Source organism: Paraburkholderia ultramafica (assembly GCF_902859915.1).
Classification (GTDB): Bacteria; Pseudomonadota; Gammaproteobacteria; order Burkholderiales; family Burkholderiaceae; genus Paraburkholderia; species Paraburkholderia ultramafica.
Window position 1 is genome coordinate 285,488 of record NZ_CADIKK010000002.1, and the last position, 56,649, is coordinate 342,136.

At 63.1% G+C, this 56,649-nt stretch carries 50 protein-coding genes and 1 pseudogene (2 of these 51 only partly in view); 29 read left to right on the forward strand and 22 right to left on the reverse strand.

Features of this window, described 5'->3' with window-relative positions; genetic code table 11:
* The 3 genes in view from msrA to msrB are tightly spaced (at most 57 nt apart) and all read right to left on the reverse strand, a layout consistent with a single transcriptional unit that may run on beyond the window.
* Nucleotides 1–515 carry the 5' portion of a peptide-methionine (S)-S-oxide reductase MsrA gene (msrA, locus tag HV744_RS03390; RefSeq protein ID WP_175148126.1) on the reverse strand. Its footprint begins 253 nt before the window's first position, so only the first 515 of its 768 coding nucleotides appear in the window; its start codon is at nucleotides 513–515; the stop codon falls past the left edge of the window.
* 57 nt (nucleotides 516–572) lie between these two features.
* Nucleotides 573–2,444 carry a cytochrome c biogenesis protein DipZ gene (locus HV744_RS03395; RefSeq protein WP_175148127.1) on the reverse strand — a complete coding sequence of 624 codons (1,872 nt, stop codon included), beginning with the start codon at nucleotides 2,442–2,444 and terminating at the stop codon, nucleotides 573–575.
* 47 nt (nucleotides 2,445–2,491) lie between these two features.
* Nucleotides 2,492–3,004 (reverse strand): peptide-methionine (R)-S-oxide reductase MsrB, encoded by a 513-nt coding sequence (gene msrB, locus HV744_RS03400; RefSeq protein WP_175148128.1) that lies wholly within the window; start codon nucleotides 3,002–3,004, stop codon nucleotides 2,492–2,494.
* 210 nt (nucleotides 3,005–3,214) lie between these two features.
* On the opposite strand from msrB, the gene HV744_RS03405 reads away from it, so the two are divergent.
* Together HV744_RS03405 and HV744_RS03410 are read left to right on the forward strand one after the other, a co-directional pair.
* Entirely contained in the window at nucleotides 3,215–3,961 is a 747-nt protein-coding gene (locus HV744_RS03405; RefSeq protein WP_175148129.1) for a response regulator transcription factor, read from the forward strand.
* Nucleotides 3,958–5,451 (forward strand): HAMP domain-containing sensor histidine kinase, encoded by a 1,494-nt coding sequence (locus HV744_RS03410; protein WP_175148130.1) that lies wholly within the window; start codon nucleotides 3,958–3,960, stop codon nucleotides 5,449–5,451. Before HV744_RS03405 ends, HV744_RS03410 begins: the two co-directional genes overlap by 4 nt.
* 28 nt (nucleotides 5,452–5,479) lie before the next feature.
* On the opposite strand, the gene gabD is transcribed toward HV744_RS03410, so the two are convergent.
* Both gabD and HV744_RS03420 read right to left on the reverse strand, forming a co-directional pair.
* Nucleotides 5,480–6,940 (reverse strand): NADP-dependent succinate-semialdehyde dehydrogenase, encoded by a 1,461-nt coding sequence (gabD, locus tag HV744_RS03415; protein WP_175148131.1) that lies wholly within the window; start codon nucleotides 6,938–6,940, stop codon nucleotides 5,480–5,482.
* 115 nt (nucleotides 6,941–7,055) lie between these two features.
* A complete protein-coding gene (locus tag HV744_RS03420; RefSeq protein WP_175148132.1) occupies nucleotides 7,056–8,339 on the reverse strand; it encodes a 4-aminobutyrate--2-oxoglutarate transaminase in 1,284 nt (427 codons plus the stop codon).
* A gap of 123 nt (nucleotides 8,340–8,462) precedes the next feature.
* On the opposite strand from HV744_RS03420, the gene pdxR reads away from it, so the two are divergent.
* Nucleotides 8,463–10,010: a MocR-like pyridoxine biosynthesis transcription factor PdxR gene (gene pdxR, locus HV744_RS03425; protein WP_175148133.1), complete on the forward strand. Its 1,548-nt coding sequence runs from the start codon at nucleotides 8,463–8,465 to the stop codon at nucleotides 10,008–10,010.
* Nucleotides 10,011–10,157: 147 nt separating this feature from the next.
* Here pdxR and phnE read toward each other — a convergent pair whose 3' ends face one another.
* From phnE to phnC, 3 genes are read right to left on the reverse strand one after another with little or no spacing between them, the layout of a single operon-like run.
* Complete coding sequence (gene phnE / locus HV744_RS03430) at nucleotides 10,158–11,000, reverse strand: phosphonate ABC transporter, permease protein PhnE (RefSeq protein ID WP_175148134.1); 843 nt, start codon at nucleotides 10,998–11,000, stop codon at nucleotides 10,158–10,160.
* On the reverse strand, nucleotides 10,997–11,974 hold the full coding sequence (gene phnD, locus HV744_RS03435) for a phosphonate ABC transporter substrate-binding protein (RefSeq protein WP_175148135.1): 978 nt from the start codon (nucleotides 11,972–11,974) through the stop codon (nucleotides 10,997–10,999). Before phnD ends, phnE begins: the two co-directional genes overlap by 4 nt.
* A 41-nt stretch (nucleotides 11,975–12,015) precedes the next feature.
* Nucleotides 12,016–12,927, reverse strand: a complete 912-nt coding sequence (gene phnC / locus HV744_RS03440; protein WP_175148136.1) for a phosphonate ABC transporter ATP-binding protein — start codon at nucleotides 12,925–12,927, stop codon at nucleotides 12,016–12,018.
* Between the two features lie 291 nt (nucleotides 12,928–13,218).
* Here phnC and HV744_RS03445 point away from each other — a divergent pair, with 291 nt between their 5' ends.
* The 4 genes from HV744_RS03445 to HV744_RS03460 all read left to right on the forward strand — a co-directional run bounded on the left by HV744_RS03445 (nucleotide 13,219) and on the right by HV744_RS03460 (nucleotide 21,112).
* On the forward strand, nucleotides 13,219–14,256 hold the full coding sequence (locus HV744_RS03445; RefSeq protein ID WP_175148137.1) for a M14 family zinc carboxypeptidase: 1,038 nt from the start codon (nucleotides 13,219–13,221) through the stop codon (nucleotides 14,254–14,256).
* The gene (locus tag HV744_RS03450) at nucleotides 14,253–15,053 is read left to right on the forward strand and encodes an alpha/beta fold hydrolase (protein ID WP_175148138.1); all 801 of its coding nucleotides are present in this window, start codon (nucleotides 14,253–14,255) and stop codon (nucleotides 15,051–15,053) included. Before HV744_RS03445 ends, HV744_RS03450 begins: the two co-directional genes overlap by 4 nt.
* A 157-nt stretch (nucleotides 15,054–15,210) precedes the next feature.
* Entirely contained in the window at nucleotides 15,211–20,052 is a 4,842-nt protein-coding gene (locus HV744_RS03455) for an NAD-glutamate dehydrogenase (RefSeq protein ID WP_175148139.1), read from the forward strand.
* A 154-nt stretch (nucleotides 20,053–20,206) separates the two neighbouring features.
* Nucleotides 20,207–21,112: a cation diffusion facilitator family transporter gene (locus HV744_RS03460; protein ID WP_175148140.1), complete on the forward strand. Its 906-nt coding sequence runs from the start codon at nucleotides 20,207–20,209 to the stop codon at nucleotides 21,110–21,112.
* 87 nt (nucleotides 21,113–21,199) lie between these two features.
* On the opposite strand, the gene HV744_RS03465 is transcribed toward HV744_RS03460, so the two are convergent.
* Entirely contained in the window at nucleotides 21,200–22,180 is a 981-nt protein-coding gene (locus tag HV744_RS03465) for an aldo/keto reductase (RefSeq protein ID WP_175148141.1), read from the reverse strand.
* Between the two features lie 284 nt (nucleotides 22,181–22,464).
* Here HV744_RS03465 and HV744_RS03470 point away from each other — a divergent pair, with 284 nt between their 5' ends.
* Entirely contained in the window at nucleotides 22,465–23,538 is a 1,074-nt protein-coding gene (locus HV744_RS03470; protein WP_175148213.1) for a purine-nucleoside phosphorylase, read from the forward strand.
* A gap of 253 nt (nucleotides 23,539–23,791) precedes the next feature.
* Here HV744_RS03470 and HV744_RS03475 read toward each other — a convergent pair whose 3' ends face one another.
* Together HV744_RS03475 and HV744_RS03480 are read right to left on the reverse strand one after the other, a co-directional pair.
* Nucleotides 23,792–24,103, reverse strand: a complete 312-nt coding sequence (locus tag HV744_RS03475; RefSeq protein WP_175148142.1) for a DUF4148 domain-containing protein — start codon at nucleotides 24,101–24,103, stop codon at nucleotides 23,792–23,794.
* A gap of 214 nt (nucleotides 24,104–24,317) precedes the next feature.
* Nucleotides 24,318–25,322 (reverse strand): LysR family transcriptional regulator, encoded by a 1,005-nt coding sequence (locus HV744_RS03480; RefSeq protein WP_175148143.1) that lies wholly within the window; start codon nucleotides 25,320–25,322, stop codon nucleotides 24,318–24,320.
* Between the two features lie 174 nt (nucleotides 25,323–25,496).
* On the opposite strand from HV744_RS03480, the gene HV744_RS03485 reads away from it, so the two are divergent.
* From HV744_RS03485 to HV744_RS03500, 4 genes are read left to right on the forward strand one after another with little or no spacing between them, the layout of a single operon-like run.
* Entirely contained in the window at nucleotides 25,497–26,351 is an 855-nt protein-coding gene (locus tag HV744_RS03485; RefSeq protein ID WP_175148144.1) for an alpha/beta hydrolase, read from the forward strand.
* A gap of 34 nt (nucleotides 26,352–26,385) precedes the next feature.
* A complete protein-coding gene (locus tag HV744_RS03490) occupies nucleotides 26,386–27,594 on the forward strand; it encodes an efflux RND transporter periplasmic adaptor subunit (protein ID WP_175148145.1) in 1,209 nt (402 codons plus the stop codon).
* 58 nt (nucleotides 27,595–27,652) lie between these two features.
* Nucleotides 27,653–30,838 (forward strand): efflux RND transporter permease subunit, encoded by a 3,186-nt coding sequence (locus HV744_RS03495; protein WP_175148146.1) that lies wholly within the window; start codon nucleotides 27,653–27,655, stop codon nucleotides 30,836–30,838.
* 13 nt (nucleotides 30,839–30,851) lie between these two features.
* Nucleotides 30,852–32,465: an efflux transporter outer membrane subunit gene (locus HV744_RS03500; RefSeq protein WP_175148147.1), complete on the forward strand. Its 1,614-nt coding sequence runs from the start codon at nucleotides 30,852–30,854 to the stop codon at nucleotides 32,463–32,465.
* A 411-nt stretch (nucleotides 32,466–32,876) separates the two neighbouring features.
* Here HV744_RS03500 and flhC read toward each other — a convergent pair whose 3' ends face one another.
* From flhC to HV744_RS03525, 5 genes are all read right to left on the reverse strand, one after another.
* The gene (flhC, locus tag HV744_RS03505; RefSeq protein WP_175148148.1) at nucleotides 32,877–33,446 is read right to left on the reverse strand and encodes a flagellar transcriptional regulator FlhC; all 570 of its coding nucleotides are present in this window, start codon (nucleotides 33,444–33,446) and stop codon (nucleotides 32,877–32,879) included.
* A 14-nt stretch (nucleotides 33,447–33,460) separates the two neighbouring features.
* Nucleotides 33,461–33,781, reverse strand: coding sequence for a flagellar transcriptional regulator FlhD (gene flhD / locus HV744_RS03510; RefSeq protein ID WP_008921830.1), 321 nt, complete (start codon nucleotides 33,779–33,781; stop codon nucleotides 33,461–33,463).
* 535 nt (nucleotides 33,782–34,316) lie between these two features.
* Nucleotides 34,317–35,540 carry a YeeE/YedE family protein gene (locus HV744_RS03515; RefSeq protein WP_175148149.1) on the reverse strand — a complete coding sequence of 408 codons (1,224 nt, stop codon included), beginning with the start codon at nucleotides 35,538–35,540 and terminating at the stop codon, nucleotides 34,317–34,319.
* A 379-nt stretch (nucleotides 35,541–35,919) separates the two neighbouring features.
* Complete coding sequence (locus HV744_RS03520) at nucleotides 35,920–36,456, reverse strand: GNAT family N-acetyltransferase (protein WP_175148150.1); 537 nt, start codon at nucleotides 36,454–36,456, stop codon at nucleotides 35,920–35,922.
* A 106-nt stretch (nucleotides 36,457–36,562) separates the two neighbouring features.
* Nucleotides 36,563–37,423: a helix-turn-helix domain-containing protein gene (locus tag HV744_RS03525; RefSeq protein ID WP_246278929.1), complete on the reverse strand. Its 861-nt coding sequence runs from the start codon at nucleotides 37,421–37,423 to the stop codon at nucleotides 36,563–36,565.
* Between HV744_RS03525 and HV744_RS37955 the strand changes: the two genes are divergently transcribed.
* Nucleotides 37,422–37,547, forward strand: a complete 126-nt coding sequence (locus HV744_RS37955) for a hypothetical protein (RefSeq protein WP_281363624.1) — start codon at nucleotides 37,422–37,424, stop codon at nucleotides 37,545–37,547. The two genes, HV744_RS03525 and HV744_RS37955, sit on opposite strands and share 2 nt — an antisense overlap.
* A gap of 19 nt (nucleotides 37,548–37,566) precedes the next feature.
* On the opposite strand, the gene HV744_RS03530 is transcribed toward HV744_RS37955, so the two are convergent.
* The gene (locus tag HV744_RS03530; RefSeq protein WP_074769728.1) at nucleotides 37,567–37,869 is read right to left on the reverse strand and encodes an addiction module antidote protein; all 303 of its coding nucleotides are present in this window, start codon (nucleotides 37,867–37,869) and stop codon (nucleotides 37,567–37,569) included.
* Nucleotides 37,866–38,237 carry a type II toxin-antitoxin system RelE/ParE family toxin gene (locus HV744_RS03535; protein ID WP_175148152.1) on the reverse strand — a complete coding sequence of 124 codons (372 nt, stop codon included), beginning with the start codon at nucleotides 38,235–38,237 and terminating at the stop codon, nucleotides 37,866–37,868. Before HV744_RS03535 ends, HV744_RS03530 begins: the two co-directional genes overlap by 4 nt.
* A gap of 341 nt (nucleotides 38,238–38,578) precedes the next feature.
* Here HV744_RS03535 and HV744_RS03540 point away from each other — a divergent pair, with 341 nt between their 5' ends.
* The 6 genes and pseudogenes from HV744_RS03540 (at nucleotide 38,579) to HV744_RS03565 (ending at nucleotide 41,547) form a co-directional block, all read left to right on the forward strand.
* Nucleotides 38,579–38,947, forward strand: a complete 369-nt coding sequence (locus HV744_RS03540) for a nuclear transport factor 2 family protein (protein WP_175148153.1) — start codon at nucleotides 38,579–38,581, stop codon at nucleotides 38,945–38,947.
* Between the two features lie 27 nt (nucleotides 38,948–38,974).
* A pseudogene (locus HV744_RS37110) lies at nucleotides 38,975–39,205 on the forward strand (hypothetical protein); the annotation flags it as partial.
* Between the two features lie 315 nt (nucleotides 39,206–39,520).
* On the forward strand, nucleotides 39,521–39,997 hold the full coding sequence (locus tag HV744_RS03550; RefSeq protein WP_175148155.1) for an RbsD/FucU family protein: 477 nt from the start codon (nucleotides 39,521–39,523) through the stop codon (nucleotides 39,995–39,997).
* A 159-nt stretch (nucleotides 39,998–40,156) separates the two neighbouring features.
* Complete coding sequence (locus tag HV744_RS03555) at nucleotides 40,157–40,564, forward strand: VOC family protein (RefSeq protein ID WP_175148156.1); 408 nt, start codon at nucleotides 40,157–40,159, stop codon at nucleotides 40,562–40,564.
* 215 nt (nucleotides 40,565–40,779) lie between these two features.
* Entirely contained in the window at nucleotides 40,780–41,211 is a 432-nt protein-coding gene (locus HV744_RS03560) for a DoxX family protein (RefSeq protein ID WP_175148157.1), read from the forward strand.
* Between the two features lie 63 nt (nucleotides 41,212–41,274).
* Complete coding sequence (locus HV744_RS03565; RefSeq protein ID WP_175148158.1) at nucleotides 41,275–41,547, forward strand: hypothetical protein; 273 nt, start codon at nucleotides 41,275–41,277, stop codon at nucleotides 41,545–41,547.
* Nucleotides 41,548–41,937: 390 nt separating this feature from the next.
* Here HV744_RS03565 and HV744_RS03570 read toward each other — a convergent pair whose 3' ends face one another.
* On the reverse strand, nucleotides 41,938–43,239 hold the full coding sequence (locus HV744_RS03570) for an MFS transporter (protein ID WP_175148159.1): 1,302 nt from the start codon (nucleotides 43,237–43,239) through the stop codon (nucleotides 41,938–41,940).
* Between the two features lie 397 nt (nucleotides 43,240–43,636).
* Here HV744_RS03570 and HV744_RS03575 point away from each other — a divergent pair, with 397 nt between their 5' ends.
* Nucleotides 43,637–44,371: a response regulator transcription factor gene (locus tag HV744_RS03575; RefSeq protein WP_175148160.1), complete on the forward strand. Its 735-nt coding sequence runs from the start codon at nucleotides 43,637–43,639 to the stop codon at nucleotides 44,369–44,371.
* A 96-nt stretch (nucleotides 44,372–44,467) separates the two neighbouring features.
* Here the strand turns inward: HV744_RS03575 and HV744_RS03580 are convergent, their stop codons facing one another.
* Nucleotides 44,468–44,884 (reverse strand): tyrosine-type recombinase/integrase, encoded by a 417-nt coding sequence (locus tag HV744_RS03580; RefSeq protein WP_343056387.1) that lies wholly within the window; start codon nucleotides 44,882–44,884, stop codon nucleotides 44,468–44,470.
* Here HV744_RS03580 and HV744_RS03585 point away from each other — a divergent pair.
* The 4 genes from HV744_RS03585 (at nucleotide 44,772) to HV744_RS03600 (ending at nucleotide 47,974) form a co-directional block, all read left to right on the forward strand.
* Nucleotides 44,772–45,176, forward strand: coding sequence for a hypothetical protein (locus HV744_RS03585; protein WP_175148162.1), 405 nt, complete (start codon nucleotides 44,772–44,774; stop codon nucleotides 45,174–45,176). The genes HV744_RS03580 and HV744_RS03585 overlap by 113 nt on opposite strands.
* Nucleotides 45,177–45,409: 233 nt before the next feature.
* On the forward strand, nucleotides 45,410–45,907 hold the full coding sequence (locus tag HV744_RS03590) for a single-stranded DNA-binding protein (protein WP_175148163.1): 498 nt from the start codon (nucleotides 45,410–45,412) through the stop codon (nucleotides 45,905–45,907).
* A 282-nt stretch (nucleotides 45,908–46,189) separates the two neighbouring features.
* Nucleotides 46,190–46,450 (forward strand): hypothetical protein, encoded by a 261-nt coding sequence (locus HV744_RS03595; protein WP_175148164.1) that lies wholly within the window; start codon nucleotides 46,190–46,192, stop codon nucleotides 46,448–46,450.
* 153 nt (nucleotides 46,451–46,603) lie between these two features.
* Nucleotides 46,604–47,974: a carbon-nitrogen hydrolase family protein gene (locus HV744_RS03600; protein WP_246278930.1), complete on the forward strand. Its 1,371-nt coding sequence runs from the start codon at nucleotides 46,604–46,606 to the stop codon at nucleotides 47,972–47,974.
* A 518-nt stretch (nucleotides 47,975–48,492) separates the two neighbouring features.
* Here the strand turns inward: HV744_RS03600 and HV744_RS03605 are convergent.
* Both HV744_RS03605 and HV744_RS03610 read right to left on the reverse strand, forming a co-directional pair.
* Nucleotides 48,493–48,717: an SDR family oxidoreductase gene (locus HV744_RS03605; RefSeq protein WP_175148165.1), complete on the reverse strand. Its 225-nt coding sequence runs from the start codon at nucleotides 48,715–48,717 to the stop codon at nucleotides 48,493–48,495.
* Nucleotides 48,718–49,143: 426 nt separating this feature from the next.
* On the reverse strand, nucleotides 49,144–50,364 hold the full coding sequence (locus HV744_RS03610; protein ID WP_175148166.1) for an IS110 family RNA-guided transposase: 1,221 nt from the start codon (nucleotides 50,362–50,364) through the stop codon (nucleotides 49,144–49,146).
* 821 nt (nucleotides 50,365–51,185) lie between these two features.
* On the opposite strand from HV744_RS03610, the gene HV744_RS03615 reads away from it, so the two are divergent.
* The 5 genes in view from HV744_RS03615 to HV744_RS03635 are tightly spaced (at most 31 nt apart) and all read left to right on the forward strand, a layout consistent with a single transcriptional unit that may run on beyond the window.
* Nucleotides 51,186–51,788, forward strand: a complete 603-nt coding sequence (locus tag HV744_RS03615) for a Pvc16 family protein (RefSeq protein ID WP_217469083.1) — start codon at nucleotides 51,186–51,188, stop codon at nucleotides 51,786–51,788.
* Nucleotides 51,785–52,453, forward strand: coding sequence for a carboxypeptidase-like regulatory domain-containing protein (locus HV744_RS03620; RefSeq protein WP_175148167.1), 669 nt, complete (start codon nucleotides 51,785–51,787; stop codon nucleotides 52,451–52,453). Before HV744_RS03615 ends, HV744_RS03620 begins: the two co-directional genes overlap by 4 nt.
* Nucleotides 52,454–52,465: 12 nt before the next feature.
* Nucleotides 52,466–54,721 carry a phage tail sheath C-terminal domain-containing protein gene (locus tag HV744_RS03625; RefSeq protein ID WP_175148168.1) on the forward strand — a complete coding sequence of 752 codons (2,256 nt, stop codon included), beginning with the start codon at nucleotides 52,466–52,468 and terminating at the stop codon, nucleotides 54,719–54,721.
* A 31-nt stretch (nucleotides 54,722–54,752) separates the two neighbouring features.
* The gene (locus HV744_RS03630; protein WP_175148169.1) at nucleotides 54,753–55,217 is read left to right on the forward strand and encodes a phage tail protein; all 465 of its coding nucleotides are present in this window, start codon (nucleotides 54,753–54,755) and stop codon (nucleotides 55,215–55,217) included.
* Nucleotides 55,214–56,649 carry the 5' portion of a phage tail sheath subtilisin-like domain-containing protein gene (locus HV744_RS03635; RefSeq protein WP_175148170.1) on the forward strand. It continues 172 nt past the right edge of the window, so only the first 1,436 of its 1,608 coding nucleotides appear in the window; the start codon lies at nucleotides 55,214–55,216; its stop codon lies off the right edge, out of view. The genes HV744_RS03630 and HV744_RS03635 overlap by 4 nt, the downstream gene beginning before the upstream one ends.

A 56,649-nucleotide genomic window follows, 5' to 3' on the forward strand; every position in this document is an offset into this window, starting at 1 on the left:
ATGTATGACGTCGCGACGCTGCGCTGCTGCGCATTGGCAGGGAAAATCGCCGAGCGGTATTGCGTACCGTGGTCGGGGCCCTGATAGTTCAACTCGGTGGGGTCGTGCGCGACCGAGAAGAAAATCTGCAACAGACGTCCGTAGGTAATCTGCGTCGGGTCATAGGTGATCTGCACCGACTCCGCGTGTCCGGTATCGCCGTCGCTGACGGTTTCATATTGCGCGGTGCTCGCCGCGCCGCCCGCATAGCCCGCGGCGACCTGCTTCACGCCCCGCACATGTTCGAATACGCCTTGCACACCCCAGAAGCAGCCGCCCGCCAGCACCGCGGTTTCGCTATGCGTTGCGCCGACCTGCTCGTCCTGAACGGGCGGTGGAATCTTCGTCGCCGCTTCGGCTGAATTCGCGAAGCGCTGCGCGGCCAGCACGCTCGCCGCAATCGCGATACAACCGGCGACTCGGGCGATGGTCGAGCGCTTGCGCAACGAAGCTTTGATGACAGATGTCGTGTTCATGATGCGAGTCCCTCAAATGGTCATGAATGGTCGTCGATTGATGCGGTGCGGTTTGGATCAGCCGAACGTAAATGCGTAGGCCTGCACGCCCGGATCCAGAAACTCGATCGAGAACGTGTGGTCCGCGACGTCGCCCGGTTGCCGCACGAGCTGGTAAAGGCGTTGTTCAGTCACCGTGCCGCTGCCGTCGGCGGCGCTATCGGCGCCATGGGCCGCGCCGGGCGCCGCGCCATCCACGCTCACGCGAAAGCGCACCGGCTTGCCGTCCTGGCCCGGGCCGAGCACCAGGTGCAGATCGCGCGCATGAAAGCGATAGACGATGCGCCCGTTCGCCGCCGCGAGACTCGCCTGCTCGGCGCCGACCTTCCATGCGCCGGCCAGCCCCCAATCGTTGACGGCGGGCTGTGACGGCGCCGTATAGGTATGCACCTTGTCCTGCGCCGCGCCACCGGGCGACGCGAAGTTCTCCGCGCGTTGATAGCCGACGTAGGTTTCCTGCGACTGCAGATCGGCGTTGTCGGCGGCGGCCTGCACGCCTTGCGCGCTGGTGCCGGCGATGCCGAGCGCGACCTTCGTCGCATTCGCATGACCCGCCTCGGCGAGCAGTTGCTGGATCACCTTTTCCGACTCCGCGTAGTCGCCTTCACCGAAATGGTGGTAGCGGATCTGACCTTGTGCGTCGACGAAATAATGTGCCGGCCAGTACTGGTTGCCCAGCGCGCGCCAGATCGCGTAGTTGTTGTCGATCGCCACCGGATAGTCGACACCGAGGTCGTGGGTCGCCTTCTTCACGTTGTCGATATTGCGCTCGAACGCGAACTCCGGCGCGTGCACGCCGATCACGACGAGCCCCTGGTCCTTGTACTTCTGCGCCCATGCTTTGACATACGGCAGCGACCGCAGGCAGTTGATGCACGAGTAAGTCCAGAAATCGACCAGCACGACCTTGCCGCGCAAGTCCTGAGTAGTCAGCGGCGGCGAATTCAGCCACTGGACGGCGCCGTTCAGCGACGGCAGCACGCCTTCGACGGGCAACGGCGCAGCGTCGCCGGAAGTGGCGTGCGTCGCGCGCATCATCGAACCGGATGCGTCGGCGGTGGTGGCACTCGCGTTTGCATTGGCGTCGGCAGCGGGGATGGCCGGCGCGTTGCCGCTCATCATCGCGCCGTCGTTGTCCGCCGCAGCCTGCTTCGCTGGCTTCGCGTTGGGCGAGAGCCGGTCGACCAGTTTCTGTTCGAGACCGCCGGTGGCGACCGTCGACACCCGCGCCAGCACGCCGGTGTCGAGACCGAGCGAGATCGCCACGACGCCAAGCAGCATCGCCGCGCCGATCCCGCGGCGGATCCATTCGCCCGCGCCCAGCGAACGCTTCATCGCCGTGAACACGCGGCCGCCGATCAACAGTGCCACCGCGAGTGAGGTCGCAGCGCCGGCCGCATAGGCCGCCAGCAACAGCGTCGTGCCGACGCTCGCGCCGCGCAGCGCGGCGCCGGTCAGCACCAGCCCGAGAATCGGACCAGCGCACGGCGCCCACAGCAAGCCGGTCGCGATGCCGAGGAGAAACGACGAACCCGCGCGAACCTGCTGGCCGTCGGCCTGCGCGAAGTTCGACAGACGATTGCCGGCGCTGACGAACGGGCGCATCAGATGATCGGCGAAACGCGGCAGCAGCAGCGTCAGGCCGAACACGGCGAGCAACGCGATGGCGAGCCAGCGGCCATACTGATTGGCCTGCGTGACCCAGCCGCCGCCGACGGCGGCGAGCGTCGCGACGAGCGCGAACGTGAGCGCCATGCCGGCGAGCAAGGGCAGGCCGCTGCGGACGAACGGCTGATCGGCGCGCGCGAACACGAAGGGCAGCACCGGCAGAATGCACGGGCTGAGGATCGTGAGGGCGCCGCCGAGATAGGCGAGAACGATGAGTAGCATGGCGGTTCCAGGCGTGGATGTGGGTCGTTCAGCGGGAGCGCGCCGGCTCAGGCGGCAGCCGGCGTAAAGATCATTGCGACGCCGTTCATGCAGTAACGCAGGCCGGTCGGTTGCGGGCCGTCGTCGAACACGTGGCCGAGATGGCCGCCGCAGCGCCGGCAATGCACCTCCGTGCGCGACACGCCGAACGAGCGGTCTTCGCGGGTTGCCACGGCATGATCGAGCGGCGCCCAGAAACTCGGCCAGCCAGTGTGGCTGTCGAACTTCGTGCGCGACGCGAACAGGTCGAGCCGGCAGCCCGCGCAGCCGAACACGCCGGCGCGATGCTCGTCGTTCAGCGGACTGCTGTACGGCCGCTCCGTGCCTTCATGACGAAGTACGGCATACTGGGCCGGCGTCAGCGACTCGCGCCATTGCGCGTCCGTGCGGGTGACTTCGAAGTTGTCGTTAGGCTTGCCGGCCTCCACCGGCGCGGCGGCGAGCGGCCGCCAGCGGCTTGCGGCGGCCAGCGCGGCGAGCGCCGCCGCGCCTGAAAAAAGGAAGCGCCTTCTGCATTGCATGATGAGCTCCTTGCTGCGAGGTTGTGCGCGGTTGCTAAAAGTGGCCTCATCGTAGGGCGTGCCCGGTGTCGAAGTCCTCACGAAAAGTTAAATTAAATGTGATAACTCGCCGCCCGAAAATTTTGCACAATGACGCCACGGCCCGCGTCGGTTGAAGGGTTCTTGAGCCAACGCGCCGAACCACGTTCCGCCACGCACCCAAAGCCCTCCATGGACCATCCGAAGCGCATCCTGATCGTCGAAGACGACGTCGACATCGCCAACGTACTGAGCCTTCATCTGCGTGATGAACGTTATGAAGTCGTGCACAGCGCCGACGGCAACGAAGGGCTGCGTCTGCTGGAGCAGGGCGGCTGGGACGCGCTGATTCTCGACCTGATGCTGCCCGGCGTCGACGGTCTGGAAATCTGCCGGCGCGCGCGGGCGATGACGCGTTATACGCCGATCATCATCACCAGCGCGCGTTCGAGCGAAGTGCACCGGATTCTCGGCCTCGAACTGGGCGCCGACGACTACCTGGCCAAGCCGTTCTCCGTGCTCGAACTGGTGGCGCGCGTGAAGGCGCTGCTGCGGCGCGTCGAAGCGCTGGCGAAGGACTCGCGCATCGACGCGGGCAGCCTGCAGATCGCCGGGCTGACGATCGATCCGCTGACGCGCGAGGCCGCCGTCGACGGTGCGCCGATCGAACTGACGCCGCGTGAATTCGACCTGCTGTATTTCTTCGCGCAACACCCCGGCAAGGTGTTCTCGCGGATGGACCTGCTCAACGCCGTGTGGGGCTATCAGCACGAGGGCTACGAGCACACCGTCAACACCCATATCAACCGGCTGCGCGCAAAAATCGAGGCCGATCCGGCCCAGCCCGAGCGCATCCTCACCGTCTGGGGACGCGGCTACAAGCTGGCCGTGGCCGGCGACGCGCCGACGCCGGCCGGCACTCACAAGGACGCGCCGTGAATCTGACGCTGACCCAGCGGCTCTCGCTCGTCTTCTCCGTGCTGCTGCTCGCCTGTTGCGGCGCGTCGGCATGGCTGCAGATCCGTTCGAGCGATCTGCATGAGAAGGAAGTCGTGCAGAGCCTGTCGAAGAACCTCGCCGACCATATCGCGCACCGCACCACGCTGATGGATGCGAACGGCTTGCGGCCCGACGCGGTGCGCCAGCTGTTTGGCCAGTTGATGATGGTGAACCCGAGCGTCGAGGTCTATCTGCTCGACAATCAGGGGCGCATTAAGGGCGACGACGCTCCGGCGGGCCACGTCAAGCGCGAACAGGTGGATCTCGCGCCGATCCGGCGCTTTATCGCGGGCGACGCGCTGCCGATTCTCGGCGACGACCCGCGCAGCGTAGACGGCAGAAAGGTGTTCAGCGCCGCGCCGCTGCAACTGAACGGCCAGCCGCCGTCTGGTTATATCTACGTGGTCCTGCTCGGCGAAGAGCACGACGCGCTCGCCGCGCGCGTCGCCGCCAGCTCGGTGCTGCGCACCACGTTGTGGTCGATGGCGCTGGTCGCGCTGCTGGGATTGCTCGCCGGCCTGATGGCGTTCGGCCTGATCACGCGGCCGCTGCGCCGTCTCACCGACGCGATGCGCCGCTTCGACGCGGACGGCGAGCCGGATACGCAGCCGAGCGTGCCGCGCTCGGCGCCGGCCGGACAGCGCGACGAAATCGCCGTCCTCGAAGCGACGTTCGCGCAGATGGCGAACCGTATCGGCGATCAGTGGCGCGCGTTGACGCGACAGGACCAGCAGCGGCGCGAGCTGATCGCCAATATTTCGCACGATTTGCGCACGCCGTTGACGTCGCTGCACGGCTATCTGGAGACGCTGTCGGTGAAGGCCGACACCCTTGGCGAAACGGAGCGCTCCCGCTATCTGGCGATCGCGCTGGCGCAAAGCGTCAAAGTAGGGCGGCTCGCGCAGGCGCTCTTCGAACTGGCCCGGCTCGAACACGGCAACGTGCAGCCGGTGCTGGAGCAATTCTCGCTGGTCGATCTGGTGCAGGACGTGTTTCAGAAATTCGAGTTGCCGGCTGAGGCGCGGCACATTCGCTTGCGGGCGGGCATTCCGCGGCGTCTGCCGAACGTGTGCGCCGATCTTGGGATGATCGAGCGCGTGCTGACGAACCTGCTCGACAACGCGATTCGCCACACGCCCGCCGAAGGGGCGATCGACGTCGATCTTGCCTGCAAGGACGGCAAGGTCGAGGTGAAGGTGAGCGACACCGGCCCCGGCATTCCGGCCGCGCAACGCGAGGGTCTGTTCGAGCGTCCGTTCAGCGCGAGCGGCGCGCATCGCGGCGGCGGACTCGGCTTGCTGATCGTGCAGCGCATGCTGCAACTGCATCACAGCCAGATTCGTTTGCTCGATCGGGTGGGACCGGGTACGACATTCTGCTTCGAGCTGCCGACGGCGGATCAATCGAGCGCCGCCGGCATCCGGCTTTGACCGGCTTCGAAATAACTACGCGAGGCTGCTAGATCCCGCCGACGCACAGGTATTTGATCACCACGTAATCGTCGATGCCGTAATGCGAGCCTTCGCGGCCCAGGCCCGATTGCTTGACGCCGCCGAACGGCGCGACTTCGTTCGAGATCAGCCCGGTGTTGATGCCGACCATGCCGTATTCGAGCGCTTCGGCAACCCGCCACACGCGGCCGATATCGCGGCTGTAGAAATACGACGCGAGGCCGAACTCGGTGTCGTTGGCGAGGCGGATCACTTCTTCGTCCGACGAGAAGCGGAACAGCGGCGCGAGCGGCCCGAAGGTTTCGTCGCGCGCGACCTTCATGGCTGGCGTGACATCGGCGAGCACGGTCGGTTCGAAGAAGCCGTGACCGAGCGCATGACGCCGGCCGCCGGTGACGATGCGCGCGCCTTTCGCGAGCGCGTCTTCGATATGCGACTCGACCTTGAGCACCGCGGCTTCGTTGATCAGCGGACCTTGCGTGACGCCGTCCTCGGTGCCGCGCCCGACCTTCAGTTGCTCGACGGCGACGCGCAGTTTTTCGGCGAACGCGTCGTAGACCTTGTCGTGCACATAGAAACGGTTCGTGCAGACGCAGGTCTGGCCGCTGTTGCGATACTTCGATGCGATCGCGCCGGCCACCGCGGCGTCCAGGTCCGCGTCGTCGAATACGATGAACGGCGCGTTGCCGCCCAGTTCGAGCGACACCTTCTTGACTGTCGGCGCGCACTGCGCCATCAGCAGACGGCCGACCGGCGTCGAGCCGGTGAACGACAGTTTGCGCACCACCGGATTGCCGGTCAGTTCCGCGCCGATCGCTTTCGGCTCGCCGGTCACGACGTTGAATACGCCGCGCGGCACGCCGGCGCGCTCGGCCAGCACGGCGAGCGCAAGCGCGGAAAGCGGCGTGGCCTCGGCCGGTTTGACGATGATCGGACAGCCCGCCGCCAGCGCCGGTCCGACCTTGCGGGTGATCATCGCGGCGGGAAAGTTCCACGGCGTGATGGCCGCGCAGACGCCGACCGGTTCCTTGGTCACGACAATGCGTTTGTCGCTGGCCGGCGTCGGAATGGTGTCGCCGTTCACGCGCTTGCCTTCTTCGGCGAACCATTCGAGGAACGACGCGGCGTACTGGATCTCGCCCTTGGCTTCGGCGAGCGGCTTGCCTTGTTCGGTGGTCAGGATGCGCGCCAGATCGTCGGCGTTTTCCAGCATCAGGTCATGCCATTTGCGCAGGATCGTCGCGCGCTGTTTGGCGGTGGTCGCTCGCCATGCGGGCCACGCGGCGTTGGCGGTGTCGATCGCGCGGCGGGTTTCCGCCGTGCCCATCAGCGGCACCGTCGCGATGGTTTCGCCGGTAGCCGGGTTCCTGACTTCGAACGTCGCGCCGTTGTCGGCGCCTTGCCATTCGCCCGCGAGGTACGCGCGCGTTTGGAGAAGAGTCGGGTCTTTCAAGGTCAACGTGGTCATCGGTCTTTGGCTGTGAGGTCGTCGGGTCGAATCCGGTGATGCGTTTTTACGCGCGCCGCACATGTTCAAACGGTCGAACGTTCAAGCATGCAGTTGCGGCGCGTGAATAAAAGCTTTAAACCACTACCGCGACGCTTTCCTTCAACACGTCTTCGAGAATCGCCATCGCTTCGTCGAACACGGTGTCCTGAATTGTCAGCGGGAACAGGAAGCGCACCACGTTCGAGTAGACGCCGCACACCAGCAGCAGCAACCCGCGTTCGAGTGCGCGCGCCTGCACGCGCCTGGTGAACTCCGCGTCCGGCTCGGTGCCGCCCGGCTTGCAGAATTCGACGGCCACCATGCCGCCCGGGCCACGCACGTCCGCGATCTGCGGCACGTCGCCTTGCAGCGCGACCAGCTTTGCCTTGATGCGCTCGCCGAGCAGCGTCGCGCGCTCGCAGAGCCGTTCTTCGTCGATGATGTCGAGCACCGCGTGCGCGGCCGCCAGCGCCAGCGGGTTGCCGGCGTAGGTGCCGCCGAGGCCGCCAGGCGCCGCGGCGTCCATCACGTCGGCGCGGCCGACCACGCCCGACAGCGGCATGCCGCCCGCGAGGCTCTTGGCCATCGTCATCAGATCGGGCACCACGTCGTAGTGGTGCATGGCGAACAGCTTGCCGGTGCGGCCGAAGCCCGTTTGCACTTCGTCGGCGATCAGCAGGATGCCGTGTTCGTTGCACAGCTTGCGCAACGCGCGCACAAACTCGGCCGGCGCCGGATAGAACCCGCCTTCGCCCTGAACCGGTTCGAAGATAATCGCGGCCACGCGCTTCGGATCGATGTCGGCCTTGAACAGGAATTCAATGGCCTTCAGCGAGTCGGCGGTCGTCACGCCGTGCAGCGGATTCGGGAACGGCGCATGGAACACGTCGGACGGGAACGGGCCGAAGCCGGTCTTGTACGGCGCGACCTTGCCGGTCAGCGCCATGCCCATGAGGGTGCGGCCGTGGAACGCGCCGGTGAACGCGATCACGCCCGGACGGCCGGTCGCGGCGCGGGCGATCTTGATCGCGTTTTCGACGGCTTCGGCGCCGGTCGTGAAGAAGGCGGTCTTCTTCGGGTAGTCGCCGGGCGCGCGCTGGTTGATCTTCTCGGCCAGCTCGACGTACGACGCGTACGGCACGATCTGATACGCGGTGTGGGTGAAATGATCGAGCTGGTCGCGAATCGCGGCCACGATCTTCGGATGACGGTGCCCCGTGTTGCAGACCGCGATGCCCGCCGCGAAGTCGATGAAACGGCGGCCCTCGATGTCCCACAGCTCCGCGTTTTCCGCGCGCTCGGCGTAGAAATCGCACATCACCCCGACGCCGCGTGGCGTGGCGGCGTCTTTGCGGCTCTTCAGTTCGGCATTCGTCATGGTCATCTCCTTCGCTCCCGGTTTTTCGCGAACGCCACGCCCACAGCGCGGCACATGCACCGACTATAATGAGATTTGGCTCTTAGCTTCAGAGCCATTTCAATAAAAATGTAGGAGCCAATTATGCGTGCGAGCGTTTTGTCCGACTGGCTGGCGCAGCGTCTGGACCGGGGCAACGGCCAGCCGATCTATCGCCAACTGCATCGGCTGTTGCAGCAGGCGATCCTGTCGCGCGAATTGCCGGCGGGCAGCAAGGTGCCGTCGTCGCGCTTGCTGGCGCAGGAGTTGGGCATCGGGCGCAATACCGTCACGCAGGTGTATGAGCAGTTGGTGCTCGAAGGCTATGTGAGTTCGGCGACCGGGCGCGGCACGTTCGTCGCCGACAGTGCGCCAGATGAGATCGTCGGCGCGCCCGAGGCCGACACGGTGGATGCGCTGAACGCGCCGAACGCGGGTTCGGCGCAGACGCCGGCGTCATCGTCATCGCCGGTGCTGCCGCAGGCGAGGCGCGCGCTGTCCACGCGCGGCGCGCGGCTGATCGCGGGCGCGGGCGTGTCGAAGCGTCAGTGGGGCGCGTTCATGCCCGGCGTGCCCGACGTCACGAAGTTTCCGGCGCGCGTGTGGAGCCGTCTGCATAACAAGTATTGGCGGCGGCTGCGCCCTGATCTGCTCACGTATGCGCCGGGCGGCGGGCTGGCCGCGCTGCGCCACGCGCTGGCCGATTACCTGCGCACCTCGCGCTCGGTGCGCTGCACGCCCGAGCAGATCATCGTCACGACCGGGATTCATCAGTCGGTCGACCTCGCCGTGCGTCTGCTGTCCGATCCGGGCGATGTGATCTGGACCGAAGACCCCTGCTATTGGGGCGTGCGCAGCGTGCTGCATGTGTCCGGTCTGCAATCGCGGCCGATCGCCGTCGACGACGAAGGCATCGATCCCTCGCCCGACGATCTCGCGCAGCCGCCGAAGCTGATGCTCGTCACGCCGTCGCATCAGTATCCGCTCGGCATGGTGATGAGCCTCGCGCGGCGCCGCATGCTGCTCGAGTACGCGCGGCAGAACCAGTGCTGGATCATCGAGGACGACTACGACAGCGAATTCCGCTATGGGAGCCGGCCGCTGGCGTCGCTGCAAGGTCTGGATACGTCGGGCCAGGTGATTTATGTGGGCAGCTTCGGCAAGACGCTGTTTCCGGGTCTGCGCATCGGCTATCTGGTCGTGCCGGAAGCGCTGGCGGAGAGCTTTGCCACCGCGAGCGCCGAGTTGTATCGCGAGGGACAGTTGCTGCAACAGGCGATGCTTGCGGAGTTCATCGCCGAGGGGCACTTCACGTCGCATATCCGCAAGATGCGCACGCTGTATGGGCAGCGTCGGCAGACGTTGCTCGACGCCGCGTTGCAACGTTACGGCGACGCGCTGCCGGCGGTGGGCGGCGAAGCCGGTCTGCATTTGGTGATGCAGCTGCCCGAGGGTAGCGACGACCGTCTGGTGGCCGCCGCCGCGCTGGAGCGCAATATCGTCGTGCGGCCGTTGTCGGGGTATTACGCGCAGCCGGCGCTGGCGCCGTCGGGCTTGCTGATCGGCTACGCGTGCGTGCCGGACGAGCAGATCGCGCCGGCCTTCAATACGCTCGCCGACGCGATCGACGCGACGCTTCCGCAATTCGCGTGAGCGCGGATTGGGTGTTCGTGAGGGCATTGACGTGAGGTTGAACGCGCCCGCGACGTCGAACGCGCCCGCGACGTCGAGAGCCTGGCGAAGCAGCACCATGCTCCGCCAAGCCCCTTGCGCAAACCGGCAACGCCGACCACCTCAGTCTCAGGTCACGCGCTCGCGCAACCACGCTGACGCCAGGTCGATCACCGTCACGACGACGATCACCATGATCATGACCGCGGCCGTCTGGGCATAGTTGAACGAGCGGATCGCTTCGTACAACACCACGCCGATCCCGCCCGCGCCGACCATGCCGACCACCATCGCCGAGCGCACGTTCGATTCGAAGCGATACAACGCGTACGAGATCCACAATGGCAGCACTTGCGGCAGCACCGCATAGATGATTTCGTCGAGACGGGTTGCGCCGGTTGCGCGCACGCCTTCGGCCGGCCGCGGATCGATGGCCTCGACCGCTTCGGCGAACAGCTTGGCGAGCACGCCGGTGGTGTGCACCCACAGCGCCAGCACGCCGGCGAACGGCCCGAGCCCGACCGCGACGATGAACAGCATCGCGAAGACCATTTCATTGATCGCGCGGCATGCGTCCATCAGGCGGCGCATCGGCTGCACGATCCACATCGGCGCCATGTTGTGCGCCGACATCAGTCCGCACGGCACCGCGCACACCAGCGACAGCGCCGAGCCCCACACCGCCACTGACAGCGTCACGACCATCTCGTGCAGATAGATGCGCCATTCGGTGAAGTCCGGCGGGAAGAAGTCTTTGGCGAACTGGCCCATGTTGCCGGTGTCGCTCAGCAAATCCAGCGGACGCATGTCGGCGCCGCGCCATGCGCCGCCCAGCACCGCCAGCACCGCGATCCAGCCGAGTAGCGACCACCAGCTGCGCTTGCCCGCCGCCTGCGCCGAATGAGACGCCGCCTGCGCGGCGGGCGCTTCGCCCGCACGCGTCGGCGACGTGATCAGATCGGCCGTGTTCATTGCTTCGCTTGCGCGCTGCTGAGCGCGCTCAGCTTCGCGTCGAGCGCGGCCAACTGGGCCTTGCGGTCGTCAGCGGAAAGATGCGCGTCGTTCTCGATCTTCTGCTTCTGCTGGAACAGCGCGACCTGGCGAATCGGCAGCAGCTGCGCATCCGACGATGCGGCGAAGCCGCTGAAGCCCGTGATCGCCGCCATCACCGCCTTTTCGTGCGGATCGGTCTTCGCGTAGTTCAGGAAGAAATTGCGCAGCTTGTCCTTGGTCGCTTGCGGCAGATCCTTGCGCCACACCAGCGGGTCCGACGGAATCAGCGGCGAGGTCCACAGCACACGCACTTGCGCGAACTTGTCCGGATGCTGCTTTTTCAGCGTGTCGAGCATCTCGGTGTTGTTGGTCGCGATGTCGATCTTGTTGTTCACGACGGCCAGCAGATTCGCTTCGTGGTTCGACGGCAGCACGGCCTTGAACGACGTGTTGACCGGCGTGTTGTGCTTCGAGAACAGGTAGTAGCCGGGAATCAGCGTGCCCGACGTGGAGTTCGGATCGCCGTAGCCGAGCGTGACGTCCTTCGTGTTCTTGAACACGTCGTCGAGCGTCTTGAAGCGGCTGTTCACGTTGGTGATCAGCACCGAGTAGTAACCGGCGTCGCCGTTCGCATACTGGACCTTCGCGAACACTTCGCCCTGCGAACGATCCACCGCCTCGATCGCCGACGCATTGCCGAAATAGCCGACCTGCACCTTGTTAAAGCGCATCCCTTCGATAATGCCGGCGTAGTCGGTCGCGAAGAACGCCTTGACGTTCAGGCCGGTTTGCTTGTTCATGTCTTCGATCAGCGGTTCCCAGCGCTGTTTCAGCACGGACGAGGAATCGGTCGAAATGATGCCGAGATTGATGTCTTCGGCGTGTGCGGTGGCGACACAGGCAAACGCGGCCGCGCCGACGGTCAGCGTGATCAATGAACGCAGGATTTTCATCGTTTTAGGTCTGGTTGAGTGGATGGAGTTGGGCGGCGCGCTCAGTTCGAGTGCGTCGGCTTGAGGGCGAACGGGTAGCGCGTAGAGGCGAGTGTGATCTCGCCGTGAGCTGGTGCGCTTGCAGCGGTGTGACAGGCCATGGGAGTGCTTTCCGCGTGATGCGCTGTGTCGTCGAGCAACTCGCGCGCGTCGTCGCCGTAGAGCTTCTTCAGCAGCGCCGGCGTGAGCGCGGCGGACGGGCCGTCGTAGACCACCTTGCCGCGACGCAGCGCAATCGTGCGCGGGCAATACTGCATCGCGACGTCGACCTGATGCAGCGACACCAGCACCGTGAGCTGATGTTCGACGTTCAGCGCGCGCAGCATGTCCATCACGCGGCGCGACGATTCGGGGTCGAGCGACGCGATCGGCTCGTCGGCGAGTACGATACGCGCGCGCTGCACCAGCGCACGCGCCAATGCCGCGCGTTGCTGCTGACCGCCGGAGAGATTGGCGGCGCGCTCGCGCGCATGTTCGCCGATGCCGACTTCGTTGAGCGCGGCCATCGACAACGCCCGTTCGGCGCCCGGAAAACGGCCGGTGAGACGGCGCCACCAGGGCAGACGCGCAAGCGCGCCGATCAGCACGTTGCTCTCGACGGAGAGCCGGCTCACCAGATTGAATTGCTGGAACACGACGCCGATGTCGCGGCGAATGCTGCGCACTTCCCTGACGATGCGGCCGTTCTGCTGGATCGGCCGGCCGAGAATCGAGATCTGCGACGGCTGTGCGTCGGAAGCCGTGAAGCCCGCGATGTGCCGCAGCAACGTCGACTTGCCCGAGCCCGATGCGCCGATCAGCGCCACCATTTCGCCCGGCTCGATGCTCAGATCGATTTCGTCCAGCGCTTTGCGGCCGTTGCTGAACGTCTTGCTCAGCCGTTCGATACGAATTGCTTCCCGAATCGTTTCCATAAGTATCCCTTGATGCCTCCGGCCGCGGCCGGCATGTGTGGGGCACATTCTAGAAAGCGTCTGTGACGGTTGAGTGAAGGGATCGCAACGTCTAGACGACTATATCTTTTTGTGTCTTTTTTAAGTCGTCGGAAAGGCAGGTTGAAGTCACTCCCTTAGACCATAAAATGACACCCGTATGACACGCTTCGCGCTGGGGACTACCGCTCGCGCATGATCGTCCGCGGCCAGGCTATATTGCGTCATCCCTGTGCCGTCCCCAATAACCCGGCAGTCCCTCGCGACGTCTTCATGCAGCCTTTTTTGAGCTTCCTTCCCGACAGTTTTGCGGAGTACGAAGATCTCAAGTCGATCCTCGATGACGGCAGCGCCAGCTTCGAAATCCGCACGGTCGGCGAGACCACGGTGCGCGGCCGGCAGTTTGCCCTTCACACCGCGAGCATCGGGTCGACCGACCCGCTCGCGCCGGCAATCGGGTTTTTCGGCGGCATTCATGGACTCGAACGAATCGGCTCGCAACTCGTGCTCGACTACATGCGCGCGCTGCTCTCGCGGCTCGAATGGGATGAACTGCTGGTGCGGCAGTTGCAGTCGATTCGTCTGATCTTCATGCCGATCGTCAATCCGGGCGGCATGTGGGCGGCCACGCGCGCCAATCCGAACGGCGTCGATCTGATGCGCAATGCGCCGCAGAACGCCGACGAACGCGTGCCGCTGCTCGCCGGCGGTCAACGTCTGGGCGCATGGCTGCCGTGGTATCGCGGCCGTGAGGGTGAGCCGATGGAGCCGGAGGCCGCCGCGCTGCTGCAGGTGGTCGAAACGCAACTGGCCGCGCGGCCGTTGAGCATCGCGCTCGATTGCCACTCGGGCTATGGCTGGAACGACAGCATCTGGTTTCCCTACGCGCGAACCCGCAAGCTGATGCACCATTTGCCGGAGATGTACGTGCTGAAGACGATGTTCGAAAGCGCGCATCCGCATCATGGCTACACGTTCGAACCGCAGAGTCACCAGTATCTGGTGCATGGCGATCTGTGGGACTTCGCGTACGACCGCACACCGGCACCCAACATCTTCCTGCCGATGACCCTCGAACTCGGCTCGTGGCTATGGATCAAGAAAAACCCGCGCCAGCTGTTTTCGCGTCAGGGCATGTTCAACCCGGTCAAGGCGCATCGCACGGAGCGCGTGTTGCGGCGTCATGCGAACCTGCTCGACTTTCTGGCGCGCGCGGCGTTTTCGTCGCAACGCTGGCTGCCGCAAGGCAACCGTCGCCAGCAACTGCTGCAAAGCGCAATCGACCATTGGTATAAACCGGAAGCCCTATGAGCACGTGGATTCTGCTGCGCGGACTCACCCGCGAAACGCGCCACTGGGGTCGCTTGCCCGCTGCGCTGCGCGACGTGCTCGGGTGTTCCCGCCTGCTGCTGATCGATCTGCCGGGCAACGGCGAGTTCGCGCACCTGCGCGCGCCGGCCGCGGTCGCGGAGATGGTCGGCTTCATCCGGAATGCTGCTTTGCAATCCGGCGCGCCCGGTCCGTATCGGGTGCTGGCGATGTCGCTCGGCGGCATGGTGGCGACCGACTGGGCGCAACGGCATGCTGGCGAGATCGAACGGCTCGTGCTGCTCAATACCAGCATGCGGCCGTTCAGCCGCATGCATGAGCGGCTGCGTCCGTCGGCGTGGCCGGGCTTGCTGGAGGTCGCCGCGCGCTGGCGCGACGCGCCGCGCGCCGAGCGCGGCATTCATCGGCTGACCTGCAATCAGGTTGAAACCCAAGGCGCGGATCTCGACGCGTGGTGCGAAATCCGCCGCAGCGCGCCGGTGAGCCGCGGCAACGCGCTACGGCAACTCGTGGCCGCCGCGCGCTTTACCGCAGCCGCTGCTGCACCGCGTTGTCCGCTGCTGGTTCTTTCTTCGCGCGCCGACCGGCTGGTCAACCCGGTGTGCTCGGCAAAGCTCGCGGCGGCGTGGGGAGCCGTGCACTACGAACATCCGTGGGCCGGGCACGACCTGCCGCACGACGATCCGGCGTGGACCGCCGAACAGGTCCGCGCGTGGCTCGAACAGGCGCAAGCCCTTGAGCCGCCGCCGGCCCAGGCCGCGCCGAAGCCCGCGCTGTAAACAGCCGGCCGTGCAACTGCGGCATCGCGGCCGTCAGCGGGTATAACCTAACAGCGGTCGTCGATCGCATTCGGGGCAGCAGGCGCATAATCCCCCTTCAGACGATGCATGCGAATCAAGCGAGACTCGCCATAGCCACCAGCCGCGGGAGTTGATCATGCAGGCAAAGAACGAAGAAGCCGTCACGCACTTGCTGAACGATGTCGTCGAATTTGCGCGGGGGCGGCTACCTGAGCCGACCTTCAACGTCGTCGAGCCCTTTCTGCGGCACTACTACGATTTCGTCGACGCCGACGATCTGCAAAGCCGCTCGATCGCCGACCTGTACGGCGCGGCGCTCGCGCACTGGCAAACCGCGCAGCGCTTCGTGCCCGGCGCCGAACGGCTGCGCGTCTACAACCCGATCCTCGAACAGCATGGCTGGCACTCCGATCACACGGTGATCGAGATCGTCAACGACGACATGCCGTTCCTCGTCGACTCGGTCTCCATGGCGGTCAACGGGCAGGGCCTCGCGCTGCATTCGGTCGTGCATCCGGTGTTTCGCATCTGGCGCGCGCCCGACGGCGGCATCGCGCGGGTCAGCCAGGGCGCCGAGGATGCCGCCGATACACGCTCGCATCTGACCTCGTGCATCCACTTCGAGGTCGACCGTTGCGGCGATGCCGCAAAGCTCGACTCACTGCGCGACGGGATCGCCAAGGTGCTGCGCGACGTGCGCGCGGCGGTGGAGGACTGGCCGAAGATCGTCGAACTCGCGCGCGGGACGATCAAAGGCATGAAGGCGGGCGAGGCGGGGCCGGACGGTCTCGAAGCGCGCGCGTTTCTCGAATGGATTGTGGCCGATCACTTCACCTTTCTCGGCCAGCGCGACTACGAACTGGTGCAGCACGATAGCGGCTACGGCCTGCGCGCGGTGCCCGGCTCCGGCCTCGGCATTCTGCGCGATGCGCAGCGGCCGGCCGGCGCCGCCGAAGTCACGGCGTTGCCGCCAGCCGCTGCCGAGATCATCGCGAGCTCGTCGCCGATCTTCCTGACCAAGGCCAATTCGCGGGCGACCGTGCACCGGCCGGGCTATCTGGACTATGTCGGCATCAAGCTGACCGGCGCGGACGGCAAGGTGACCGGCGAGCGGCGCTTCCTCGGCCTCTATACGTCCACCGCCTATTTCGTGTCGGCCGCGGAAATTCCGATCGTGCGGCGCAAATGCGCGAATATCGTGCGGCGCGCCGGTTTCCTGCCAAAAGGTCATCTGGCGAAATCGCTGGTGACGGTGCTCGAAACCTATCCACGCGACGAACTGTTTCAGGCCGACGAAGATCAGCTCTACGATATCGCGCTCGGTGTGCTGCGTTTGCAGGAGCATCAGCGCACGCGTCTGTTCGTGCGGCGCGATCGCTTCGACCGTTTCGTGTCGTGTCTCGTGTTCGTGCCGCGCGACAAGTACAACACCGATCTGCGCCAGCGCATCGCGAACCTGCTGACTGCCGCGTTCAACGGTGAGAGCGTCGAGTTCACGCCGCTGCTCTCGGAGTCGACGCTCGCGCGGATTCACTTCGTGCTGCATGCGAAGCCGGGCGGCATGCCCGATGTCGATACGCGCGAACTGGAAGCGCGGCTCGTCCAGGTCTCGCGCCGCTGGCAGGACGATCTCGCCGACACGTTGCTCGACGCGTACGGCGAAGAGCAGGGCAACCGTCTGCTGCAACACTACGCGGCTTCGTTTCCGGCCGGCTACCGTGACGACTATCCCGCCCGCACGGCAGTGCGCGATATCGAACTGATCGAACGCGTGCAGGGCAGCGAGCGGCTCGCGATGAACCTGTACCGGCCGATCGAAGCCGGCCCGCGTGCGTTCCGCTTCAAGGTCTATCGCGCGGGTTTGCCGATCGCGCTGTCGCGCAGCTTGCCGATGCTCGAACATCTGGGCGTGCGTGTCGATGAAGAGCGGCCCTATCTGATCGAGGCGCTGGACGCCACCCCTGCGTGGGTTCACGACTTCGGCCTCGAACTCGCGGACGATGCGGAGTTCGACATCGAACGCACGAAGGATCTCTTCGAAGAGGCGTTCGAGCAGGTGTGGACCGGCGCGATCGAAAGCGACGACTTCAATCGTCTGGTGTTGCGCGCGCAATTGAATGCGCGCGAGGTGACGATCTTGCGCGCGTACGCGAAGTACTTGCGGCAGGTCGGCTCGACGTTCAGCGACGCGTATATCGAGCGCGCGGTAACCGGCAACCCGGCGATTGCGCGGATGCTGGTCGAGCTGTTCATCGCACGCTTCAATCCGGTGTTTGGCGACGCGCGCGAGGCGCGGGTCGACGGCTGGCTGCATACGATCGACGGCGCGCTCGATCAGGTGCCGAATCTCGACGAGGACCGCATCCTGCGGCAGTTTCTCGGCGTGATCAAGGCAACCAGGCGCACGAACTACTATCGCTTCGACGCCGACGGACGGCCGAAGCCGTATCTGTCCTTTAAGTTCGATCCCGCGCAAGTGCCCGGCTTGCCCGAGCCGAAACCGATGTTCGAGATCTGGGTGTATTCGCCGCGTGTGGAAGGCGTGCATCTGCGCGGCGGGCGCGTCGCGCGCGGCGGGTTGCGCTGGTCGGACCGGCGCGAGGACTTCCGCACGGAAGTGCTCGGCCTGATGAAGGCGCAGATGGTGAAGAACGTGGTGATCGTGCCGGTCGGGTCGAAGGGCGGCTTCGTCGTGAAGAATCCACCGCCGCCGAGCGAGCGCGATGCGTGGATGCGCGAAGGCGTCGCGTGCTATCAGACCTTCCTGCGCGGCCTGCTCGATCTGACCGACAACCTCGCCGGCACGGCCGTGGTGCCGCCACCCGACGTGGCGCGCCACGATCCCGACGATCCCTATCTGGTGGTCGCCGCCGACAAAGGCACGGCCACGTTCTCCGACTACGCGAACGCAATCTCGCAGGAGTACGGCTTCTGGCTCGACGACGCGTTTGCGTCGGGCGGCTCGGTCGGCTACGACCACAAGAAAATGGCGATCACCGCGCGCGGCGCATGGGAGTCGGTCAAGCGGCACTTCCGCGAAATGAGCGTGGATACGCAGACGATGGACTTCACGGTGGTTGGCGTCGGCGATATGTCGGGCGACGTGTTCGGCAACGGCATGCTGTTGTCGCCGCATATCAAACTGGTGGCCGCGTTCGATCACCGGCATGTCTTCCTCGATCCGAATCCCGATCCGGCGGTCAGTCTTGCTGAACGTGCGCGGCTCTTCACTCTGGACCGGTCGAGCTGGGCCGACTACGATCCGTCGCTGATCTCGGCGGGCGGCGGCGTGTTTCCGCGCAGCGCCAAGACGATTCCGTTGTCGCCGGCGGTGCAGTCGGTGCTCGGCATCAGCGCGCCGGCGCTCGCGCCCGCTGAACTAATGCGCGCGATTTTGCAGGCGCCGGTCGATCTGCTTTATAACGGCGGCATCGGCACGTATGTGAAGGCGAGCCGCGAAACGCATCTGCAGGTGGGCGACCGCGCGAACGACGCGATCCGTGTCAACGGGTCGGATCTGCGTTGCAAGGTCGTGGCCGAAGGCGGCAATCTCGGCTTGACGCAACACGGGCGCATCGAATTCGCGCAGCGCGGCGGCCGCATCAATACCGATGCGATCGATAACTCCGCGGGGGTCGACTGCTCGGACCACGAGGTCAACATCAAGATTCTGCTGGGCCTCGTCGTCGCCGATGGCGAGATGACCGAAAAGCAGCGCAATGCGCTGCTCGCCGAAATGACCGACGAAGTCGGCCTGCTCGTGTTGCGGGACAACTACTATCAGACCCAGGCGCTGTCGATTGCGGGCCGCTACGGCATTGAACTGCTCGATGCCGAGGCGCGGCTGATGCGCTACCTCGAACGTGCGGGGCGCCTGAATCGCGTGATCGAGTTCCTGCCGACCGACGAGGAAGTGGCCGAACGGCTCGCCGCGAAACAAGGCCTGACCACGCCCGAGCGTGCGGTGCTGCTCGCCTATAGCAAGATGTGGCTGTACGACGCGCTGCTCGAATCGTCAATGCCGGAAGACCCGCTCGTCGCCGACATGCTGGTCGAGTACTTCCCGAAGCCGCTGCGCCAGCGCTTCAGCGTGCCGATGCAGCGCCACCCGTTGCGCCGCGAAATTCTCGCGACGCATCTGACCAACGCGTTGGTGAACCGGGTCGGCTGCGAGTTCGTGCATCGGCTGATGGAAGAAACCGACGCGCAGCCTGGCGACATTGTGCGCGCGTGCATCATGGCGCGCGACGTGTTCGATCTCGACGACGTATGGCGCAGCATCGACGCGCTCGACAACCGTGTCGCCGACGATGTGCAGGCGCGCATGTTCGTCGAAGTCGCGCGGCTCGTCGAACGCTCGGCGCTGTGGTTCCTGCGGCATTTGCAATCGGGCGCGGTCGGCAACGGCGACATGGCCGGCCTGCTCGCGCGCTGCCGCGACGCGGCGCAACGCCTTGCGCCGCAGTGGCCCGTTCTGTTGCCGAGCGCGGACCTCGAAGCACTGTCGGAACGGCAACGCGTGCTCGCCGATGCCGGCGTGGACAGCGAACTGGCAGTGCGGATCGCGAGCGGCGAGATCTCGGCGGCGTTGCTCGACATTGCCGAAGTGGCGTCGACCTGCGCACGCAGTCTCGAACTGGTGGCGGGCGTGTACTTCGCGCTCGGCACGCTGCTGAACTACAGCTGGATCAGCGAACGCGCGGCCGCGTTGCCGGCGCCCACGCACTGGGACATGCTGGCGCGCGCCACGGCGCTGGCCGAACTCGCGCGCCTCAAACGCGCGCTGACCACGAGTGCGTTGGCCGACGCCGACGACGCATCGACGCCGGACGCGCTGGTGCACGCATGGCGTGACAAACGCGCCGCGCAACTCGAACGCTATACGCGCCTGCTGGCCGATCTGCGCGCCACGGGCGGGGCGAGTCTGTCAGTGCTGCTGGTGATCGTGCGCGAGATGGCGGCGCTCGAGCGGGTCTAGCGAGACGCGCGGCGAGCGGGAGAGATGCCGTCGAGTATCAGCAGGAGTGCGGTGCAAACAACGCAGGGGTTGGACGCGTGCCACCCGGCGTGTCCATAATACGAATGCTTGCCAACCGAAAGCTCTCTGCAAACTCACGGACGCCCGCCCGACGATGAAAGAAGAATCGCCGAAACCCATTATTTATGCGCTCGCCGCCAACCTCGGCATCGCCATCTGCAAGTTCGCGGCGGCGTCGTTTACCGGCTCCGGTTCGATGTTCGCGGAAGCCATTCACTCGACCGCCGACTGCGGCAATCAACTGTTGCTGCTATTCGGGCTGCGTCAGGCCCGCAGGCCGGCGAGCCCCCTGCATCCGCTGGGCGGCGGACGCGAAATCAACTTCTATTCGCTGCTGGTCGCGTTGCTGCTGTTCTTTGTCGGCGGCGCGTTTTCGGTGTACGAGGGCGTGCATCGTCTGTTCACGCGCGAGCCGTTGCAGTTTGCTTATGTCGCATTAGCCGTGCTCGGGGTGTCGGTGGTGCTCGAAGCGTTGTCGCTGTGGGGCGCGCTCAAGGAGATCCGCAAGACGAATCCGGACAAGAACATGTGGCGGTGGTTTCGCGAGACGCGCGAGTCCGAGTTGCTGGTCGTCGCGGGTGAGGACATCGCCGCGTTGGCGGGTCTTGCGATCGCGTTTGTCGCCGTGCTGCTCACGATGGTGACCGGCAATCCCGTCTATGACGCGTTGGGCTCCGTTGGCGTGGGCTTTCTGCTGATGGTGATCGCGTGGCTGGTGGCGCGCGAAGTGAAGTCGATGATCGTCGGCGAATCGGCGAGCCCGGAAGTGCGCCGCGCGATCGAGGCACACCTGCGCGCACGCTCCGAGATTCGCGGCATCATCAATATGATTACGCTGCAATGGGGGCGTCACGTGGTGGTGGCGGTGCAGGCGGAAATGATCGACTACGCAAGCGGCCGCGCGATGGTCGATGCGATCAATGTGATCGAGGCTGATTTGCAGGCTACGTTTCCGCAGGTGCGGTGGGTGTTTTTTGAGCCGGAAGTGCCGCGTGCTTGAATGAGCGTGCGCCTGTTTGAATCGAGGCCGGCGGATTCTGTTGCGGTTTCCGCGCGGCCTTCGTGGTCGCGTTTGCGTGGGGACTGCTTATTTAAACCCGGTCACCGCATGCGGCACGTACAGCTCCTCAAGCTGCCGAATTTCTTCCGCGCTCAGATTCAACGACAGCGCCGCAACCGCATCATCCAGATGATGCAGCTTGGTCGCGCCGACAATCGGCGCGGTAATCGGCTGCTTCTGCAACACCCACGCTAGCGCGACTTGCGCGCGCGGCACACCGCGTTCCTTTGCGATCTGGCTGACCCGTTCGACGATCCGCCGATCCGCATCCTCCGTATGCGCATAGAGCGTGCGGCCAAATTCATCCGTCTCGGAGCGCGCGCTTTCGGTGTCCCAGTCGCGTGTCAAACGTCCGCGCGCGAGCGGGCTCCACGGAATCACGCCGATGCCTTCGCTTTCGCACAGCGGCAGCATCTCGCGCTCTTCCTCGCGGTACAGCAGATTCACGTAGTTCTGCATCGTCACGAAACGCGTCCAGCCATGACGCTCGGCGACGTGCAGCGCCTTCGCGAACTGCCACGCGTACATCGACGACGCGCCGATATAGCGGGCCTTGCCGGCCTTCACGACATCGTGCAGCGCCTCCATGGTTTCTTCGATCGGCGTGCCGTAGTCCCAGCGATGGATCTGGTACAGGTCGACGTAGTCCGTACCGAGGCGCCGCAGGCTGTGATCGATTTCCGCCATGATCGCCTTGCGTGACAGGCCCGCGCCATTCGGGCCGGGATGCATGCGGCTATTCACCTTGGTGGCGAGCACGATCTCGTCGCGCTTCGCAAAGTCCTTGAGCGCGCGGCCGACGATTTCTTCGCTGGTGCCGTCCGAGTAGACATTCGCCGTGTCGAAGAAATTGATGCCGTGATCGAGCGCCTGCTTGATGAAGGGCCGTGCGGCTTCGTCGTCGAGCGACCACGGATGCGTGCCGCGCGAGGGCACGCCGTAGCTCATGCAGCCGAGACAAAGACGCGATACATCGAGGCCGGTGCGGCCGAGTTTCACATAGTCCATCGTGGTGCTCCAGTTGTGATGTGCACAAAGGCGGTGCGCCTCCTTGGGGGACTTCCTTTCTTCAGGTGCCCCCAAGGGGGCGCGCTACGGGCTTCCGATTATAGGGAAATGACGCGAACAACGTGCTGCGCCGAATCAGCCAGGCGTGCCCGCCGGTTCCATTTGCCGTACGGGAAATTGCGTATCACGTAGTGGCAAATAATTTCTTCGCACTTATACTTCTTTCGGCTTGAAAGCAGCACTCTCTCCCAACCTGCATCACAAGCAAAAGAAGGAAGATCATGATGCTGACTCGCTCACTCGGCGCGCTATGCGCCTTTGCACTCGCGGCATGCGCGGCCTTTTCGTCCGGACCGGCCAGCGCGGACGACAACGGCGGTTTCTCGCACGGCGACGGCGGCTCGCATGGGCAGCCCGTCAAGGTGATGATCATCTCGATGTTCGGCCCCGAGGGCCAGGTGTGGCTCGACCGGCTCGGCCCGTGGCACGACATTGCAGTGGATGGTTTGTCGCCCGACTACCCGGCGGTTCATTGCAACAAGCAGGACATTTGCGTGATGACCACCGGCATGGGGCACAGCAACGCGGCGGCGTCGATCATGGCGCTGACCTTCTCGCCGCGTTTCGATTTGCGGCACACGTACTTCATGGTTGCCGGGATTGCCGGGATCGATCCGCAGCAAGGCACGGTGGGATCGGCCGCGTGGGCGAAGTATCTGGTCGACTTCGGCATTCAGTGGGAGATCGACGGGCGCGAGATTCCGCCTGGCTGGAATACGGGCTATCTGGGGATCAACACGACGAGCCCTTCCGCCAAGCCGCCGCTCGACTACCGCACCGAGGTGTTCCAGTTGAACACGCAACTCGCCGATACGGCATTTGCGTTGTCGCACAGCGTTGCACTGTCCGATAACGCACAGGCTCAGGCCGCACGCGCGAAATATTCCTATGCGCCGGCAAATCGTCCGCCTACGGTGATTCAATGCGATACGCTGGCTGGCGACACCTGGTGGTCAGGAACATTGCTCGGTCAGCGGGCCCGTGATTGGACCAGCATTCTGACGGACGGCAAAGGTGTTTACTGCACGACCCAGCAGGAAGACAACGCCACGTACGAGGCGCTCAAGCGTGCCGCTTCCGTACACAAGGTCGATCTGAACCGCGTTGCTGTATTGCGCGCGGGTTCCGATTTCGATCGGCCCTACGATGGCCAGACGAGTGCGGACAACCTGCTGAACTATGCGGCGCAGGGCGGCTTCACGATTGCTATCGAGAACCTGTTCCGCTCCGGAAATCCGCTGGTGCAGGACATCGTCACGCATTGGGGCGAGTGGCGCGAAGGCGTGCCAAAGCGGTAACCGAAAATCTCTTCAATAGCGACGTGCCCGCGCAGCAGGAGCGCGGGCACACGTGCGACAGGTACAGCAAACTACCCGCTATCGACACCACTTAATGTTGTGGCGCGCGGAACGGCGTCCACACTGGGGTGTCGGTATCCCATTGATCCAGTTCGGATGGTGTCATGATGTGCTCCTTTTTGAAGAATGCATGTGTGGCGCCGCAATGACTGTTTATTTTGGAAACCGAATCATTGCGGCGTCTTCATTTGAATTACTGTCCGTTGGCGACGCGTGTCACGACGCCATTCGTGCCTTCCTGCAACGCAATGCGCGCGGCTTGCGTCTGGCCGATCAAACCTTTGTTCGGATAGCTGGTGCGATTCAGCGCGGGCAGTGAGCCGTCACGATAAGCCGCGACCAGTTCGGCCTTGACTTCGGCACGCGTTTTTGCGCTCGTGCTCGGTGCGGGTTGCGTTTGATAAGTACCGGCGCGGCCAATGCCGCCACCGCCGTTGCCTTGCGCAAACACCGGCGCGCTTGCGAGCAGCGAAAGAGCCAGGCCAGCCAAGAGATTGCGTTTCATGATTCACTCCGGTCGATTCATTTGCAGCACGAGCGGCGCTGCGACAGGGTGAAATGTAGACTTTGGGGCAGTGCGGATAAATCGCACTTTCGCGAAATGAATTGTCGCGATTTCGGAACAATCGCGATGGCGGCCTTGCTAACTCAAGCAACCGCGGCATTAGAGCCGCGGTTGGAATTCACTTTTCCAGATTCCGTACTTCAATTCCGGTTAATCACGCGACCCATTCGGTTATCACTGGCGTGTCGCGCACCGGTGCCGACTCGCGTTCTTCGAAAGTCCGCTTGGTGCAGGTGGCGTCGAGACTGCCGCGGCCGCTCAGCAACGGGCAACGGTCGAACAGCTCCGCGATCCAGTCTACGAAAACACGGACTTTGGGCGACAGATGACGACTGTGCGGATAGACTGCGGAAATCGGCATCGGCAAAGGTTTCAGTTCCGGCAATACTTCCACCAGCTGACCCGAACGCAGATGCGGCAGCACCATGAAGAGCGCCGGCTGAATCAGGCCGAAGCCTTCCAGCCCGCAAGTCACGTAGGCGTCCGCGTCGTTCACCGACACGATGCTCTTCATTTTCACTTCGACTTCTTTGCCATCAAGCATGAAGGCCCAATCGATCGTACGGCCCGTGCGGCTCGAGAAGTAGTTAACTGCTTTGTGATTGTCCAGGTCTTCGAGCGACGCCGGCATGCCCGCGCGCGCGATGTAGTCCGGGGCCGCGCAGGTCACGCCCTCGAACAGACCGATCCGGCGCGCCACCAGCGAGGAATCCTGTAGCGCGCCGACCCGCACCACGCAATCCACGCCTTCCTGCAACAGATCGACCGGCCGGTCCGTCAGGCCGAGTTGCAGATCGATGTCCGGATAGCGCGTGTGGAATTCACACAGCGAAGGAATCACCAGCAGGCGGCCGATCGATCCCGGCATGTCGATACGCAGCTTCCCGTGCGGCTTTTTATTGCCGCTCTGAAAACTGGCTTCGGTCTCTTCGACGTCCGCGAGGATGCGCACGCAGCGTTCGTAGTACGCCGCGCCGTCCGGCGTGAGCGACAAACGCCGCGTGGTCCGATGCATCAGACGCGTGCCGAGGAACGCTTCTAGGTTCTGAATAATCGTGGTGACGGATGCGCGCGGCAGATCGAGCGTTTCCGCTGCGCGGGTAAAGCTGTTGGTGTCGACGACGCGCGTGAACACTTGCATGGCCTGAAGCCGGTCCATTGCAAACCTCCAGAAAGGGGCAGGCGCACCAGGCGGGAATCGAATCCGCAGAGCAATCGCATTCGATTGTTCAGGGGCACCGAATTGTGTTGCCGGATTATAGGCATTTATTTAGGAGTCTGCCGAACCCACAATTCGCACCATTGAAGTTCTATGCGCATCGCGCGGCTCGACATGGAAGCATTTAAACCGCCGTACTCCTTTGTGCCCGCCGACAGCGGCCCGGCAGAGGCCGACAGCACGGCACTCGACATCACTGATGTGCAGATCGAAGGGTACGCGCAGGACATCACGTTGCGTTTGTACCGGCAGGCGAAAAAAACCGCATTGCCGGTACTGCTTTATTTCCACGGCGGCGGCTTTACGAAGGGCTCGATCGAGCAGGCCGATTTTGCCGCGCGTTATTTCGCAGAACACTTACCGGCACTGGTCGTGTCGGTGGGTTATTCGCTGGCGCCGCAGTTTCCGTTTCCCGCCGCGCCTGAAGATGCGCATCGCGCGGCGCTGTGGGTGCAAACGCGGGCACGCGCGTTCGGCGGCAATAGCAGGAAGGTCGGCGTGGCCGGCCACGATGCGGGCGGGCAGTTGGCCAACTGCCTCGCTTTCATCGCGCGGGACCGCGGCGATGTGCAGATCGCCGCGCAGGCGCTGTTCGGACCGATGCTCGATCCGAGCCTCACGCGTCTGGGCGACGAAAAGCGTTTGGGTTCGGACATCACGGCGAAAGAGTGCGCGGCGTGTTATCGCGCGTATCTGCCGCAAGCGTCGCAACGCATGCACCCGTATGCCGCGCCGCTCGAATCGTCGCGGCTCGCGGGGCTGCCCGCCACGCTGATCGCGACCGCGCAAAACGACGTGCTGCATGTGGAAGCGGAGAAATACGCCAGCAGTCTGATCGACGCGGGTGTGCTGACTCAGGTGGTTCGCTACCCGAGCGCCTCGCACGCCGCGCTGGCCGATCATCCGCCCGCTTTACAGGAAGCGGTGCGATTTTTTCAATGGCGCTTCGATGCGCGCGCCCATCGATAAACAGAAATTTAATCAGCGATACCGGGAGCTTCTCATGACTATCCTTCCTCTTTCCCGCCGCCGCGTGGCGATTGCCGCGCTAGTGGTCCTCGTCGTGGCTGGGCTCGGCACGTTCGGCGCGATTCGCGTGGATGCGAGCTCGCCCGCCGCGCCGACCATCGTGCCGGAGGTCGATGTCGCGACCGTGGTGCAAAAAACCATTACCGACTGGCAGAGCTATTCGGGCCGTCTTGAAGCGGTCGAAAAAGTTGACGTTCGTTCGCAGGTGCCGGGCACCATCGTGTCGGTCAACTTCAAGGACGGCGCGCTCGTGAAGAAGGGTGACACGCTGTTCGTGATCGATCCGCGCCCGTACGCGGCCGAAGTGGATCGCGCCGAAGCGCAGCTCGCGGCCGCGCAGGCGCGCACGGGCTACACGCAAAGCGACTGGGAGCGCGCGCAACGCCTGATCGCCGACAACGCGATCGCCAGGCGTGACTACGACGAGAAGCAGAACGCCGCGCGCGAGGCGAGCGCCAACCTGAAGGCCGCGCAAGCCGCGCTCGAAACCGCGCGCATCAATCTCGGCTACACGAAGATCGTCGCGCCGGTGGCGGGCCGCGTGTCGCGCGCGGAAATCACGGTGGGCAACGTGGTGTCGGCGGGCGCGAGCGCGGCGCCGCTGACCACGCTGGTGTCGGTCTCGCCAATCTACGCATCGTTCGACGCGGACGAACAAACCTATCTGCAATACCTGAGCCGCGCGAAAGACGGCGGCAAGGTGCCGGTGGAACTGGGTCTCGCGGATGAAAGCGGCTACTCGCGCAGCGGCACGATCGAATCGGTCGACAACCGCCTCGACACGTCGTCGGGCACGATCCGCGTGCGTGCGCGTTTCGATAACCAGGACGGTGCATTGATTCCGGGCCTGTATGCGCGCGTGAAAGTGGGCGGCAGCGCGCCGCATCCGGCGCTCTTGATCGACGACGCCGCGGTCGGCACCGATCAGGACAAGAAGTTCGTGCTGGTGGTCGACCAGGGCAGTCACGTCGTGTACCGCGAAGTGTCGGTGGGCGGCATCCAGGGCACTCTGCGCGTCGTCAAGGACGGACTGAAGGCCGGCGACCGCATCGTCGTCAACGGCATTCAGCGCGTGCGTCCTGGCGACTCGGTGCGCGCGCACATGGTGCCGATGACGACCGATCAGGATCCGAACAGCGCGCCGCTCGCGCAGACGCGCGCCAAAGCGGACAAGAATTCGTGAGCCCCGTGCGCCGCGGCCTGGTTGCGCGCGGTGCATGCTCCAATGTTAAGAGCTTCCCATGAACATATCCAAATTCTTCATCGATCGGCCGATCTTTGCCGGCGTGCTATCGGTATTGATCCTGCTGGGGGGCATCATTTCGCTCTTCAAGCTGCCGATTTCGGAGTACCCGGAAGTGGTGCCGCCGTCGGTGGTGGTGCATGCGCAGTATCCGGGCGCGAATCCGAAGGTGATCGCCGAAGCAGTCGCTTCGCCGCTCGAAGAGCAGATCAACGGCGTCGAGAACATGCTGTACATGCAGTCGCAGGCGAATAGCGACGGCAATCTCACGCTCACGGTGACCTTCAAGCTCGGCACCAATCCGGACCTCGCGACGCAACTGGTGCAGAACCGCGTCAACCAGGCGCTGCCGCGTCTGCCGGAAGACGTGCAACGGCTCGGCGTGACGACCATCAAGAGTTCGCCGACGCTGACGATGGTGGTCCACCTGATCTCGCCGAACAATCGCTACGACATGACGTATCTGCGCAATTACGCGCTGCTGAACGTCAAGGATCGGCTCGCGCGGATTCAGGGCGTCGGCGAAGTGCAGTTGTGGGGTTCGGGCGACTACGCGATGCGCGTCTGGCTCGATCCGCAGAAAGTCGCGCAGCGTGGTTTGACGGCGACCGAAGTGGTCAATGCGATCCGTGAGCAGAACATTCAGGTGGCGGCCGGTGTGATCGGCGCATCGCCTTCGGTGCCGGGCACGCAGTTGCAGTTGTCGGTGAATGCGCGCGGCCGGTTGAAGACCGAGGGCGAATTCGGCGACATCATCGTCAAGACCGCGCCGGACGGCGGCGTGACCTATCTGCGTGACATTGCGCGTGTCGAACTCGCAGCGTCGGAATACGGCCTGCGTTCGCTGCTCGACAACAAGCCGGCGGTGGCGCTCGCGATCAATCAGGCGCCGGGTGCGAACTCGCTGGCGATTTCCGATCAGGTGCGCGCGGCGATGAAGGAACTGGCCGAAGACATGCCGGCGGGCGTCGAATACCGGATCGTCTACGACCCGACGCAGTTCGTGCGCTCGAGTATCGAGGCGGTCGTGCATACGCTGCTCGAAGCGATCGCGCTGGTGGTGATCGTCGTGATCGTGTTCCTGCAGACGTGGCGCGCGTCGATCATTCCGTTGATCGCGGTGCCGGTGTCGATTGTCGGGACTTTCTCGCTGCTGCTCGCGTTCGGCTTTTCGATCAACGCGTTGTCATTGTTCGGCATGGTGCTCGCCATCGGGATCGTGGTGGACGATGCGATCGTGGTGGTGGAGAACGTCGAGCGGAACATCGAAAACGGGCTCAGTGCGCGCGATGCGACCTATAAGGCGATGCAGGAAGTGAGCGGGCCGATCATCGCGATTGCGCTGACGCTGGTCGCCGTGTTCGTGCCGCTCGCGTTCATGACCGGCTTGACGGGGCAGTTCTACAAGCAGTTCGCGATGACCATCGCGATCTCGACGGTGATCTCGGCGTTCAACTCGCTGACCTTGTCACCGGCGTTGTCCGCCATGCTGTTGCGCAGCCATGGCGCGAAGGAAGACTTCCTGACGCGGGTGATGAACCGTCTGCTGGGCGGCTTCTTCAGGCGTTTCAACAAGGTCTTTCACCGTGGCTCGGCGGCGTACAGCCGTGGTGTAACCGGCGTGCTGCGCCGCAAGGGTGCGATGCTCGCGGTGTACGCGATCCTGCTGGGCGCAACGGTGCTGATCACCCGCGTGGTGCCGGGCGGCTTTGTGCCGGCGCAGGACAAGGAGTATCTGATTGCCTTCGCGCAGTTGCCGAACGGCGCGTCGCTGGATCGTACGGAGAAAGTGATCCGCGATATGAGCGCGATTGCGCTGAAGCAGCCGGGCGTGGAAAGCGCGGTGGCGTTCCCCGGTTTGTCGGTGAACGGCTTCACGAATAGTTCGAGCGCGGGCATCGTGTTCGTGACGCTCAAGCCGTTCAAGGAGCGTGGCGACAGGAAGCTCTCGGCCGGTGCGATTGCCGGTTCGCTGAACCAGCAGTATGGCGCGATCAAGGACTCGTTCGTCGCGGTGTTTCCGCCGCCACCCGTGCTTGGTCTCGGCACGCTCGGCGGCTTCAAGATGCAGTTGGAGGACCATGGCGCGCTCGGCTATGCGGAGTTGAACAAGGCAGCCGAAGCGTTCGTGAAGCGCGCGGCGCAAACGCCTGAACTCGGGCCGACCTTCTCCAGCTATCAGATCAACGTGCCGCAACTGAACGTCGACCTGGATCGCGTGAAGGCCAAGCAACTCGGCGTGCCGGTCACGGACGTGTTCAATACGATGCAGATCTATCTGGGCTCGCTGTATGTGAACGACTTCAACCGCTTCGGCCGCGTGTATCAGGTGCGGGTACAGGCGGACGCGCCGTTCCGTCAACGCGCCGACGACATCCTGCAACTGAAGACGCGCAATGCCGCGGGCGACATGGTGCCGTTGTCGTCGCTGGTGACGGTGACGCCGACATATGGTCCGGAAATGGTGGTGCGTTACAACGGCTACACGGCAGCCGATATCAACGGTGGACCGGCGCCGGGTTTCTCGTCGGGTCAGGCGCAGGCCGCGGCCGAACGCGTGGCCGCTGAAGTGTTGCCGCACGGTGTGAAGCTCGAATGGACCGATCTGACGTATCAGCAGATTCTCGCCGGCAATGCAGGCATGTGGGTGTTCCCGATCAGCGTGCTGCTCGTGTTCCTCGTGCTCGCCGCGCTATATGAAAGTCTGACGCTGCCGCTCGCGGTGATCATGATCGTGCCGATGAGCGTGCTGTCGGCGCTGACCGGCGTGTGGCTCACGGGCGGCGACAACAACATCTTCACGCAGATCGGTTTGATGGTGCTGGTTGGGCTGTCGGCGAAGAACGCGATTCTGATCGTCGAGTTCGCTCGCGAGCTCGAACATGACGGACACACGCCGCTGTCGGCGGCGATCGAGGCGAGCCGCCTGCGTCTGCGGCCGATTCTGATGACGTCGATCGCGTTCATCATGGGGGTGGTGCCGCTGGTGCTGTCGAGCGGCGCCGGGTCGGAGATGCGTCACGCAATGGGTATCGCGGTGTTCTTCGGGATGCTCGGCGTCACGCTGTTCGGTCTGATGCTGACCCCCGTGTTCTATGTGGTGCTGCGTACGCTGGCGGGCGGGACGATCCACGTCGCGCAGAAGGATGCGCCGCACTATGGTGCGCCGGTGACGGACGCCTGAGGAGAAAACAATAATGAAACGCGTTGAATCTCGCTTTGAATCTTTGAGCGGGTGGGGCCGGGCGGCTGTCAGTGGCTTGCTGGTTGCACTGCTCGCCGCCTGCTCGGTGGAGCCGACTTACAAGCGGCCGGACGTGGACACGCCGAGCGCGTTCAAGGAAGCGCCCGCCGCGTCGGCCAGCTCCGCTGCATCCGCACCGTCCGCGCAGGACACCGGCACGTGGAAGCAGGCCCAGCCCGCGGACGACGCGCATCGCGGCGAATGGTGGACGATTTTCGGCGACCCGCAACTCAACGCGCTGGAAGAGCAGGCGTCCGCCGCGAATCAGGACCTGAAGGCAGCGGCGGCGCGCGTGCAACAGGCGCGTGCGGTGACGCAAGCGGCGAAGTCGGACTGGTTCCCGAAGCTCGACGCGGGCTTCGGCCCGACGCGTGAGCGCGCGTCGGCGGCATCGCAATTCCTGCCGGATAGTGCGGGCGGCACGACGGGCACGATCTGGCGCGCGCAAGTCACCGCGTCGTACGAAGCCGATCTGTTCGGGCGAGTGAGTTCGAACGTGAACGCGTCGCGGGCGGACGAGCAGCAAAGTGAAGCGCTGTTCCGTTCGGTGCAACTGTCGTTGCAAGCCGATGTTGCGCAGAACTACTTCCAGTTGCGCGAGCTCGATACGGATCAGGATCTGTACCGCCGTACCGTGGCGCTGCGCGAGGACACGCTGAAGCTGGTCGAACGCCGCTTCAAGGAAGGCGATATCGGCGAGCTGGATGTTTCGCGCTCCCGCAACGAACTCGCGAGCGCGCGTGCCGATGCGGTCGGCGTCGCGCGTCAGCGTGCGGCGTCCGAGCATAGTCTCGCGATTCTGCTCGGCAAGCCGCCGGCGGACTTCTCGTTCGCCGAAGCGCCGCTCGTGCCGGTGACGGTGCGGGTGCCGCCGGGTTTGCCTTCGGCGTTGCTCGAACGGCGGCCCGATATTTCGGCGGCGGAGCGGTCGATGCAGGCGGCGAATGCGCGCGTTGGCCTTGCGAAGTCCGCGTTCTTCCCGAAGCTCGATATCACCGGCGCGGCTGGCTTTGAATCGGCGACGCTCGGCAATCTGTTCATGTGGTCGAGCCGCGCGTTCATTCTCGGTCCGTTCGCCGGCACCGCATTGACGGTCCCGCTGTTCGACGGTGGCCGTCGCAAGGCCAACCTCGCGCAAGCGCGTTCGAAGTATGACGAAGACGTCGCGCAATATCGTCAGCAGGTCTTGGTGGCGTTCCGCGAGGTCGAAGACAATCTGGCCGACTTGCGTCTGCTCGACGATCAGATGCGCGAGCAGAACAACGCGGTGCAGGCCTCGCAACGGGCGGCGCATCTGTCAAGCACGCAGTACACCGAAGGCGCGGTCAGCTATCTGGATGTGATCGACAGCGAGCGCCAGGTGCTGACTTCGCAATTGCAGGCGAGCCACCTGTCGGGCACGCAGGCGGTGGCGACGGTGAATCTGATTCGCGCGCTGGGCGGCGGTTGGGGTGATGTGAGGGCGCCGGATACGGCGGTTGGGGCGGTTGCTCCGGACGCGGCTTCTGGTTCGACGTCCGCGATTGCGTCTACATCTGCATCGGCGCAGCAGGTGGCGAAGCAGTAACTAACTGGCTCATTGATGCCGTAGCGTAGTGAACGCCGGGTCGCGCGATAGCCTAACCCGGCGTTGTTTCATCCAAATCTTTTTTCCCGCTTTCCTTCCGAAAATCCGTTCGTAGACCACCGGGTTCGGCCGCAGCGGCGCGGGCAAGTCGACGCTGTCTCGCAACGCGCGCCGTTCTGGAAGAAGCTCCTGCAATTCGCAGGACCGGGTCTGCTGGTTTCAATCGGCTATATGGACCCGGGCAATTTGGCTGGTGGTGCAGACGGCGGGATTGGCTGGTTGATCCGGCGGCGTGCCGGGCGCCACGCGTCGATTGGCGGCGCGATGGCGAAAAAAATCCGCACAGTGTGCGGATTTTTTAAAGGCTTCGGTTCGAGTCGGGCGGACCAGCCCTCATCGAGTCAATTCAAATCAGGCGGCTTGCGCGACCTGCGCTGCTTCGAGCGCTTCCTGGCGGGCGGCCGCTGCTTTCTTCGTTTTGCCGGCGCGCGACGGCGGCTGGCAGGCACCGCACACCACGTTGTGCTGCAGATCGTGCTTGTGCGCGACGAACTTGCCAGTGCAACGGCAGCACTTGGTCAATTGCAGAATGTCGGCGTCGAAGAAACGCACCAGCGTCCATGCGCGCGTCAAGTCCAGCACCGGTTCGGTATCGCTGTGCTGGCAATGCTCCAGATACAGCCGATACCCTTTGGTCAGCGCATCCAGATGCGAGCAACGTGCTTCGTTCTTCAGGAACAGGTACGTGTTGTAGAACAACGACGCGTGGATGTTCGCGAGCCACGTCATATACCAGTCCGCCGAAAACGGCAGCATGCCCTTGGGCGGCGATACGCCCTTGACCTCGCGGTACAGGCGGATCATGCGGTCGCGCGAGAGCGTCAATTCGCTTTCGAGCACCTGCATGCGGGCGCCGAGTTCGATTAGCGCGATCGCACGGAATACTTCTTGTGCGTCTTCCGTCAGGCTACGCTTGAGCATCGCAGTCACCTCGATTAAGCAAACTGCTCAGCGGGCTGGCCTGCAAGCAGGATCGCCGTGTGAGTCGGAGCAACGGCTGCGTGCTTCGTCGTTTGCGTCAACGCCGACAACATCGAGTGGTCGTTGAAGCGGAAGAAGCACAAAAGCTGATCGGAAGCGGCCAGCTTGACGATCTGCGCGAGCGACAGCCCAGCAAGCAGATCAGCCAGTTCCGACGACAGTCCCAGGCGGAACATCCCGACCGGTTTGTCCTCACGCAACATGCGCTGCGCAAGCATGATGTAAGACAAGTTAATCTCGCGGATTGAATCCAGCGTCTCGCTGCTACGGTCCATTTTCTGTGTTTCCGAAGCCCCGAATTACTATGTCGGCTTTTTTTTTGCCGTTATGTCTTTTGTGCCTCGCCGGAAACGCAGACCTCCGGCTACATGTCACTGCTTGATACAGATGGCGACTTTTTGATACATCGCGTTACACTTCGTAACAGCTTGGGACGAATTGTATGAAGGGCAAAACAAGAAATCAATCCCTTCTCAAAAAATATCTCAAAAAAAATACATCGATTTTCGGTAACTTTTTCACGCGCCTGTAATAGATGATGCTTAACGAATTTTTCGCTGTCGCGGATTGTCGCCTGGTCCATAAAAACCTTTGTAATACAGGCATTTGGCTAAATTGTCTGAGCAAAGAATCGAGAACCGGCCGGGTGCCGGTAATTCCGCTCGAATTGGAAAGGAAGTAGAAAGCGAGACCAATGGCACGTAATAAATACCTGCGTTTGGCGCTGCTTGGGGGACGCATCGGAGATGTAAGGACTTGTTGCGGCCCCGGTTACAAACGGAGCCGCATTTGTAACTTCTTGTGTAACGTCTAGCAGCCTGTCTGGCGCACGCGTTCCACTTCGAGGCCGAACGCCGGCCGCAGACGCGTGCCGAGGACGTTGCCGGCAAATGCCGCAACCAGCCACAGCCAGCCGTGCAGGCTGCCTGACACGATGCCGCTGAAGTAGGCGCCGATGTTACAACCATAAGCCAGGCGGGCGCCGTAGCCCAGCATCAGGCCGCCGACCACCGCCGCGATCAGCGAGCGCGCCGGCACCTTCCACACCGGCGCGTAACGGCCGGCAAGCGCCGCAGCCGTCATCGCGCCGAGCACGATGCCGAAATCCATCACTGAAGTGACGTCATGTGTAACAGGGGCGGCGAGCGAGCCTGCATTGGCGTGCGCGGCCCAATACGGCCAGCTGGCCACGTCGATCCCGAGCGCGGCGAATAGCTTGGCGCCCCACAGCGCGAACGCCGACGTCACGCCCCATGGACGGCCCGACAGCGCCAACGTTGCAAAGTTGAGCAGGACCAGCGCGATCGCGCCGACGAACAGCGGCCACGGGCCATGCAGCCATGGCGACGAGTGCGGCTGACGGGCCGGCTCATTGACCAGCCGGCCGTGGCGGCGCCGCTCGACCAGCACGGTGAGTGCGGCGATGGCGGCAAAAATGATCAGGTTCAGCGCGATGGCCCAGCCTGCGCCGAGGGTCGTCACCATCGAAAGTGGTTTGAGCGACGGCAAAGCGGTCCAGAACGGCATATGCGCAGTCGCGACGACCGAGCCGACGATGAACGCCGCCAGCGTGACGAGCATGCGGGTGCTGCCGCCGCCCACCGTATACAAGGTGCCGGACGCGCAGCCGCCGCCCAGCTGCATGCCGATGCCGAACATGAAAGCGCCGACCAGCACGGACGTGCCGGCCGGAGCGACGAGCCCGGCCACCGGCTGGCCGAACAGCGTGCCGGCGGCGAGCGCCGGAAAGAACAGCAACACGCCGAGGGCGAGCATCAGCATCTGCGCGCGCAGACCCGCGCCGCGACCATCGGCGATAAAGACCCGCCAGGCCGACGTGAAGCCGAACGCCGCGTGATAAAGCGACATCCCCAGCAAGGCGCCGACGATGTAGAGCGCTGCCTGGCGGCCACTGACGGTTTGCGCCAGGTAGATCGCGCCAAGTGCGATGAGAACGAGCGCGGCGCCAAGCGGTTTTGGATTGATATCGAAACGGCGCGGCACACGTGGAAGCGGAGTGGAGAGGTCGGACATGGGTAAGTTGACTGACAAACGACTGATCAAAGGCGGCCCGAAGGCGGCCGGGGTGACGGTTTGGGGTTGGTGCGGCGGGGCAAGGGAGTTGCAAAAGATAGCATGGATCGCGCTTGGGCAGGGCCGCTGGATTGGGGCGCCGAACCGGAAACGCTGAACGGGGCGGGAGGATTTGCGCCGATGAGGCGTCGAGATGTCGGTTAGGGGGAGGGAGGTTTTGCGTGATTCGTTTGACTTGTCTGGCAGCCGCCTCAGCGTTGGCGCCGGCACTCAGGCCCGCGGCTGATTGGCAGTTGCCGTGCACTTGCGCTTGCGCCGCAAGCTCTGCCCCAAGTCGGCGGAGCCGAACAACGCGTCGCGCGCACGGCGTCAACGCCCGCTACATGAACCGCGCCATCAGATCGGTGTCATGAAACACGCCGCCGACATTTAGCCCTTCGACTTCGCAACCGTATTTGCGAAAGCCAAGCGACTCATAAAGTCTGCGCGCCGCCTCGTTGCTGCTGTCGACCATCAACTGAATTTGCCGCAAACCGTCGACCCGTGCCGCCCGCGCCAGCAACTCGTTGAGCAACGCGCGCCCAACGCCACGGCCGGCGGCTTCCGGCGCGACATACATGCCGATTACGGCAGCCTTGTGCCGCTCCCGGTCGCGCTGGTTGCGCGCCAGTCCGACCACGCCGATCAGCGGTGTATCGACCGAAATGTAAGCGCCGAGCAAAAAACCACCCTCGACTGCTTGCGAGCCCTGCAACATCGCGTCGTGTTGCGCCGCGCCCCGCGCCAGCGCTTCCTCGTAACTCTGGCCGAACCATTCCGGATGCGCCTTCAATCCACGCAGGCGAAGCTGGAAATAGGCGTCGCGGTCGGCGGGACCGAGTTGGCGTACGAGTATGGCGGCGTCGTTCAATGGCATCGCTCTGTGCTGGGTGGTCTGCGCAAATAGGTAAGAAGAGTTAAAGGCTCGGTGCCCGAGCTTGCGTTGTCTTCCGTTCCGGTGTCGGGCAAAGGCCGTGGAAAATCTATCGCTCAGCTTCGGCGCGTTGGCCTTCGGCAAACGCGCGCAAAGCCACCGCGGTTTGTTGGTCGGCTGGAAAGAACGCTTCGATCGCAAGTTCCGATAGGGTGATGTCCGCCGGCGTACCGAACACGGTGGTCGTGCTGAAAAACGACAGCACGCCGATCGGCGTGCGCAGCCGCAGCGGCACGGCGATCTGATTGACGGCGGTGTCGTCATTGTCAGGCGCGTGCGTGCCCGGCGGCGCGGGATACGCGGCCAGTTCGTCACGTAGCGCGCTCAATGTCTCGTCGCCGCTCACGTCGATTTGCCGCTGGAGCCGGGCCAACACATGTTCCCGCCATGCATGCCAATTGACGATCGACGCCGCGATGCCTTCCGGATGCAGGCTCAAACGCAGCGCATTGACCGGTGGTTTCAGCAGTTCGGGACTGGCGCCGTTCAGCAGCGGCGCGAGGGCGTTGTTCGTCGCGACGATGGTCCAGTGCCGGTCGATTGCGAGCGCCGGGTAGGGCTCGTGTCCTTTGAGCACCAGCTCGACGGCTTCGCGTGCGGCGGCCAGTTGCGGATCGGACAGCGGACGCTCGCGGAACAGCGGCGCATAACCCGCCGCGACCAGCAGCGCATTGCGCGCCCGCAGCGGCACCTCGAGGCGCTCGGCAAGATGCATGACCATTTCCCGGCTGGGCAGCGCGCGGCCCGATTCGACGAAGCTCAGATGCCGGGTCGAAATGTCGGCCTCAGTGGCGAGCAGCAACTGGCTCATTCGTCGCCGCTGCCGCCATTCGCGCAGCAGGTCGCCGACCGTTCGGCTGGCCGCCGGCGTGTGCGAAGTGACCGTTTGCGCAAGAGAGAGTGTGTTCATGCCACCGATGATAGCCAAAGCGCGCGAGCGATCCATTACCTGGCAGGTAATGGAATACCCCGCCGACGCCTACGAATACCTGGAAGATCCTGGGCGGCGCAGCAAATCCAGCGTGCCGGACTGACGACAATGGCCAATGCGAATCACGCGGCCGCCACGCCTTCCGGCACTGCATTGAGTTTGACGCCGAGCGCGCGCAGCAGTTTGAACACCGTGTCCATACGCGGCTTGGAGCCGGGCGCGAGCGTTTTATAGAGGCTTTCGCGTCCGAGTCCGGCGTCTGCCGCGACTTTCGCGATGCCGCGCGCTTTTGCGATGTCCGCGATCGCGGCGAGCAGGAGATCGGCGTCGCCTTCTTCGAGTGCCGCGTTGAGATATTCAGCGATCATTTCTTCGCTGTCGAGGTAGTGCGATGCGTCGAACCGTGCCGTTTTGATCTTGCTCATGACAGTTCCTCTCTGATTGCTGACCACATTGTTTTGGCATGCTTGATATCGGCCTGCTGCGTGGACTTGTTGCCACCGCAGAGCAGCAGATACAGCATGCGCCCTTCACGCGCGAAGTAGACCCGATAGCCAGGACCGCAATCTATGCGCATCTCGGATACGCCGTCTTCGAGACGCTTGACGTCGCCGAAATGCCCGCGCTCCGCTCGCCGGACCCGCACGAGGATTTTCGCCCTCGCACGTAGATCCGCGAGTTCCGCAAGCCAGGTGTCGAACACCTCGGTGCGGTTGACCGTGTACACAGGCGGTGTTCCGATCTGCTGGTGATTGTATCCTTGTGGATACGTTGGTGCAAGTGTAAATGCCATATTAATAAAGCGGCTCGCGGCCGCACCCCGTGGATTGCGTCACATGCCGCGCGACAGCGCTGCGCAGCTCCCATTTGCCAGATGAGGTTAGCGGCCGGCGCCGCTCTTGACGATTCAGCCAGATGGCTAATCCGAGCGACAAACCGGCGGAAAAGCAGGCGGAAAAGCAGGCGGAAAAACAGGCGGAAAAACAGGCGCCTGCACGTTACACCGCATTCGAATGCTTACCTGCCACGTAATCGACGCAACGCGCCCGAGCCGTCAATCTTCACTCCGAGCCCGCCGCATACAACCTGTCTGTCGAGCGTAGCGCTCAGTCATGCCAATCAAGGAGTCTCGAGATGAATGCGCATACCGATCTGATCGACCGTTATTTCGACGCATGGAACGAAACCGATGGCGCGCGCCGTCGCGAGTTGATCGCCGCGACATGGAGCGCCGATGCCGACTATCGCGATCCGTTGCTCGCCGGCGCGGGCCACGACGGCATCGACGCGATGATCCGCGCGGTGCACGAACGCTTTCCGCATCACCTGTTCCGCCGCACGACCCAGGTCGACGGCTTTGCGAACCGGCTGCGCTTTTCATGGGAGCTGACCACGCCGGCGGGCGACGCGATCGTCAAGGGATCCGATTTCGGCGTGGTGGATGCGCACGGCCGTCTGCAGGCGGTCACCGGCTTCCTCGACGAGGCACCCGGCAGCGCCTGAGCAACGCTTTTTTCCACGGAGACGATCATGCAGCAGCCCATTGCCCCAACGCCTGTTCAAACCGTCGTTGCATTCGCGCGCCTCGCGGCCGCCGCCGACGCGCTGTCCAGCGCCATCGCCGGCTTCGCGCTGCTGGCCGGCGCGCGGGCGTTCATGTTCATCGCGTTGCTGGGCTGGCGCGAGCCCGTATTGGGCGGCGCGGGGCTCGTGCTGCTGGCGTTGGTCGGATGGCTGCGGTGGCAATGCGGCGGCATTGCCACCGTCGCTTGGGATTGGGATGCCGCGAGAGACCGCCGCCCGACGATGAGTCACGTCAACGGAGCGTGTGTCGGTGCCGCGGTGGCAGCCGGCCACAACGAACCGGGTTGCGCGGCTGCCCGCAACGTTGCTTGCTACAATCGACCGGCGCAATGCGATGCAAGGCGATGCGACGCGCTGTAGCCGTATGGCCGCCACGGAGCCCCGCTGCTTCGGGCACGCAGCCCGAACGTGGCCATGACCGCGCGCGCATTGCACTACCCAACCCAGACGGCGAGCCGTCGATCGGGACCAACCGGACAACAAGGAGAGATCGTGCTGAAGAATCTGGACCCGCTGCTGAACGCCGACATACTGCATGCGCTGCGCTCGATGGGCCATGGCGACGAACTCGTCATTTGCGACGCCAACTTCCCGGGCACGTCGGTTGCGCAGGGGACCGTGCTCGGCAAGCTGCTTCACATGGATGGCGTGAGTTCGCCGCGTGCGATTCGCGCGGTGCTGTCGGTGATGCCGCTGGATACTTTCATCGAGCAACCCGCGTCGCGGATGGAAGTAGTGGGCGAGCCGCATACGATTCCAGCGGTGCAGCGCGAAGCGCAGGCCGAGGTCAACGCGGCGCAAGGGCGCGAGGTGCCGTTTGCTTCGATCGAACGCTTCGCATTTTATGAGCGGGCGCGCAAAGCGTTTTGCGTGATCGCGACCGGCGAAGAGCGAGGCTATGGTTGCTTCGTGTTCACGAAAGGCGTTTTGCTGGCTCCGGATGCACGCCTCGGTCAAAGCATTGAATAGCGCCGCCATGCAAAGCCGCAAGATTGAAATTCGCACGATGCGCCGACAAACGCGAATGCGGCACACGTGCTGACTTTTCGTCTGCCTGCAGCTGGTTGACTTGCTGGCCGGCCCGATCCGCACTGACCCTTCGCGCATTCCATCACGGTGACGGAACCCATGAGCTTCTCGATAGACAGTCTCGATCATCTTGTTCTGAACGTCGCCGACGTGGAAGTCAGCGCGGCCTGGTACGCGCGCATGCTCGGTATGCGGCGCACCGAGTTCGCGTCACGCACCGGCACACGCGTCGCGATGACGTACGGCAATCAGAAGATCAACCTGCGTCCGGCAACGGCCGACACGGCTGCATGGTTCACCGGACGCGAGCCGGTGCCCGGCAGCGCCGACCTGTGCTTCGTCACCACCGCGAGCCCGGCCGAGGTCAAGGCGCACTGGCTTGCCGAGGGCGTCGCAATCGGGGCCGGTCCGGTGGAGCGCGACGGTGCGCGCGGCAAGATGACCTCGGTGTATTGCCGCGATCCGGACGGCAATCTGATCGAAGTCGCCACCTATCCTGATGCCTAGCCCAGGCGGCAACGTCCGCCTCCGCGCGCCTGTCCGAAGCGCACGCCCGCGGCCCGCCCGGACACCCTTTTCCTTCCCGTGACCCGGTGCATCCCGCGCCGCTGAATCCCGCCCGAGCTTGGAAAACATGGCCATTGCACATATTCTCAGGTGCACAGCAGGGAACTGCGGCTGCTCGGCCGGGTCTGCTGCTTATTCATTAACAGGAGCCCCTCATGACGCGTCCCGTCGATTCCGGCATTATTTTCATTGCACGTATCGCCCTTGCCGTGCTGTTTTTGTGGGGCGGTGTGATGAAGCTGCTGGGCTATGCGGGCTTTGTCGGCTACCTGCATTCGAAGGGCGTGCCGTTCTTGCAGATCGCCGCACCGATTGCAACCGCGGTCGAAGCGCTCGGCGGTCTGCTGCTGATCGTCGGCTTCAAGGTGCGCCCGCTCGCGCTGATCATGGCCGTGTACACGGTGGCGACGGCGGTGCTGGGCCACGATTTCTGGAATGTCGTCGATCCCGCCTTGCAGCGCGAAATGGTGATCCACTTCTGGAAGAACATCGGGATCGCCGGCGGTTTCCTGCTGCTGTTCGTGACCGGTGCGGGCCGTCTCAGCATTGACGGCGCACGCGCGCCACGCGGCGGCCTGGGTCGCTGATGCGGCGCGTGCGGTAGTCAGTGCCGTTGCTTTCGATTCTGGCTGTAATCAAGGGAGTACATAATGATTCAAAGTTTCGAGCAAACCATTGGTGGCAAGGTCACGCGGTTGTGCGCCAGTCTCGGCGAAGGGCCTACGCCGCATCGCGTGATCATTAGCCTCGCCGATTCGGCGAAGACGCTGGTCGTTCTGGATGCGTCCGGATTCATCGGCGCGATCAAGGCCGAAATCGAGGAGCCGGAGAAATTGATCGCCGACGCGATCACCAAGGCGCAAAGCGAAGGACTGATCGAACGCGCGATCGATACCGGCACGATTCAGGAAGCGACGCTATGAGTGGTGTGGTGGCAGCGCGTGTTGTCTGATGCCGCCGCGTTGCCCATAACAACACCCCCGCCGTGCGCAAGCATCGCGGGGGTTACTTTTTGCGCGAACGGGATCGCGGAATGGGCGGCGACAACGGCGACGACTGCGACGACGGCCTCATGACAATAGTGGCTGCAAAGACGCGAAGCCCTCAGCGCGATTTGCCAATGCGGGTCGAGTCCCCCTTGCGCACGATCTTGCGCGAGCCCGGCGCCGACGCATGCGGTTCGGGGTGCACGAAGCCCGAAGCCCCAAAGCCCCAAAGCCCCAAAGCCCCAAAAGCCAGCGATCATTCAGCCCGCCACAAACGACAACGGCGCCCCGAAACGGAGCGCCGTTGCGCAACAACCGTTCAACCAATCAGCGCGCGTGCGGCGCGTTCTTGATGAACAGCGTCGTCAAGGCCCCGAGAATGCAGATCGCACCGACATACATCGGCGCGGCCATCGGGTTGGACTTCATCATCAGCGACACGGCGATCGGCGTGAGGCCGCCGAACACCGCATACGCGACGTTGTACGAAAACGAAATGCCCGAAAAGCGCACGACGGGCGGGAACGCCTCGACCATCACGAACGGAATCGCGCCGATCACGCCGACGAACAGCCCGGCCACCGCATACAGCGGCACCAGCGTCGACGGATCGACGGCGAGTTGCTGGAACATCACGTAGTACGTCACCGCCAGCGCGAGGCCACCAATGAAAATCGTGCGCCCCGCGCCGAGGCGCCCGGCGATCGAGCCCGCCATCACGCAGCCGATCGTCAGGCACAGCGTCGCCACGCAGTTCGCCAGCAACGCGGTGGCCGGCGCGATGTGAAACTGCTTCTGCAGCAGCGTCGGCGTCATCAGGATCACCACGACGATCGCGGCCGACAGCATCCACGTGAGCAGCATCGAGACGATCACGGCGCGGCCGTGATCGCGCAGCACGGCCTTGAGCGGCACTTCCGCGGCGATTGCCTTGCGTTGCTTGAGCTCGGCGAACACCGGCGTTTCATGCAGCCAGCGGCGCAGGTAGACGGAGAACATGCCGAACACGCCGCCCACCAGGAACGGGATGCGCCACGCGTACTCGGAGATTTCCGCCGGCGCGAAATGGCGATTGACCGCCGACGCGATCAGCGAGCCGAGCAGGATGCCCGCCGTGAGACCGGCCGTCAGCGTGCCGCACGCATAGCCGACGTGCCGCTGCGGCACGTGCTCGGAGACGAACACCCATGCGCCCGGCACTTCGCCGCCGACCGCCGCGCCCTGCATCACGCGGAACAACAGCAGCAGCACCGGCGCCAGCACGCCGATGCTGGCGTAGGTGGGCATCAGACCCATCATCAGCGTCGGCACCGACATCAGCAGCACGCTCAGCGTGAACATGCGCTTGCGGCCGAACAGGTCGCCGAAGTGCGCCATGATGATGCCGCCGAGCGGCCGCGCCAGATAACCCGCGGCGAAGATGCCGAAGGTCTGCACCTGGCGAAGCCAGTCCGGCATCGCGGCGGGGAAGAACAACTGGCCGATCGCCGGCGCGAAGAACACGAAGATGATGAAGTCGTAGAACTCGAGCGCCCCGCCGAGCGCGGCGAGACCGAGCGTCTTGTAGTCGCTGCGCCCAAGAGGGCGTGGGGTGACAGCCTGCGCTCCACCCAGATTTGTCGCTTGCATTGCTATGTCATTTTTTGGAATTGGGAGCCACACGTAGCGCGTGGAAATACGGCGGTCGTCGGGCGAGAAGTGTGGCAAGCGCTGGGTAGAGCACGGGACACCGGCGCGCCGCCCGGGTCGGGCAAGCGCGATGACGACTGGAGCCAGGCCGGGATTTTACAGGATGAAAGCCGTTCGCTTCGGGAAGTGCTTAATTAGATGGAGGAAAGTTCCTCGACCACGGGTTTTTTGTCGCGCTCAAGGGGCCATGCTCGATGAGTCAATGCGACTAGCCGTCGGAATCCCCCGGGCGGCTATCGACGCCGTTCAATAAATATGCAAATTAGGAATGCTCCTATGGGATAGAAGGGGTGTGCCTCTGAGAATGGCGTCCGAGCTACCTCGTTGAGAGCCACCCATGCGCATTGCTGTCCTTCAGCGTGACCCGGTCATGCGTTTGTCGATCGAACAAGTCCTCTTGAAGGCCAGCCATACCTGCGTGGTCTACGACGACGGCCTCGCCATGTCGAAAGCGCTCGCTCGTTCCACCGTCGATCTGCTGGTGCTGGACTGGCAGGGCACACGTCTGTCCGGCGCTGAAGTGCTGAGATCGGTGCGCGGGGTCGGCGGCGATCGCCTGCCGGTCATGTTCGCGTCGAACGACATGTCGGAAGAGAGCGTGGTGCGCGCCTTCGCCAATGGCGCGGACGACTACGTCGCATTGCCGCTACGCCCCGCCGAGTTTCGCGAGCGCGTCGCGGCGCTGCTGCGGCGTGCATACCCGGACCGTTTCAGCAGCGCGAGCTTCAGCGTCGGGCCGTATCATTTCGATACTCGCCGCCAGATTGTCATGTTGCGCGGTCAGCCGGTTCCGTTGTCCGGAACACAGTACCGGCTGGCGGCGCTGTTCTTTTCGAACATCGGCCGCGTCATGTCGCGCGATCACATCTTCGCGATGGTCTGGGGCCGCGAGTTCCGCGAATTCACCCGCACGATCGACAGCCACGTGTCGCGGCTGCGCCTGTTGCTCGAGATCGAGCCGCAAAACGAATTCCGGCTGCAACCGGTTTATAAAAGCGGCTACAGGCTGCTGCATCTGCGCAAGGGCGAATCCGCTGATGTCGCCGCCGAGGCAGAGGAACAGGCAGCCTGAGGCCAATCCAATCCAGACACCCGGAAAGCTTTATCCATCAGGGGTTGTTCAAAGTTCGTTCAAAACTAGACACCATTTATCCGCACTCTCAAGGGTTCAAGACCCCTCGAGTTTGCGTAAAGATCCGCGATCGCATCGGTCATGCCCGAGCAGCGTCTTGATGTCGACGCCGCCCTGTTTCATATGGAGCCTCTTCGACAGGCTGCGGATCTCGTGGAACGTCGGAGCGTCGTCGCCGGTGATGCCAGCCATGTCGCGAGCTTCACTGAAGCTCGCGGTGATTGTGTCGAGTTTGATCGGCGACCCTTTAGGCGAATTCACGCTGGCGCGCACGTGATGGATCAAATACTTGCTCACGACGTCGGTCGCCTTGCATCGGGCGATCACATCGGCGAGCGACATGCCGACTGCATCCATGCGCAACTCGACAGGGATCGCGATCCTGATTCCGGTTTTTGTGCGCGTCAACACCGCGACACCATCCTTCACAAACGACCTTTCCCATCGGCCGATAGTCGACCGATCCTGTCCGGATACGAGGGCGAGTAGCATCGCATTTGCGAGCCACGGCGCGACCTTCGGAGCCTTGGCCAGAATCGAACGACCATTTCGCATTCCTGCTGGCGTGGACACGGTTCATTTCGCACCGCTGCATTTAGCACCGTTCGAGCGGGTGCGCTCGTATTTCCCGAAGGTCCCTGCACCGCTGCATCTCTACCTGGAAGAGTGCCATATCCGCGCACAGGAATTGAATGCGATTGAAGCGATCACCGGTATGCGGCCTGCCAGATCGAGACGTATCTGAAACACGGCACGGTGAAGCCTGGAGGCCGCGCGCACGGACGTCGAGCCAGGCGGGAGGCGGTTGCCACCCAGTAGTGAGCGCAGTGTTGAAGGGCGCTGGAAGAAAGCCCTCGTAACCAACAAGCAGGACAGCGCGTTTGTAGCACAAGGGTATCCCGTCGCCAGACAAGGTCGGAGCACCAACCGCCTGGAACCTGGCGACTGAGTTCACCTTACTTATGAACGGAGTCCGCAATGGGTATCTACGCAGAACTGGTTGGTAACGTCCTGTCCTCGCCGACAATGAAACAGGTCAATACGCCGAACGGACCGAAGCGCATCGTTGAGCTGCGCATCATGTCGGCCTCGTACCGACGTCTGGAAGACGGTTCGCTGGAACAGAAGGATGAGAAGACGTTTCCGGTGGACGTGACGATCTGGAATGAGCGCCATACCGAACGGGTGATGCAGCACATCAGGACGGGTGCCAGCGTCGTTGTCAAGGGCGACCTGTACGTCAATCCGTGGATCACACGCGAAAACGAGGCCCAGGCTGGCGTGCACATCGACGCTGAGTCGATTGCGCTAAATCTCGTGCGCGTCGAACAGGTGGTCTTTCAGGCGCGACAACGCCGCACTGGTGGAGCAGGCGACACCGGGGAGGGCGAGTTGCCACTGGACGACGCGGTGGGATCCACTGAATTCGATCGGCCTGAAGAAGAGAGGGATGCGGCATCCGCTTCGACGCTCTGAGCGATCGGGAGGCTTGCTATCCGCCATTTGCAACGGCCCATCGACGCTCGTTAAGCCGACGTCGATGGTCGACAGGTGACGTTCTTGCGCCGTCAGACTGATCCGGAACGGCGATGGATGCGTCGACCTGCGCGAGCCGCTCTACAAAGGATGTCGAGGAAGCGATGAGTGGTCCGCTGGTAATACGGCGGGCGGCGCGTGTCTTCCCGGATTCTTTTTTTCGATCACGCGCGATATCACGCTGGCCTGGCAGTTTGCACACATTGCGATTCGGAGCACGCCATGCAGCAGATCACCCCTTGTTTCAGATACCCGGACGCGGGCGAACTCAAGATGCTCGAGGCCCTGGTGGCCGATACGATTGCGGCGGCGGTTGCGACCGGTCGATCGCACGAACAGTTTCACGGCTGGGAAGTCCAGGCGTGGACCAGCGAAAGTCGACTCGTGCGGCGTGCGCACTTACGCATCCTCTATCGCAGCGCGCTGTGGCAGCAGGCGGACTGGATCCTCGACTGGCCACGACCGGCCGGCACCGTGCACTGACACGCTTCCAATGGGTGACACGTCCGGAAATCTTCCCGCGTCCGCGGCGATGCGCGATTACGGTGACAGATTCCGGTCCGACGACTGGATCCGGGGCGACTATCCGACCTGCTGCAGCGGTATCAAACCGTCTGGTGAGGTTGCACCCTGTCTATGAAAGACCCCAGCAGTCGCGACGAGGTCATCAGAGACCCCGACAGTGAAATATACGGGCAGCTGCTTCGCATCGCTGCCCTCCAACCGATCGGACGCTGGTGCTCGGGACGTCGGTCTGCGCATGACTTCCCATTCCGTTGGTCCCGCGCTTCGTGGTGTGGCCTCTACGGCTTAATGGGCGTCGCAGTTGCGCTGCTCGCCTGGTATCCGGGTCACTGGCTGATCGCGCTGCTCGTTCTGCCGGTTATCTGGTCCACTACATGTAGCAAGTGGTCGGCGTTGTCACTGTGGGCCAGCTACTATCTGACGGGTGCCCGCGACATTCCGCTTGTTTGTGAGCGCTTTTTCGTGGGTTATGGTGAGCTGTCGGCAAGCGCTGCTCTCACACTTGGCGTTGCGTTCTGGCTGGGACAGGCGCTTCTGCTGGCCGCTCCCTGGGCGCTGCTAACACCGGGAGGTGGCGCGGCTCGACACGCCTGGCGCACTTTGCTCGCGGTCATCTTGGTGTCACTTCCACCGTTAGGCATCATAGGCTGGCTCTCGCCGCTACATGTCGCCAGCGCGTTATTTCCGGGCTCGCAGATTGCAGGTCTGGTGTTAGGGATGTGCGCGCTGGCGACGGCGGCATGCGTTCGGCGCCCGCGTTCTGCCTTGTCCCTCGGGATTCTGTTGATGAGCGCAGCGGTGGTAGCGCATCTCGTCGAACATCGCCCCGAGTTGCCTGTCGGATGGACGGCAGTCGATACATCTCTCGGGAGGCTGGATCAACGGGACTACACCGCGCTCTACTCGCGAACCCAGGCGACAATGGAATCTGCACAGCGGCAATTCGATGCTGGTGCGAGAGTCGTCGTTGTGCCGGAAGAACTGGTCGGCCTATGGCGGCCTGCCATGTGGTATTGGTGGTGCGACTATGTACGGCAGTTGGTTGCATCGAACAGGGCGCTGATTCTTGGTGTGGACCTGGCGGAAGCTGGTTCGCCGCTGGGTGCGCTGACAGGCGGCAAGCCGATCCTGCGGTACACCGACAGTGCTGTGGTGGTCGGCGACGGTCGTGGTCGCTTTGACAGCCGGCAGCCCGTGCCAGCTGGATTGTGGCGCCCGTGGGCCATCGTGAGCGCAATCCCCGGTAGCGTGACTCAGCCCTATCTGGATATTGCGGGCCGACGTGCTGCCTTTTCAATCTGCTACGAGGATTTTCTGTGGTGGCCGCACTGGCGGTTACTGATTGACAGACCTGATGTCCTCGTCAGCATGTCGAACGGCTGGTTCAATGCCGATCTTGCCATTGCGCAGATCCAGCAGCAGAGTATCCGCTCGATCGCGCAACTCGCCGGCATTCCGCTACTACGAGCCGTAAATCGATGACGCTGATCGTCTCAAGATGCAGGACGGGCATCATGGAAAGATGCGTATTTGGGAGACTACTGCACATTCTTCCGGCACGGGACCTATGCATCGACTCAGTGTGAGACGGTGTCCGAGGTATAGGGGCGATCCAGATTTACTCTGTTCGATTGGCCGAAGACGCCAACGCTGTGCGGAGCATCGTCAACTGGAGCGACGAGCCAGCGCCAGAAGCCGAGCATTCTAAATATGATCCCGCGAAGCCGACGGTGGGGCGATTGCAATGCCGAGAGCCACCGCCGTTATGACGCATTCGATACAACGGTACGGCAGGTTATCGCCGCTGGATGTTGGCGCTTGCCTCGGCGATTGCCTGCTTGTTTTCAGTCAGACAGCGTGGGCGGCGTGATGAGCACCTCTGGTCACCGGCTGGCAAACGCAACGGAGCTAATAACAGTTGGTCGCTTTCCGAAAGACAATCGCCGGGCAAACCGACGCCGTTCGCAATAACAGTGCGCGATGCACCACGACCTTATCAGTCAAAGGCGAAGTGTCGGTACACCCACGATCCTGCTACCCGCATCAGTTGCAATCGCGGTACCGGTCAGAATGGAGGATTTGCTGCTGACGAGGAACGCGCAGATTTCAGCAAATTCCTCTGGGCTTGCCGATCGCTTGTTCAGCAGGCGGTGTTGCAGGTGCTGCAAAAGCACTGGGACCTGACGTTCTCGGAAGCCAATAATTTGAGTCAATGCGCCGGCCAAGTTAATTGTCGCCGCCCAACGGCTCCCGTCCGGGACGCTCACCCCATCAGCCCATCGGCCCATCAGCCCATCGGCCCATCGGCCCATCAGCCCATCAGCCCATCAGGCAGTGGCAAAGGCACAACAGTGGGCGCCCTGAAAGTCGTGCTTCAGTGCGTGCAGACTTCCATCGTCTGAGTTGGGAGGGGCATCGCTTCGTCTAGCGTCCCATACCGCGCAGATGTATGGATGGACCGAAGGCAGCAATTGCCACATTGACCGAGTGCACTGCAGATCGGAAATGGTAACCAAATGACCGGCCGTTGTACCTCTGAAACGGCCATGGAAGCAATGCAAGCATGTCTGACTGGTTAACGTGAAAGAACCCAAGCTCAAGGCGAGCGAAGGCCTGACCACCGAAGGCCATGAATTTGGGATGCCGGCGAATCACGCTGCTGCGGAAATGAAACCGAATCGGGTAAGGGCCTTGATCCAGCGAGGCGCGTAGCGTTGAACGGAAAGTGCTTCGTAATCGATGGCGCTATCCCGGTAATGCTGGCCACGCTGAATCATGAAGAAGATCGTTCGCAACATTTTGTGGGCCAGTGCGGTGATGGCGCGCTTGTGTCCGCGCCGCACGAGGAGTGCGTTAAATCGCGCCTGGAAGGCCGACTTCGTGCGGCGCGCGGCGTGAGCAAATTCGCACAGCAGTCGTCGGACATACGGATTGCCTTTGCGCGTGCGTGTAGATTTTCGCTTGCCGGCCGATTCATTGTTGCCGGGGCAGATGCCGACCCAGGACGCCAGTCGGTCAGGCGAGCCAAAGACGCTCATGTCGCCGCCGATTTCGACCAGGAGCATGGCCGCACCGATGAGGTCGATGCGTGGCAGGGTTTGCAGCAGGGCCAGCGTGCATTGTTCGCTTTCGAGTTCGGCGATCAGTCGCGCGTCGAACCGGGCGATGCGGGTTTCGAGCTCTTCGATGTGCTGCAACAATTCGGTGAGCACGAAGACATGGCTGGCGGTGAGTTCCCCCTGCAGCGCATCGAACAAGGTTTCGCGACTGGCCCTCAGCCGTCGGCTGGCCAGCTCAAGCACCTCCCCGGGAGCCTTGCCGGCGAGAATCGCCTTGATCATGGCGCGGGCCGACTGGCCGTGGATGTCGCTCACGACGACGCCCAGACGGATATCACTGTCGGTCAGCACCTTGTGCATGCGGTTCTTCTCGGACGAGAGCAGTCCGACCAGCTTCTGACGTTGCCGGGCAATCAGGCGCAACTCACGCAGCTCCGCGGGCGGCGCGAACGATCCCCGCAAAAGCCCGGCACGCGCCAGCGTCGCCAGCCACTGCGCGTCGCCGACATCGGTCTTGCGCCCAGGCACCTGCCTGACATGCCGGGCGTTCACTACTGTCGCACGAATGCCGACGGCCTCCAGCGCCGCGTACGGGCTTTTCCAGTAGATGCCCGTACTCTCCATGACGACCTCATCAGGCGCCATAGACGCAGCCCACTCAGCCAGCGCCAGGCGATCGCGCCTGAACGTGCCGAACTGTCGCTGCTCGACGCGTGTCTGTCCATCCGCTTCTTCAATGATCGCGCAGGCAGTGATCTGTGCCTGATGGACATCCAGTCCAATGACGCGCTTGTGGATCGGAACAAGTTCCATACTATCTCCGTTCGAAATACACTCGATGGCGGGAGATGGCAGGTGCCAGAACCGAAGATGCCTGAGGGCGACAGGTCGCCAACGGCCTTTTTAACGTGCGCGCTCGATGGCGGCAATCCGGGGTACGAGTCGGTTCGGCAGGTCACGTTAGAGTGCGGGGTCGGGCCGCCCAAAATATTGCGCGACCTTGCCCTGCCATCTCCCACCCCGATTCTTTCATCATCCGGGGCGGCGGATAACGCAATGCCCGTTAGGGTCGGTTTGTGCCGTTCGCATGACTGTCGTGAGCGACGATCGATCGACGCGAGCGTCGGACCGGGTTCGGCCATGAGCCGCCATTCGCCCACACCGTCGCTCGGACATTCAGGCGTCGGTTCTACCCAGGAAGCGGCCATTCAATTCGAGACGTTGAACGTTGCTTCATCGGCCACTCCAGACATTCGAGGCCCCTGGTATTCGGCCGATTTTGAATGACCGGTATCAGAAAAATCGAGCGGGCGCTGCCGTTAAAGCAGTGACTGGACAAAATTGTCCATCGTTGGTCCCTCTCTTGGTCCTGCAACACGTGCAGCCAAGGAGCAGGAAGACCCGCTGAATTTTCGGCGTCATCGCAGACAATGACGAGGAGCGTTATTTCAAGCGAAGCCGTTTGGGTGCCGGACGAATTTGTCCTGCCAGCTCGTTACCATATTCAACGTCAACTCGGTCCGAACCCTTGGGTTTGCTCAAGATTCTGCACCCACGGACACTTGGCACGCGGCTCGCTAAAGAAACAAACGATCGTCCCGTGTTGCCTCCGCGACGGATGCCTCAAACTTGCCATGGTCGAGGGTTACGTGCCAGATTTCAGCGTCGTCGCGTCAGTCTCTGAAACGCTGCAAACCGTGCTAAGCAAGGCGGTTAGTAAGCTCGACGATCCGGCGCCAACAGCGGAAATCCATGATCTCCAGGGCAACATACCCACAACCCCGGCCCGATTGACAATCTTCCTGTTCGAAGTGTCGGAGGATCCCAGTGCCCGCAACAAGCCACGTGTTCGCGAGGTATCAGGACCCAACGTCACGCTGACGAAGCCTCCCATGGCGCTGGTCCTGCGCTATCTCATTACCGCCTGGGGGGGAGACCGGTTGACGGAACACCGACTCCTCGCGCGGGCCCTGCAGGTCCTGTACGACGGCGCCATCGTCAGCGGTCCCGATCTGCAAGGCGTCAGCCTGAAAAATAGCACTGAGGTCCTTAAGATCACGCTTGCCCCACTTACGCTCGAGGAGCGGACACGCGTCTGGTTTGCACTAGCGCGGCCGTACCGGCTATCGCTTTCCTATGAGGTCCGGGTCGTCAATCTTGATAGTGAGACGACAGAGTCGCGAAGGCCCGTCAGCAGCCAACATATCGGTGCGGGCTTTGGGGGGGTAGCGTCATGATTCCGGCAATATTCGGCCGAGGAGCGCTTGACAGTATCCGGCGCGTTTACAGCCCAATCGGTTTCCGCCCAATCGATGAGTTGACGGGTGACACGCCGCTCGGCAATGTCACGTGCTCACTCTTCTTAGAAGAGGCGCCCGGCATATGGCGCCTCACCGATCTGCGGCCGGTACAGAGCGTCAGCGGCGTTTTGACATTTCCTGGCCTCGGTCGCAGCGCAGTCGTGGCCGGCGGACTGCCGCGGCATTATCGGGCGGATCTCGATGCCGAGTTCTACCTTCCGTTCTACGCGGCTCAGTCAGACGGGATCGAGTTCGATGTCTTTCCCTTCAACGATGACAATCCGCCCGCTCAGTTTTCCAAGATTCCGCAAACTGTCGTCCTCGTGCCAGCGCCGAGCTACCCGTTTCCGGCCCATCTGCGCGTATTGCGGGGCGTGGTCCGGGACGCTGCCGGCCCGGTCGCGAATGTCGAGGTCGTGCGTGGCAATACCGAGCGAGTGCTCTCCGACGCCCAAGGTTCTTACGCGCTTCCATTGCGCCTAACGCCCGACAACGTTCCGGCGACCATCGACGCGATCGACCATCGCGCCAACCGGCACGGCCAGATCACTATCACGCTCCCGGCCGACCTCGGGAAGAACAATCCCATCACCATCGCCTAGGAGGAAACGGTCATGCCTCAATACTTCAGCCCCGGAGTCTACGTCGAGGAAGTCGACGCGGGCCCGAAACCGATCGAAGGCGTCAGCACGAGCATTTGCGGTGCAGTCGGTGTGACCGCACGGGGACCGACAGCCGGGAAGCCGCTCCTTGTTACAAGCTTTGCCGATTTCACCCGCAATTTCGGTGGCTTCCTGTCACCCCCCGATCCGGCAACCATTGCCAAATGGACAACAACCGACGATGGTGGTCGGTACTGGCAATTTCCTCTTGCGGTCAAGGCGTTCTTCGACAATGGCGGACAGCAGCTTTACGTCAAGCGTGTCCTTTCGAAAGACGCCACTCCGGCTTCAGCGCCGCTCGGCAGCGGCTTTGTAGCGGAAATTACCAAAGACACAGCGAGGGGTGCGACTGTACTGACGTTGCGACACCTGATCAATGTCCAGGACAACAGCCAGCTCACAGTGTTCTGGGGTATCGGCAGATCCGCAAAGGTCAAGGTGACGGCGTTTGACGAAACCAGTGGGACGATAACTGTCGATCCCCCAATCCCCGCTCCGCTTTCAGTCAAGAACGGCGATTACGTGGTGATCTACGACACCACGCAACAGTCGCCACCGGCTGACGCTGACAAGACGGTGTCCTTTTTGGCAAAGGCACAGGGGCAGTGGGGGCATGACCTCAGAATTCGGGTCCGCCCGATCATCGGTGCAACTTATAGCCTGCTTGTCGATCCGAGCATCGCCGCCAACCCGCCTGCGGTCACGACGGTTGCAAAGGATACGGGCGCTGCACCGGTGGATACTATTACCGTGAAGGACAGCACGCCCTTTCACTCTCAGGATCATGTTGTCATCGGCGGAATCGAATATACGATTGATACGGTAACCGCTCCTGACCAGATCAAAATACAGAACCTCAAACTGACGGCGACCATCGGAACTCCAGTCAGGCAGTTGCGGAAGGCAAGCAATGCAACCAAGTCGGTCAGTGTCTGGGGCGGCAGCGCTATCTATGAGAAAGCTATCGTTGAACTCTCTAATCTGCATGGCAAGGAAACCTTCACCGTTGACAAGGTCGAAGGCAATGTCGTTACTCTCTCGAAGGCGCCAACAAAGCAGTACTATGAAGGCCACAAGCTGCGGATCATCGAGGCCGAAGTTACCGTCCAATATGCGCCCGACAACATCGTCGTCACGGAAGAAGTCTTCTCCAATCTGAGCCTCTCCGATACTGGCGCGAATTACCTCGTCGGCCAGGTTACCGGACAGTCTAAACTCGTCGATGTCACGGTTCAGAACCTATCGGTCGGCGAGAATCTTGCCAAGTTTCCTGCAGCGCCAATCAACGGCCAATGGCAAGCGTTGACAGAAAGCGGCGACGATTCGCTAAACACGCTCTCCACCGACGATTTCGTCGGCATTGATGGCGGGAGCGGCAAGCGGACAGGCATTCAGTCCTTCGAGGACATCGACGAAATTTCAATTGTCATTGCACCAGGCATGTGGTCGACCGTCGTCCAATCGGCCCTGATCACCCAATGCGAATTGCTGAAAAGCCGCTTCGCGATCCTCGATCCACGCGATGGCCTGGACATCGAGAACATCAAGGCATTTCGCTCCCCGATCGACACGAAATATGCGGCGCTGTACTACCCGTGGGTTGTCGTTCGCGACCCCAGCGTGTCTCGCGACGTCGCGATTGCTCCGTCGGGGCACATGGCCGGCATCTATGCCAGGGTCGATGATAGTCGAGGGGTATTCAAGGCCCCTGCGAACGAGGTGATCCTTGGAATTCAGGGCCTCGAGCAGGATATCACCAAGCGTGAGCAGGACATCCTAAACCCCCTCAATATCAACGTGCTCCGTTACTTCCCAACCCGCAGCAACCGGGTCTGGGGCGCGCGCGTGCTCACCTCCGACGCGTCCTGGAAATATGTGCCGGTCCGTCGCCTGTTTATCTATGTCGAGCAGTCGATCGATCAGGGCACGCAATTTGTCGTGTTCGAGCCGAACGACGAGCCGCTATGGGCTAGAGTGCGCCAGACCATCACCAACTTCCTCACCACTGTCTGGCGGAGTGGCGCGCTGCAGGGGGGCAAGCCGGATGAGGCCTTTTTCGTCAAATGCGACCATACCACGATGACACAGGACGACATCGACAATGGTCGCCTGATCTGCCTGATCGGCATCGCCCCGGTAAAGCCTGCGGAATTCGTCATCTTCCGCATCCAGCAAAAGACGCTCGACCAGGTCACGGTCACCACGTGATCCCCGGCACCCCAGCCCAAAAGGAGAGACCATGCCTCCCGTCTTCCGTCCAGATCCGTACGCGGGTCACCAATTTGAAGTGGTCATCACCGGAATCAGCACGAATGGTGCCGACGTAAAGGGGTCCTTTTCCGAGTGTTCCGGTCTCGACATTGTGATGGACCCGATTGAGTACCGAAATGGCAGCGAGGACTTCACGGTCCGGAAAATCCCCGGCCTGAAAAAATTCACCAACATCACGCTGAAACGCGGGATCATCGGCGATCTCACGTTCTGGAACTGGATCCTGGAAGGAATGAACGGCAAGGTGCATCGAACTGAAGGCGCGATCATCTTGCTCGACGAGGCCAAGAACGAAGTCATGCGCTGGCAGTTCAAGCGAGGCTGGCCGACGAAATGCACCGGCCCGAGCCTGAACGCGAAGAACAATGAAATCGCGATGGAGAGCCTTGAGATCGCGCATGAAGGTCTGTCAATTGACGGGCAGGCCGGATGAAACCTGTTCAGTATACGGCTCCGGGACTCTACTACGAGGCCATCACGCCCGTAGCCGAGCCGTCCCCGTTACGTTCGGATGTGGCCGGCTTTGTCGGGCGCACCTGGCGCGGGCCCGTGGGCGTGGCAATGCGAGTCACCGGTTGGCGGGAATGCGAACTCATCTTCGGCGGGCTTCAGCCTGATGCGAATACGCCGATCGCACTTCAGGGCTATTTCGACAATGGTGGCGACGTGGCCTATGTGGTCCGCCTGCTAGGGCCCGCGCCAGCTGACGACCCGGACGAGATCGTTGCGTGCGCCACCTGGGATCTGACACGGCCGAGCGGTGCTTCCGAGCCGTTGCAGGACTGGAATCCGCTGAATGCCGGGTTTCAGGCAGTCACCCTCAAGATCATGGCGTCCAGCCCCGGCGCGTGGGCGAACGGACTACGAGTTAGTCCGCGCTTCCGGCAGCAGGGCGCATCCGGAAATGCAGAGATCGATCTGGTCGTCCACGCTGCTAGAGAGGCAGCCGAATACTTGATCGGCATTGATCCGGGCGACATCGTCGATCAGGTGGCCCGGCGCTCCCGACTCATTCGCATCGTCGAGCCCGAAGCGGGTTCCATTGGAAAGGCGCCGGCGGCGCAACCACGTCTGTTGCGCTGGCAGGATATTCTGCTCAGCGGGGGTAGCGACCCGCCCGTGTCAGCGGAACTCTACCAGGCGGGGCTGCAATCGCTGCGGGATGAGCCGGAGGTCGCGCTAGTCGCGCTCCCGGACCTACCGGGCGATCTTCCCTCGGATCAGGTCACGGCAATTCAATACGAAGCGCTGCTTCAGGGAGATCTGGCACACGACCGGGTGGTCTTGCTCGATCTGCCTTCCGCAGATCTTGATGGTCCCGGAGCCGTTTCCTGGTCAAAGGCCATACGCGGGGCCGGGCTCGGCGATGCCTTGCGCTCGGCAGTTGCCTATCACCCATGGCTCAGCGTGCAGGATCCTTTCGGTGGCACAGCAAGACCGCTGCGGTCCATTCCGCCTTGCGGGCACGTTGCCGGGGTGATCAGCCGGCTCGATCGGGAACGGGGTGCCCAATACACGCCCGCGAACGTGACCATGGCCGATGTTATGGATGTTACTGGTGTATACAACCTGGCCGAGCGTGCGGCGCTGAACGAGGCCGGTGTGAACGTGCTTCGCTGCATTTCCGGCCAGGGCATCCAGATCTGGGGTGGGCGGACGTTGTATCCGGATCCCTTCAAGCAAGAGCCAGGTAAGCAGTTCATTGCGCATCGCCGCCTTATTCACCGCCTTGTTCGCGCGATCCGGCGCGTCGCCGAGCCACTGGTATTCGAGTCCAACGGTCCGGCGCTCTGGCTTGCGCTCACGCGGGCGATCACCACGGTGCTGGTGGAAGCGTATCGTGCTGGCGGTTTAAAGGGTAGCCG

Coding starts and splice junctions, on each gene's coding strand:
- HV744_RS03395 (WP_175148127.1), bottom strand. CDS start 2,444: ATGCTACTCATCGTTCTCGCCTATCTCGGCGGCGCCCTCACGATCCTC.
- msrB (WP_175148128.1), bottom strand. CDS start 3,004: ATGCAATGCAGAAGGCGCTTCCTTTTTTCAGGCGCGGCGGCGCTCGCC.
- HV744_RS03405 (WP_175148129.1), top strand. CDS start 3,215: ATGGACCATCCGAAGCGCATCCTGATCGTCGAAGACGACGTCGACATC.
- gabD (WP_175148131.1), bottom strand. CDS start 6,940: ATGACCACGTTGACCTTGAAAGACCCGACTCTTCTCCAAACGCGCGCG.
- HV744_RS03420 (WP_175148132.1), bottom strand. CDS start 8,339: ATGACGAATGCCGAACTGAAGAGCCGCAAAGACGCCGCCACGCCACGC.
- pdxR (WP_175148133.1), top strand. CDS start 8,463: ATGCGTGCGAGCGTTTTGTCCGACTGGCTGGCGCAGCGTCTGGACCGG.
- phnE (WP_175148134.1), bottom strand. CDS start 11,000: ATGAACACGGCCGATCTGATCACGTCGCCGACGCGTGCGGGCGAAGCG.
- phnD (WP_175148135.1), bottom strand. CDS start 11,974: ATGAAAATCCTGCGTTCATTGATCACGCTGACCGTCGGCGCGGCCGCG.
- phnC (WP_175148136.1), bottom strand. CDS start 12,927: ATGGAAACGATTCGGGAAGCAATTCGTATCGAACGGCTGAGCAAGACG.
- HV744_RS03445 (WP_175148137.1), top strand. CDS start 13,219: ATGCAGCCTTTTTTGAGCTTCCTTCCCGACAGTTTTGCGGAGTACGAA.
- HV744_RS03450 (WP_175148138.1), top strand. CDS start 14,253: ATGAGCACGTGGATTCTGCTGCGCGGACTCACCCGCGAAACGCGCCAC.
- HV744_RS03455 (WP_175148139.1), top strand. CDS start 15,211: ATGCAGGCAAAGAACGAAGAAGCCGTCACGCACTTGCTGAACGATGTC.
- HV744_RS03460 (WP_175148140.1), top strand. CDS start 20,207: ATGAAAGAAGAATCGCCGAAACCCATTATTTATGCGCTCGCCGCCAAC.
- HV744_RS03465 (WP_175148141.1), bottom strand. CDS start 22,180: ATGGACTATGTGAAACTCGGCCGCACCGGCCTCGATGTATCGCGTCTT.
- HV744_RS03470 (WP_175148213.1), top strand. CDS start 22,465: ATGCTGACTCGCTCACTCGGCGCGCTATGCGCCTTTGCACTCGCGGCA.
- HV744_RS03475 (WP_175148142.1), bottom strand. CDS start 24,103: ATGAAACGCAATCTCTTGGCTGGCCTGGCTCTTTCGCTGCTCGCAAGC.
- HV744_RS03480 (WP_175148143.1), bottom strand. CDS start 25,322: ATGGACCGGCTTCAGGCCATGCAAGTGTTCACGCGCGTCGTCGACACC.
- HV744_RS03485 (WP_175148144.1), top strand. CDS start 25,497: ATGGAAGCATTTAAACCGCCGTACTCCTTTGTGCCCGCCGACAGCGGC.
- HV744_RS03490 (WP_175148145.1), top strand. CDS start 26,386: ATGACTATCCTTCCTCTTTCCCGCCGCCGCGTGGCGATTGCCGCGCTA.
- HV744_RS03495 (WP_175148146.1), top strand. CDS start 27,653: ATGAACATATCCAAATTCTTCATCGATCGGCCGATCTTTGCCGGCGTG.
- HV744_RS03500 (WP_175148147.1), top strand. CDS start 30,852: ATGAAACGCGTTGAATCTCGCTTTGAATCTTTGAGCGGGTGGGGCCGG.
- flhC (WP_175148148.1), bottom strand. CDS start 33,446: ATGCTCAAGCGTAGCCTGACGGAAGACGCACAAGAAGTATTCCGTGCG.
- flhD (WP_008921830.1), bottom strand. CDS start 33,781: ATGGACCGTAGCAGCGAGACGCTGGATTCAATCCGCGAGATTAACTTG.
- HV744_RS03515 (WP_175148149.1), bottom strand. CDS start 35,540: ATGTCCGACCTCTCCACTCCGCTTCCACGTGTGCCGCGCCGTTTCGAT.
- HV744_RS03520 (WP_175148150.1), bottom strand. CDS start 36,456: ATGCCATTGAACGACGCCGCCATACTCGTACGCCAACTCGGTCCCGCC.
- HV744_RS37955 (WP_281363624.1), top strand. CDS start 37,422: ATGCCACCGATGATAGCCAAAGCGCGCGAGCGATCCATTACCTGGCAG.
- HV744_RS03525 (WP_246278929.1), bottom strand. CDS start 37,423: ATGAACACACTCTCTCTTGCGCAAACGGTCACTTCGCACACGCCGGCG.
- HV744_RS03530 (WP_074769728.1), bottom strand. CDS start 37,869: ATGAGCAAGATCAAAACGGCACGGTTCGACGCATCGCACTACCTCGAC.
- HV744_RS03535 (WP_175148152.1), bottom strand. CDS start 38,237: ATGGCATTTACACTTGCACCAACGTATCCACAAGGATACAATCACCAG.
- HV744_RS03540 (WP_175148153.1), top strand. CDS start 38,579: ATGAATGCGCATACCGATCTGATCGACCGTTATTTCGACGCATGGAAC.
- HV744_RS03555 (WP_175148156.1), top strand. CDS start 40,157: ATGAGCTTCTCGATAGACAGTCTCGATCATCTTGTTCTGAACGTCGCC.
- HV744_RS03560 (WP_175148157.1), top strand. CDS start 40,780: ATGACGCGTCCCGTCGATTCCGGCATTATTTTCATTGCACGTATCGCC.
- HV744_RS03565 (WP_175148158.1), top strand. CDS start 41,275: ATGATTCAAAGTTTCGAGCAAACCATTGGTGGCAAGGTCACGCGGTTG.
- HV744_RS03570 (WP_175148159.1), bottom strand. CDS start 43,239: ATGCAAGCGACAAATCTGGGTGGAGCGCAGGCTGTCACCCCACGCCCT.
- HV744_RS03575 (WP_175148160.1), top strand. CDS start 43,637: ATGCGCATTGCTGTCCTTCAGCGTGACCCGGTCATGCGTTTGTCGATC.
- HV744_RS03585 (WP_175148162.1), top strand. CDS start 44,772: ATGCCGACTGCATCCATGCGCAACTCGACAGGGATCGCGATCCTGATT.
- HV744_RS03590 (WP_175148163.1), top strand. CDS start 45,410: ATGGGTATCTACGCAGAACTGGTTGGTAACGTCCTGTCCTCGCCGACA.
- HV744_RS03595 (WP_175148164.1), top strand. CDS start 46,190: ATGCAGCAGATCACCCCTTGTTTCAGATACCCGGACGCGGGCGAACTC.
- HV744_RS03600 (WP_246278930.1), top strand. CDS start 46,604: ATGAAAGACCCCAGCAGTCGCGACGAGGTCATCAGAGACCCCGACAGT.
- HV744_RS03610 (WP_175148166.1), bottom strand. CDS start 50,364: ATGGAACTTGTTCCGATCCACAAGCGCGTCATTGGACTGGATGTCCAT.
- HV744_RS03615 (WP_217469083.1), top strand. CDS start 51,186: ATGGTCGAGGGTTACGTGCCAGATTTCAGCGTCGTCGCGTCAGTCTCT.
- HV744_RS03620 (WP_175148167.1), top strand. CDS start 51,785: ATGATTCCGGCAATATTCGGCCGAGGAGCGCTTGACAGTATCCGGCGC.
- HV744_RS03625 (WP_175148168.1), top strand. CDS start 52,466: ATGCCTCAATACTTCAGCCCCGGAGTCTACGTCGAGGAAGTCGACGCG.
- HV744_RS03630 (WP_175148169.1), top strand. CDS start 54,753: ATGCCTCCCGTCTTCCGTCCAGATCCGTACGCGGGTCACCAATTTGAA.